Source organism: Nonomuraea monospora (assembly GCF_039531895.1).
GTDB lineage: Bacteria > Actinomycetota > Actinomycetes > Streptosporangiales > Streptosporangiaceae > Nonomuraea > Nonomuraea monospora.
The window spans coordinates 168330-224840 of the sequence record NZ_BAAAQX010000015.1 but is presented as its reverse complement, the minus strand read 5'-3'; the positions used below and the strand labels follow the sequence as shown (position 1 = coordinate 224840).

Annotated in this window: 53 protein-coding genes (2 of these 53 running past the window's edge); 29 read left to right on the top strand and 24 right to left on the bottom strand. The window is 72.0% G+C overall.

Annotated features, from left to right (window positions below; all coding sequences use genetic code 11):
* The 8 genes from ABD331_RS28450 to ABD331_RS28415 form a co-directional block, all read left to right on the top strand.
* Positions 1 to 542, top strand: partial view of a TIGR03619 family F420-dependent LLM class oxidoreductase gene (locus ABD331_RS28450; protein WP_344480904.1) — the 3' portion only. Its footprint begins 268 nt before the window's first position; only the last 542 of its 810 coding nucleotides appear in the window; its start codon lies off the left edge, out of view; it ends in the stop codon at positions 540 to 542.
* A gap of 48 nt (positions 543 to 590) precedes the next feature.
* Complete coding sequence (locus ABD331_RS28445) at positions 591 to 2045, top strand: serine/threonine protein kinase (protein ID WP_344480902.1); 1455 nt, start codon at positions 591 to 593, stop codon at positions 2043 to 2045.
* A 48-nt stretch (positions 2046 to 2093) separates the two neighbouring features.
* Complete coding sequence (locus ABD331_RS28440; protein WP_344480900.1) at positions 2094 to 3983, top strand: serine/threonine protein kinase; 1890 nt, start codon at positions 2094 to 2096, stop codon at positions 3981 to 3983.
* 105 nt (positions 3984 to 4088) lie between these two features.
* Complete coding sequence (locus ABD331_RS28435) at positions 4089 to 6320, top strand: serine/threonine-protein kinase (protein WP_344480898.1); 2232 nt, start codon at positions 4089 to 4091, stop codon at positions 6318 to 6320.
* A gap of 138 nt (positions 6321 to 6458) precedes the next feature.
* The gene (locus tag ABD331_RS28430) at positions 6459 to 6674 is read left to right on the top strand and encodes a DUF6203 family protein (RefSeq protein WP_344480896.1); all 216 of its coding nucleotides are present in this window, start codon (positions 6459 to 6461) and stop codon (positions 6672 to 6674) included.
* Positions 6675 to 6722: 48 nt separating this feature from the next.
* The gene (locus tag ABD331_RS28425) at positions 6723 to 7664 is read left to right on the top strand and encodes an RNA polymerase sigma-70 factor (protein WP_344480894.1); all 942 of its coding nucleotides are present in this window, start codon (positions 6723 to 6725) and stop codon (positions 7662 to 7664) included.
* Positions 7665 to 7746: 82 nt separating this feature from the next.
* The gene (locus ABD331_RS28420; protein WP_344480892.1) at positions 7747 to 8943 is read left to right on the top strand and encodes an NAD(P)/FAD-dependent oxidoreductase; all 1197 of its coding nucleotides are present in this window, start codon (positions 7747 to 7749) and stop codon (positions 8941 to 8943) included.
* 56 nt (positions 8944 to 8999) lie between these two features.
* Positions 9000 to 9995, top strand: a complete 996-nt coding sequence (locus tag ABD331_RS28415; protein WP_344480889.1) for a zinc-dependent alcohol dehydrogenase family protein — start codon at positions 9000 to 9002, stop codon at positions 9993 to 9995.
* 48 nt (positions 9996 to 10043) lie between these two features.
* Here ABD331_RS28415 and ABD331_RS28410 read toward each other — a convergent pair whose 3' ends face one another.
* Positions 10044 to 10562, bottom strand: coding sequence for a helix-turn-helix domain-containing protein (locus tag ABD331_RS28410; RefSeq protein ID WP_344480887.1), 519 nt, complete (start codon positions 10560 to 10562; stop codon positions 10044 to 10046).
* Complete coding sequence (locus ABD331_RS28405; protein WP_344480885.1) at positions 10535 to 11242, bottom strand: hypothetical protein; 708 nt, start codon at positions 11240 to 11242, stop codon at positions 10535 to 10537. The genes ABD331_RS28410 and ABD331_RS28405 overlap by 28 nt, the downstream gene beginning before the upstream one ends.
* A gap of 97 nt (positions 11243 to 11339) precedes the next feature.
* Here ABD331_RS28405 and ABD331_RS28400 point away from each other — a divergent pair, with 97 nt between their 5' ends.
* Genes ABD331_RS28400 through ABD331_RS28390 form a run of 3 tightly spaced genes read left to right on the top strand, consistent with a single transcriptional unit; the run spans position 11340 to position 13756 of the window.
* Positions 11340 to 12233: an alpha/beta hydrolase gene (locus tag ABD331_RS28400; RefSeq protein WP_344480882.1), complete on the top strand. Its 894-nt coding sequence runs from the start codon at positions 11340 to 11342 to the stop codon at positions 12231 to 12233.
* A 57-nt stretch (positions 12234 to 12290) separates the two neighbouring features.
* Entirely contained in the window at positions 12291 to 12728 is a 438-nt protein-coding gene (locus ABD331_RS28395) for a MerR family transcriptional regulator (protein WP_344480880.1), read from the top strand.
* A 56-nt stretch (positions 12729 to 12784) separates the two neighbouring features.
* Entirely contained in the window at positions 12785 to 13756 is a 972-nt protein-coding gene (locus ABD331_RS28390) for an NAD-dependent epimerase/dehydratase family protein (RefSeq protein ID WP_344480878.1), read from the top strand.
* A 35-nt stretch (positions 13757 to 13791) separates the two neighbouring features.
* On the opposite strand, the gene ABD331_RS28385 is transcribed toward ABD331_RS28390, so the two are convergent.
* From ABD331_RS28385 to ABD331_RS28365, 5 genes are all read right to left on the bottom strand, one after another.
* Entirely contained in the window at positions 13792 to 15903 is a 2112-nt protein-coding gene (locus tag ABD331_RS28385; RefSeq protein ID WP_344480875.1) for a hypothetical protein, read from the bottom strand.
* Between the two features lie 84 nt (positions 15904 to 15987).
* A complete protein-coding gene (locus tag ABD331_RS28380; RefSeq protein ID WP_344480873.1) occupies positions 15988 to 16794 on the bottom strand; it encodes a carbohydrate ABC transporter permease in 807 nt (268 codons plus the stop codon).
* Positions 16784 to 17695, bottom strand: coding sequence for a carbohydrate ABC transporter permease (locus ABD331_RS28375; RefSeq protein WP_222871516.1), 912 nt, complete (start codon positions 17693 to 17695; stop codon positions 16784 to 16786). Before ABD331_RS28375 ends, ABD331_RS28380 begins: the two co-directional genes overlap by 11 nt.
* Positions 17692 to 18930 carry an ABC transporter substrate-binding protein gene (locus tag ABD331_RS28370; protein ID WP_344480869.1) on the bottom strand — a complete coding sequence of 413 codons (1239 nt, stop codon included), beginning with the start codon at positions 18928 to 18930 and terminating at the stop codon, positions 17692 to 17694. Before ABD331_RS28370 ends, ABD331_RS28375 begins: the two co-directional genes overlap by 4 nt.
* Positions 18927 to 20156, bottom strand: coding sequence for a Gfo/Idh/MocA family protein (locus ABD331_RS28365; protein WP_344480867.1), 1230 nt, complete (start codon positions 20154 to 20156; stop codon positions 18927 to 18929). The genes ABD331_RS28370 and ABD331_RS28365 overlap by 4 nt, the downstream gene beginning before the upstream one ends.
* Positions 20157 to 20260: 104 nt before the next feature.
* Here ABD331_RS28365 and ABD331_RS28360 point away from each other — a divergent pair, with 104 nt between their 5' ends.
* A complete protein-coding gene (locus ABD331_RS28360; RefSeq protein WP_344480865.1) occupies positions 20261 to 21358 on the top strand; it encodes an ROK family transcriptional regulator in 1098 nt (365 codons plus the stop codon).
* Positions 21359 to 21401: 43 nt separating this feature from the next.
* Here ABD331_RS28360 and ABD331_RS28355 read toward each other — a convergent pair whose 3' ends face one another.
* Positions 21402 to 21806, bottom strand: a complete 405-nt coding sequence (locus tag ABD331_RS28355) for a hypothetical protein (RefSeq protein ID WP_344480863.1) — start codon at positions 21804 to 21806, stop codon at positions 21402 to 21404.
* A 14-nt stretch (positions 21807 to 21820) separates the two neighbouring features.
* On the bottom strand, positions 21821 to 22981 hold the full coding sequence (locus ABD331_RS28350) for a DUF6745 domain-containing protein (RefSeq protein WP_344480860.1): 1161 nt from the start codon (positions 22979 to 22981) through the stop codon (positions 21821 to 21823).
* A gap of 41 nt (positions 22982 to 23022) precedes the next feature.
* Here ABD331_RS28350 and ABD331_RS28345 point away from each other — a divergent pair, with 41 nt between their 5' ends.
* Together ABD331_RS28345 and ABD331_RS28340 are read left to right on the top strand one after the other, a co-directional pair.
* Positions 23023 to 23934: a leucine-rich repeat domain-containing protein gene (locus tag ABD331_RS28345; RefSeq protein WP_344480858.1), complete on the top strand. Its 912-nt coding sequence runs from the start codon at positions 23023 to 23025 to the stop codon at positions 23932 to 23934.
* Positions 23931 to 25829: a hypothetical protein gene (locus ABD331_RS28340; protein WP_344480856.1), complete on the top strand. Its 1899-nt coding sequence runs from the start codon at positions 23931 to 23933 to the stop codon at positions 25827 to 25829. Before ABD331_RS28345 ends, ABD331_RS28340 begins: the two co-directional genes overlap by 4 nt.
* A 10-nt stretch (positions 25830 to 25839) precedes the next feature.
* Here ABD331_RS28340 and ABD331_RS28335 read toward each other — a convergent pair whose 3' ends face one another.
* Complete coding sequence (locus ABD331_RS28335) at positions 25840 to 26367, bottom strand: TetR/AcrR family transcriptional regulator (protein WP_344480854.1); 528 nt, start codon at positions 26365 to 26367, stop codon at positions 25840 to 25842.
* A gap of 99 nt (positions 26368 to 26466) precedes the next feature.
* On the opposite strand from ABD331_RS28335, the gene ABD331_RS28330 reads away from it, so the two are divergent.
* The gene (locus tag ABD331_RS28330; RefSeq protein ID WP_344480851.1) at positions 26467 to 28692 is read left to right on the top strand and encodes an MMPL family transporter; all 2226 of its coding nucleotides are present in this window, start codon (positions 26467 to 26469) and stop codon (positions 28690 to 28692) included.
* On the opposite strand, the gene ABD331_RS28325 is transcribed toward ABD331_RS28330, so the two are convergent.
* From ABD331_RS28325 to ABD331_RS28290, 8 genes are all read right to left on the bottom strand, one after another.
* Positions 28689 to 32966: a caspase, EACC1-associated type gene (locus tag ABD331_RS28325; protein WP_344480849.1), complete on the bottom strand. Its 4278-nt coding sequence runs from the start codon at positions 32964 to 32966 to the stop codon at positions 28689 to 28691. The genes ABD331_RS28330 and ABD331_RS28325 overlap by 4 nt on opposite strands.
* Positions 32950 to 33339 (bottom strand): effector-associated constant component EACC1, encoded by a 390-nt coding sequence (locus ABD331_RS28320; RefSeq protein ID WP_344480847.1) that lies wholly within the window; start codon positions 33337 to 33339, stop codon positions 32950 to 32952. Before ABD331_RS28320 ends, ABD331_RS28325 begins: the two co-directional genes overlap by 17 nt.
* A gap of 91 nt (positions 33340 to 33430) precedes the next feature.
* Positions 33431 to 33745 (bottom strand): hypothetical protein, encoded by a 315-nt coding sequence (locus ABD331_RS28315; RefSeq protein WP_344480845.1) that lies wholly within the window; start codon positions 33743 to 33745, stop codon positions 33431 to 33433.
* A 14-nt stretch (positions 33746 to 33759) separates the two neighbouring features.
* Complete coding sequence (locus ABD331_RS28310; RefSeq protein ID WP_344480842.1) at positions 33760 to 34086, bottom strand: hypothetical protein; 327 nt, start codon at positions 34084 to 34086, stop codon at positions 33760 to 33762.
* Positions 34087 to 34134: 48 nt separating this feature from the next.
* Entirely contained in the window at positions 34135 to 34776 is a 642-nt protein-coding gene (locus ABD331_RS28305) for an ArsR/SmtB family transcription factor (RefSeq protein ID WP_344480840.1), read from the bottom strand.
* Positions 34776 to 35267 (bottom strand): cupin domain-containing protein, encoded by a 492-nt coding sequence (locus ABD331_RS28300; RefSeq protein ID WP_344480839.1) that lies wholly within the window; start codon positions 35265 to 35267, stop codon positions 34776 to 34778. The genes ABD331_RS28305 and ABD331_RS28300 overlap by 1 nt, the downstream gene beginning before the upstream one ends.
* Before the next feature lie 31 nt (positions 35268 to 35298).
* Positions 35299 to 36198: an LLM class flavin-dependent oxidoreductase gene (locus ABD331_RS28295; RefSeq protein WP_344480836.1), complete on the bottom strand. Its 900-nt coding sequence runs from the start codon at positions 36196 to 36198 to the stop codon at positions 35299 to 35301.
* Between the two features lie 20 nt (positions 36199 to 36218).
* Positions 36219 to 37190: a LysR substrate-binding domain-containing protein gene (locus tag ABD331_RS28290; protein ID WP_344480835.1), complete on the bottom strand. Its 972-nt coding sequence runs from the start codon at positions 37188 to 37190 to the stop codon at positions 36219 to 36221.
* Positions 37191 to 37317: 127 nt separating this feature from the next.
* Between ABD331_RS28290 and ABD331_RS28285 the strand changes: the two genes are divergently transcribed.
* The 6 genes from ABD331_RS28285 to ABD331_RS28260 are packed head-to-tail and all read left to right on the top strand — an operon-like array spanning position 37318 to position 42229.
* Positions 37318 to 38751, top strand: a complete 1434-nt coding sequence (locus ABD331_RS28285) for a 2-hydroxymuconic semialdehyde dehydrogenase (protein ID WP_344480833.1) — start codon at positions 37318 to 37320, stop codon at positions 38749 to 38751.
* A gap of 8 nt (positions 38752 to 38759) precedes the next feature.
* Complete coding sequence (locus ABD331_RS28280; RefSeq protein WP_344480831.1) at positions 38760 to 39551, top strand: 2-keto-4-pentenoate hydratase; 792 nt, start codon at positions 38760 to 38762, stop codon at positions 39549 to 39551.
* Positions 39548 to 40285, top strand: coding sequence for a 2-keto-4-pentenoate hydratase (locus tag ABD331_RS28275; RefSeq protein WP_344480828.1), 738 nt, complete (start codon positions 39548 to 39550; stop codon positions 40283 to 40285). Before ABD331_RS28280 ends, ABD331_RS28275 begins: the two co-directional genes overlap by 4 nt.
* Complete coding sequence (locus ABD331_RS28270) at positions 40282 to 40710, top strand: RidA family protein (protein WP_344480826.1); 429 nt, start codon at positions 40282 to 40284, stop codon at positions 40708 to 40710. Before ABD331_RS28275 ends, ABD331_RS28270 begins: the two co-directional genes overlap by 4 nt.
* Positions 40707 to 41249 carry a 3-hydroxyanthranilate 3,4-dioxygenase gene (locus ABD331_RS28265; RefSeq protein ID WP_344480824.1) on the top strand — a complete coding sequence of 181 codons (543 nt, stop codon included), beginning with the start codon at positions 40707 to 40709 and terminating at the stop codon, positions 41247 to 41249. The genes ABD331_RS28270 and ABD331_RS28265 overlap by 4 nt, the downstream gene beginning before the upstream one ends.
* 2 nt (positions 41250 to 41251) lie before the next feature.
* Positions 41252 to 42229, top strand: a complete 978-nt coding sequence (locus ABD331_RS28260; RefSeq protein WP_344480822.1) for an amidohydrolase family protein — start codon at positions 41252 to 41254, stop codon at positions 42227 to 42229.
* Between the two features lie 462 nt (positions 42230 to 42691).
* Here the strand turns inward: ABD331_RS28260 and ABD331_RS28255 are convergent, their stop codons facing one another.
* On the bottom strand, positions 42692 to 43204 hold the full coding sequence (locus tag ABD331_RS28255) for an ATP-binding protein (RefSeq protein WP_344480819.1): 513 nt from the start codon (positions 43202 to 43204) through the stop codon (positions 42692 to 42694).
* Between the two features lie 145 nt (positions 43205 to 43349).
* On the opposite strand from ABD331_RS28255, the gene ABD331_RS28250 reads away from it, so the two are divergent.
* The 3 genes from ABD331_RS28250 to ABD331_RS28240 all read left to right on the top strand — a co-directional run bounded on the left by ABD331_RS28250 (position 43350) and on the right by ABD331_RS28240 (position 44971).
* Positions 43350 to 44165, top strand: a complete 816-nt coding sequence (locus ABD331_RS28250; protein WP_344480817.1) for a helix-turn-helix domain-containing protein — start codon at positions 43350 to 43352, stop codon at positions 44163 to 44165.
* Positions 44153 to 44359 (top strand): DUF397 domain-containing protein, encoded by a 207-nt coding sequence (locus ABD331_RS28245; RefSeq protein WP_344480815.1) that lies wholly within the window; start codon positions 44153 to 44155, stop codon positions 44357 to 44359. Before ABD331_RS28250 ends, ABD331_RS28245 begins: the two co-directional genes overlap by 13 nt.
* A 96-nt stretch (positions 44360 to 44455) precedes the next feature.
* Positions 44456 to 44971 carry a hypothetical protein gene (locus ABD331_RS28240; RefSeq protein ID WP_344480813.1) on the top strand — a complete coding sequence of 172 codons (516 nt, stop codon included), beginning with the start codon at positions 44456 to 44458 and terminating at the stop codon, positions 44969 to 44971.
* Between the two features lie 17 nt (positions 44972 to 44988).
* On the opposite strand, the gene ABD331_RS28235 is transcribed toward ABD331_RS28240, so the two are convergent.
* Positions 44989 to 46329, bottom strand: a complete 1341-nt coding sequence (locus ABD331_RS28235) for a helix-turn-helix domain-containing protein (protein WP_344480810.1) — start codon at positions 46327 to 46329, stop codon at positions 44989 to 44991.
* A gap of 142 nt (positions 46330 to 46471) precedes the next feature.
* Between ABD331_RS28235 and ABD331_RS28230 the strand changes: the two genes are divergently transcribed.
* Positions 46472 to 47032 carry a hypothetical protein gene (locus ABD331_RS28230; RefSeq protein WP_344480808.1) on the top strand — a complete coding sequence of 187 codons (561 nt, stop codon included), beginning with the start codon at positions 46472 to 46474 and terminating at the stop codon, positions 47030 to 47032.
* A gap of 158 nt (positions 47033 to 47190) precedes the next feature.
* Here the strand turns inward: ABD331_RS28230 and ABD331_RS28225 are convergent, their stop codons facing one another.
* The gene (locus ABD331_RS28225) at positions 47191 to 47856 is read right to left on the bottom strand and encodes an alpha/beta fold hydrolase (RefSeq protein ID WP_344480806.1); all 666 of its coding nucleotides are present in this window, start codon (positions 47854 to 47856) and stop codon (positions 47191 to 47193) included.
* A gap of 121 nt (positions 47857 to 47977) precedes the next feature.
* Here ABD331_RS28225 and ABD331_RS28220 point away from each other — a divergent pair, with 121 nt between their 5' ends.
* Positions 47978 to 48793 carry an AraC family transcriptional regulator gene (locus ABD331_RS28220; RefSeq protein ID WP_344480803.1) on the top strand — a complete coding sequence of 272 codons (816 nt, stop codon included), beginning with the start codon at positions 47978 to 47980 and terminating at the stop codon, positions 48791 to 48793.
* A gap of 329 nt (positions 48794 to 49122) precedes the next feature.
* Here ABD331_RS28220 and ABD331_RS28215 read toward each other — a convergent pair whose 3' ends face one another.
* Positions 49123 to 50211: an alcohol dehydrogenase catalytic domain-containing protein gene (locus ABD331_RS28215; RefSeq protein WP_344480801.1), complete on the bottom strand. Its 1089-nt coding sequence runs from the start codon at positions 50209 to 50211 to the stop codon at positions 49123 to 49125.
* Between the two features lie 154 nt (positions 50212 to 50365).
* On the opposite strand from ABD331_RS28215, the gene ABD331_RS28210 reads away from it, so the two are divergent.
* Genes ABD331_RS28210 through ABD331_RS28200 form a run of 3 tightly spaced genes read left to right on the top strand, consistent with a single transcriptional unit; the run spans position 50366 to position 54938 of the window.
* Complete coding sequence (locus ABD331_RS28210; RefSeq protein WP_344480799.1) at positions 50366 to 51607, top strand: ABC transporter substrate-binding protein; 1242 nt, start codon at positions 50366 to 50368, stop codon at positions 51605 to 51607.
* On the top strand, positions 51604 to 54195 hold the full coding sequence (locus ABD331_RS28205) for an ABC transporter permease subunit (protein WP_344480796.1): 2592 nt from the start codon (positions 51604 to 51606) through the stop codon (positions 54193 to 54195). Before ABD331_RS28210 ends, ABD331_RS28205 begins: the two co-directional genes overlap by 4 nt.
* A gap of 2 nt (positions 54196 to 54197) precedes the next feature.
* Complete coding sequence (locus ABD331_RS28200) at positions 54198 to 54938, top strand: ABC transporter ATP-binding protein (protein WP_344480794.1); 741 nt, start codon at positions 54198 to 54200, stop codon at positions 54936 to 54938.
* Here the strand turns inward: ABD331_RS28200 and ABD331_RS28195 are convergent, their stop codons facing one another.
* Together ABD331_RS28195 and ABD331_RS28190 are read right to left on the bottom strand one after the other, a co-directional pair.
* On the bottom strand, positions 54939 to 55667 hold the full coding sequence (locus ABD331_RS28195) for a dienelactone hydrolase family protein (protein ID WP_344480792.1): 729 nt from the start codon (positions 55665 to 55667) through the stop codon (positions 54939 to 54941). It abuts the gene before it with no gap.
* 39 nt (positions 55668 to 55706) lie between these two features.
* Positions 55707 to 56511: the 3' portion of a LysR family transcriptional regulator gene (locus ABD331_RS28190; protein ID WP_344480789.1), read on the bottom strand. The gene runs 83 nt beyond the window's last position; the window shows 805 of its 888 coding nt (coding positions 84-888); its start codon lies off the right edge, out of view; the stop codon is at positions 55707 to 55709.

Sequence of the window (56511 nt, the reverse complement as noted above, 5' to 3'; positions counted from 1 at the left end):
ACCCCATCGTTACCGCCAAGGCCCTGGCCACCCTGGACCACCTCTCCGGCGGGCGAGTCGTCGTCGGCGTCGGGTTCGGCTGGAACGTCGAGGAGATCGAGAACCACGGCGTCCCGTACGGGCGGCGCCGCGAGGTGGCCCGCCGCAACGTGCTGGCCATGCAGGCCATGTGGCGCGACGAGGTGGCCCGCGTCGAAGGCCTGGAGCCGTCCTGGTCGTGGCCCAAGCCCGTCCGGGTCCCGCCCGTCTACCTCGGCGGGGCGGCGGGGCCGAAGCTGTTCGCCCAGGTGGCCGAGTACGGCGACGGCTGGATGCCGATCGGCGGGCGCGGCATCAAGGCGGCGCTGCCCGCGCTGCGCGAGGCGTGCGAGAAGGCCGGACGGCCGCAGGCCTGCGAGGTCGTCCCCTTCGGCACGCTGCCGAGCAGGGAGAAGCTCGACTACTACGCCTCCCTCGGGATCACGCAGGTGGTCGCCACCCTGCCCAGCGGGCCCGCCGACGTGATCCTGCCCCTGCTGGACGAGTACGCGGCGCTGCTGTGACCGCCGGCACTGATGTGACCGATGGGGGCGCTGGCATACTGGCGGCCTATGTCCCGCGCTGAAGACCCCTCCCGGCTGGGCGAGTACCGGATCCTGCGCCGGCTCGGGCAGGGCGGCCAGGGAGTCGTCTACCTCGGCGAGTCGCCCCAGGGCGCGCTCGTCGCCGTCAAGCTCATGCACGCCAGAGTGTCCGGCGACCCGGACGTGCGGCGGCGCTTCCTCGGCGAGGTCGAAGCCGTGCGGCGGGTCGCCGCCTTCTGCACGGCCCAGCTCCTGGACGCCGACCTCGACGGCGACCGGCCCTACCTGGTCAGCGAGTACGTCGAAGGGCCGTCCCTGGCCGAGCACGTCGCCGACAAGGGGCCCAGGTCCGGCGGATCACTGCACCGCCTGGCCATCGGCACCGCCACCGCCCTGGGCGCCATCCACCGCGCCGGGGTCGTGCACCGCGACTTCAAGCCGCCGAACGTGCTGCTCGGCATCGACGGGCCGCGGGTGATCGACTTCGGGGTGTCCCGCATGATGGACGCCGCCGCCACCACCAGCACCGGCGTCTCCCTCGGCACCCCCGCCTACCTCTCGCCCGAGCGGGTGCAGGGTGAGACCGCCGGGCCGCCCGCCGATCTGTGGGCCTGGGGGCTGACCGTGGCCTACACGGCCACGGGGCGGCACGCGTACTGGGCGGAGACGTACCAGGAGGTGCTGGCTCGGATCCTGTACGGGAAGCCGGACCTGGGCGGGCTGGGCGGGGTGCTGCGGGAGGTCGTCGAAGGGTGCCTGCGTCATGATCCGCAGGAGCGGCCGGACGCGGAGGAGGTGCTGCGGTGGTTGCTGGGGCATGAGCAGGGGGACGTGCTCACGACCGGCGCCCGCGCCGCCGTGCCCTTGCCCGAACCGCCTGCCACCACCGACCTGCGCCCTGTCGGCGGCACCGGCCCTCGTCCTGAAGTGGACGCCTGGACCGAGCCTGACGGTGGGGTGCCGACGGGGCGGCGGTGGTGGCCGGAGCGGCAGGTCGTGGTGGCGGCGGTCGCGGGGCTGGCCGTGGCGGGGGCCGTGCTCTGGTGGGCCGGGGAGCGGCGGTCGGACGTCGCGGAGCCGCCGCGGATCGTGCAGCCGATGCCCGAGCCGTCCGCCTCCACACCCGCCTCTGCGCCCGCCGAGCCGTCCGCCTCCGCACCCGCCGAGCCGGATCTCGACGGCACCTGGACCGGGTCGGCCGAGCACCCGACCGCCAAGCGGGTCTTCCCGGTGGAGCTGCGCCTGAGCGCCGGCGGCTCGTCCAGCATGCGCTGGGGCGCCGACCTGCACTGCTCGGGACGGCTCACCCCGGGCGGCAAGGCGCTGGAGTTCCGGCTCGACCGGGTCAAAGGCGACATGTGTTACCCGGGCACGCTCCGAATCGTCCCTTCGGCCGCCGATCCGGACCAGATCGCCATCGACGTGACCCGCGAAGGGCAGGACGAGGTCACGTATTCGGGGAAGGTCTTGCGTGGTTCATGAACGGGGAGCGCGGCCCGCATCCTCAGGTGGGCGGCATAATGGGAGGATATGTCCGAGCTACGAGCCGATGACCCACAGCAGTTGGGGGCGTACCGGCTGACACGCAGGCTCGGTCAGGGCGGCCAGGGCATCGTGTACCTCGGCGAGACGCCGCAGGGCGCGCCGGTCGCCGTCAAACTGCTGCACGCCAGCCTCTCCGGCGACCCGGACGCGCGTCGGCGGTTCCTGGGCGAGGTCGCGGCGGTCAGGAAGGTGGCGGCGTTCTGCACGGCGCAACTCCTGGACGCCGACCTCGACGGGGACCGGCCTTACCTGGTCAGCGAGTACGTGGACGGGCCCTCGCTGCGCGAGCTCGTCATCGAGGAGGGGCCGAGGTCCGGCGGGTCGCTCGACCGGCTGGCCATCGGCACCGCCACCGCCCTGGGGGCGATCCACCGGGCCGGAGTCGTGCACCGGGACTTCAAGCCGGGGAACGTGCTGCTCGGGATCGACGGGCCGCGGGTGATCGACTTCGGGGTGTCCCGGTTGATGGACACGGCGCACACCACCAGCCAGCTGCCCATGGGGACGCCTGCGTACATGGCGCCCGAGCGGATGAAGGGGGAGTCCGCCGGGCCGCCCGCCGACATGTGGGCTTGGGGGTTGACCGTCGCCTACACGGCTACGGGGCGGCAGGCCTTCACGGCTGACACGCATCAGGAGGTGCTGGCTCGCGTTCTTTACGGCAAACCTGATCTGGGGGCGTTGGGCGGGCGGCTGCGGGGGATCGTACAGGCTTGCCTGGCGCCTGAGCCGGGGGAGCGGCCGGATGCGGAAGAGGTGCTGCGGCTGCTGCTCGGGGTGGAGGTGGTTGCGGGGGATCTGCTGTCCACGGCGGCGATGGTTGCCGTCGGTGAGGAGCCTGGGCTTGGGAAGGCCTCGCGGGCTCCGGACGGCCAGGCCTCGGGCGGCCGGGCCTCGGGCGGCCCGGCTTCGGGCGGGACGCAGGGTTCGGGTGGCGCGCAGGATGCGAGCGACGGGCAGGCTTCGAGCGGCGGGACGGACGCGGGTGGCGGGCCGAATGCGGGTGGCGGGCCGGACGCGGGTGCTCGCAGGCCGTCGGGCACGGGGCCGCTTAGTGCGGTCGTCGGGCTGGGGGCGGCCGAGTCCGAGCCTGGCGAGATCACCGACCCCGACCCCACGACCAGCTTCCCCGCGATCACCGCACCGCTGATTGCGGCTCGCGCCCGGGAGAAGGCTCGCGCTCAAGAAGAGGCTCGCGCACACAAGGAGGCTGGCGCCCACGGGGAGACGCGCGCCCACGAGGAGACGCGCGGCCAGGAGGGCACTCGCGCTCAGGAGGCGCGCGGTCGGGAGGAGACACGCGCTCAGGAGGCGCGCGGTCAGGGGGAGGCGCGCACTCGGGAGGCGCGCGGCGAGGGAACGACTCGCGCTCAGGAAGCGCGTGCCCAGGAGGAGACTCGCGCTCGGAAGGAGGCACGCGTTCAGCAGGAGGGCACCCGTACCGGCACCATCGAGCCCCAGCCCCCACACCGCCGGCGGATCCGCCTCTGGCAGGTGGCTGTGCTGGCGGCCGGGCTGGCGATGGCCGTGGCCGGTTTCCTGTTCTGGATGCGCGGCTCGGAGCAGAGCCTGGAAGGCACGTGGACGGGCTCGGCCGAGCACGTCACCGCCGACCGCGTCTTCCCCGTCGAGCTGCACCTGACCGGCGACGACAGCGGCATGATGCGATGGGGCGCCGACCTCCACTGCTCGGGCCGCCTCGGCCGCGAGGGGAGCGGCCTGGTGTTCGCCCTCGACCGGGTCCAGGGCGAGGAGTGCTATCCGGGGACGCTCCGGATGTTCCCCACCTCGGACGCGAACCAGATGGCCATCAAGGTCACACGCGACGGTAAGGACGAAGTGACGTATTCGGGCAAGGTCGCGCGGACATCCTGACTGACTGTGTCACGTTCAGGCCGCGATTGGCCTGAGCACCGTTGACTGTGCGCGGCCCGTTGCCTTCAGTGGAAGCAGAAAGAGTGGCGGCGAGGGGAGACGCCCGTGCCGACGGCGCAGCCGCTCAGAACGGGGGACCCGCAGCGTCTCGGGGAGTATGCGCTTTCCGGGCGCCTGGGTGAAGGTGGACAAGGCGCTGTGTTCCTCGGTTCGAGGGGCGGGCAGACGTACGCGGTCAAGCTCCTGCACGGGCCCGTGGGTGATGAGCGGGCGGCGTTCCTGCGGGAGGTGGAGCTCGCCAAGCATGTGGCGAGGTTCTGTACGGCCCAGGTGATCGACGCCGGGTTCGACGAGGGACGGCCGTACATCGTGAGCGAGTACGTGGACGGCCCCTCACTGGCCCGCGAGGTCGCGCTCACCGGGCCCCGGCACGGCGGCGCGCTGGAGCGGCTGGCGGTGAGCACCGCCACGGCGCTCGCGGCCATTCACCGGGCGGGCATCGTCCACCGGGACTTCAAGCCGCAGAACGTGCTGCTCGGCTCCGACGGCCCGCGCGTGATCGACTTCGGCCTGGCCAAGGCGCTGGACGCGGCGGCGACGGTGAGCGGGCGCGGGGTGGGCACGCCCGCGTACATGGCGCCCGAGCAGATCACGGCCATGGCGGTGACGGGCGCGGCCGACGTCTTCTCGTGGGGCGCCACCATGTGCTTCGCCGCCAACGCGACGGCTCCGTTCGGGCAGGACTCCGTGGCGCCGGTGCTGCACCGTATTCTCACCGCCCAGCCCGAGCTGGGGCGGCTGGAGGGGCGGCTTCGTGCGTTGGTGGAGTCGTGTCTCGACAAGGACGCTCGTAATCGGCCGAGCAGCAGGGACTTGCTGTTCGAGCTGTTGGGGGAGTCGGCTGAGGGGGTGCCGCCCGAGGTGCTCCGGTCGCCTCCGCCGCACATCCTGCGGGCGGCGCCGCCTTTGGTGCCTGAGCAGCGTTCGCCTGAAACTGGGCGGTCCGGTGACGAGGCTGGGACGGGTGCCGGTGGGGCCGGTCCGTGGGCGCCGATGGCTGAGCCTGAGGCTACGGGGGCGATGGGTGACGCCTACCGGCTGCCTCCGGACGCGCCGGGGCTTGGCGGTGGTCCGGCGTCCCGTCCTCCGCAGGCCGACCACTTACGGGAAGCCTCCGTGCATCCTCCGGGGGGACACGAGAGCACCAGCGCGCCGCACGCCGACTGGGCGGGCAGCGGCGCCGGACAGGGCTTCGCGCCGGGCATCGGCTCAGGCGTAGGGCACGGCGTCGGCTCGGGCGCTGGGCATGGCGTCGGCTCGGGCTCGGGTCCCGGGCAGGGGGTGAGGATCGGGGCGGGGTCGGGTGGGGGTGACGGGCTTGTGCTTGGGGAGCGGCCCGACCACACCCGGGGCTGGCCCAGGGCGGCCATCGCGGTGTGCGCCGCTCTTCTGGCGACCGCGGCCGTCCTGCTCATCGTCATCGTCCCCACGATGACCGCCGACACCGCCGACCTCCCGGCTCCCCAAGCGGGCGGCGGTCCCCTGACCTCGGTGCTGTCCACCTTCACCGCTCCGACGCAGACCCAGAACCTCCCGCCCGCCAAGCCCAAACAGCAAGCCTCCCGAGGCCCGCAGGAGCCCGACCCCGACCCGCCGACGGTGATCGTCCCGGTCACGGTCGCCATCCCCGCCCTGATCGGTATGGACAGGAGCGCCGCCGCCAAGGCGCTCAAGCGGGTTGGCCTCACCCCGGGTTCCGTCACCGAGCGCGACTCCGCTCAGCCGATCGGCCAGGTCCTGGCCGCCCGACCGGCTCCCGGCATGGTCGTGAACCAGGGCACCAAGGTCTTCCTCCAGGTCTCGGCGGGGCTGAAGGTGCCGGCGGTCACGGGCATGCAGCGCGGCGCGGCCGAGGCGGCCCTCACCGGTGCGGGGCTCAAGGTGGGCGCCGTCACCCGGTCGTGCTCGCGGGAGCCGACCGGCGAGGTGCTGTCCACCCGGCCCAAGGCGGCCCGGCGCGTCGCGGGCGGCACCGCTGTGGACCTCACCGTGTCCCGCAACGGCGTCCCCGTCCCTTCGGTCACCGGCCGTCAGCGGGAGGACGCGCGCGGGGCGCTCGTGGCGGCGGGGCTGTCCGTGCAGGTGAGGGAGCAGATGGTGGAGGACGAGTCGCGCGTGGACACCGTTCTCGCGCAGAGTCGCGCGCCGGGTGGCTGTGTCGAGGTCGGCGCCGAGATCACGATCACGGTCGGGGTGGCGCCGCAGTCGGGCCCCGACCCCGGTGAGACGGCCCCGTCCCCGACAGCGACCGCGTCCGGGCCCATCGCGGGTGAGTGACCTGCGCGTCCGCAGGCGTGCTCGCCCTGATCGCGGTTGAGTGACCTGCGCGTCCGCAGGCGTGCTCCGCCTGATCGCGGGTGAGCGGGCTGGGCATTCGCAGGCGTGCCGCGGCCGGACACGGGCAGTGGCGGGCGTATGAAGAAGCTCTTCCAGCTTTTGCTGGCACGCCGCCTGGCCGGGACCCCGATCGGCATGGCCGCCATCCTCCTCGGCTGGTTCCTGGCCCGCCGCAAGCGCCGCCGCCGCGCTTACCAGGCCGAGCGTGAGACCGAGCGTGTCGGCCGCCGTTACGGTGCCACGTCGTTCGCCGCCACGAGAGGAGGCAGGTCGAGAGCTTCCTCGCCGAGGTAGGCGCGGGTGGGAGACGGTTGCGGACGGTAGCCGCCTATGATCGGGGCCATGCCCCTCACCGTGGACGACGTCGACCGGTTCGTGGCCTCCCGGCCCCGGCTGGAGGCCATCGCGTACCGCCTGCTGGGCTCGGCGGCCGAGGCTGAGGACGCCGTGCAGGAGACGTTCCTGCGCTGGCAGGCCGCCGACGTCGAGCGCATCGAGGTGCCTGAGGCGTGGCTGACGAAGGTGCTCACGAACCTGTGCCTCAACCAGCTCACCTCCGCGCGGGCGCGCCGCGAGACGTACGTGGGGGAGTGGCTGCCCGAGCCGCTGCTGGCCGGAGACCCGATGCTGGGCCCCGCCGACACCGCCGAGCAGCGGGAGTCGGTCTCGTACGCCGTCCTCACGCTCATGGAGCGGCTGTCGCCGAACGAGCGGGCGGTGTACGTGCTGCGGGAGGCCTTCGACTGCCCGCACCGGGAGATCGCCGAGATCCTCGACATCAGCGAGGCCGCCAGCCAGCAGATCTTCCACCGCGCCAAGAGGCACGTCGCGGACGGCAAGGCCCGCACGGAGATCGACGAGGCGGCGGCGCGGCGGATCGTGGAGGAGTTCCTGGCCGCCGCGACCAGCGGGCGGACCGAGCCGCTGGTGCGGCTGCTCACCGCGGACGCCACCTCCGTCGGCGACGGCGGCGGGAAGATCCCGGCCCGGACCAAGCCGTTCGAGGGCGCGATGGCGGTCGCCACGTTCCTGCGGGGCCTGTTCAGGTTCGGCACGGCGACCGAGACCCTGGTCGGCGGCCGGCCGGAGGTTCACGCCACGGTCGCGAACGGCGGCCCCGCCATCGTGGCCGTCCTGGACGGCCGGGTCGTCGGCGTCATGTGCCTGGAGGTCACCCCCGGCGGCATCGTCGCGGTCCGCAACCAGATCAACCCCGACAAGCTCGAACGGGCGACCGTGCGGTGGGCGGCCGGCGACCACGGAGAGCCCCTGTTCCAAGTGTGACGTGCTTCACACCTCGTTCCTGTCAGGAAATGCCGGGCTGCCCGGTTCAAGGGGCACAACCACGCAAGACAGGAGCGAGGAAATGCAGCACCGCATCGTCGTCCTCGGAGCCGGATACACCGGAGCCTTCGCCGCCGGCCGCCTCGCCAGGCGCCTCCACCGCGAGGACGTCTCCATCACCCTCGTCAACGCCGAGCCGGACTTCGTGGAACGCGTCCGCATGCACCAGCTCGCCACCGGTCAGGAGCTCAAGCCGCGGCCCCTCAGCGAGATGTTCGCGGGGACAGGCGTCGAGCTGAAGCCGGCGAGGGTGACCGCGGTGGACGTCGACCGCAAGACGGTCACCGTCACCGCCGTGCACGGCTCCGCGGACCCGGAGTCGCTCCCCTACGACACGCTCGTCTACGCCCTCGGCAGCGCCTGGAACCCCCAGGGCGTCCCCGGCACCGCCGAGCACGCCTACGAGATCGCCTCCCGTCCCGGCGCGCTGCGCCTGCGCGAGCGGCTGACCGGCCTCGGCGCCGGGCAGAGCGTGCTCGTCGTCGGCGGCGGCCTCACCGGCGTGGAGGCCGCGACCGAGATCGCCGAGGCCCGCCCTGACCTGCGCGTCGCCCTCGCCGCCACCGGCGCCCTCGGCGACTGGCTGTCCCCGAAGGGACGCGAGCACCTGCGCAAGGTCTTCGGCGAGCTCGGCATCACCGCGCACGAGCACACCACCGTCACCGCCGTCGAGCCCGGCCACGTCGCCACCGCCGACGGCGCCGCCATCCCGGCGGCGGTCACCGTGTGGACGGCCGGCTTCGCGGTGCACCCGCTGGCGGAGGCGACGGGCCTGGAGCTGTCGGGCAACGGGCAGATCGTGGTGGACGACACCCTGCGCTCGGTCTCGCACCCGGACGTGTACGCCATCGGCGACTCGGCCATGGCGATGGGCGCGGGGAACAGGCCGCTGCGCATGTCGTGCGCCTCGGGCATCCCGACCGCGATGCATGCCGCCGACGCGATCGTGGCGCGCCTCACCGGCGGCAAGCTTCCGCACTCGTCGGTGCGCTACTTCAACCAGTGCGTCTCGCTGGGCCGCAAGGAGGGCTTGATCCAGTACGTCACCGCCGACGACCGCGCCGTCAACGCGGCTCTGACCGGCCGGTTCGCCGCCGCGTACAAGGAGATCATCTGCAAGTCGGCCGCCTGGAGCGTCGCCAACCCGATGTACGGCCTGCCCACCCGGCCCCGCCGCGTCGTGCGGGGCGGCGTCGCGGCTGCCGAGGCGGTGGCCTGAGCCGCGATTCCCCGCGGGGAATTGCCGGGCAGAAGCCACATTCAGAGGATCGCCACATGCGTACCTATCGACTGGAACGGCCGGAGATCGTGCTCACGCAGGCCCCGGTGCCCGAGCCGGGGCCGGGTGAGATCCTGGTCCGCGTGCACGCCGCCGCGCTCAACAAGCGCGACCTGCTCATCCTGGACGGCGCCTACTCCCTGCCCGCCCGGCCGGGCGTGATCCCGCTGAGTGACGGGGCAGGGGAGGTGGTCGCGGCGGGGCCGGGGGTGACCAGGTTCAGGGCCGGGGATCGGGTGATGGGGTCGTACTGGCCGCGCTGGCACGACGGCCGCCTGCGGCCGGAGCTGGTGGACCAGCCCGGCTGCACGCTGGACGGGATGCTGACCGAGTACGCGCTGCTCGACGAGCAGGCGGCCGTGGCGGTGCCGGAGCACCTCGGCTGGGCGGAGGCCGCGACGCTGCCGTGCGCGGCGCTCACCGCGTGGACCTCGCTGACCGCCGGCGGGGCGCTGCTGCCCGGCCGGACGGTGGTGACGCTGGGCACGGGCGGGGTTTCGTTGTTCGCCGTGCAGTTCGCCCGGCTGGCCGGCTGCCGGGTGATCGTCACCACGTCCCGGACGGAGCACTCCGACCGGCTGAAGGCGCTCGGCGCCGACCACGTGATCGACTACACCGCCACGCCGCAGTGGGGCGGGCGGGTGCGGGAGCTGACCGGGGGCAGGGGCGCGGACCTGGTCGTGGACACGGCGGGCCCGGCCACGATCGACCAGTCCGTGCGGGCCGCCGGGCTCTACGGCGAGGTGGTGGTGCTCATCACCCGGGACGCGGCCCGCGACCACCTCGCGATCTCCCACGAGGCCTACGCCTCCAGCCTGGCCACCCTCCGCCGCGTCTTCGTGGGCAACCGCACAGACCTGGAGGACATGTGCGCCGCCGTCGCCGCCGCCGGGCTGCGGCCGGTGATCGACCGGACCTTCACCGACGTGCCGGACGCCTACCGCCACTACCGGGAGGGCTCGCCGTTCGGCAAGGTCGTCATCGAACTCTGACGGGACCGCACGAAGGTCGTGAGGGCGCGGACGAAGGCCTCCGCGTTGTCACGCGTTGAGCAGCCGCCACGCGGTCAGGGCGAGCCTGGTCCTGGTGAGCCCGGACGGCTCGGTCAGCTCGAAGCCCAGGGTCCTGCCGATCTGTTCGAGCCGGCGGGCGACGCTGCTGTGGTGCAGGTGGAGCAGGTCGGCGGCGCGGCGCAGGGAGCCGGTGGCGCAGTAGACGTCCAGCGTCTCCAGGTCCTCGGGGCTGCCCGCCATCCGGGCGATCGCCGCCACGTCGGCGTTGTCCTGGGCGGCGTCCTGCGGGATCTCGGCCAGCAGGGCCAGCGCGCCCAGGTCGGCGTAGCGGACCACGGGCTCGCGCGGGGTGGTGAAGCGCAGGGCGGTGCGGGCCTGCCGCCAGGACCGGTGCGGGTCCTCGGCGGCGCCGACGCCGGCGCGCACGCCCTCGGGGAACGCGGACTGGTCGACGGTGGTGGCCAGGATGACGCCCGTGTCGCCGAGCGGCGCCGCCTTCACGGGCCGGGCCGGGCAGATCAACACCCCGACCTGGTCGAGCGGCACGGGCGGGTGTGCGCCGCACTGGTCGGGCGGCGCGGGGGAGTAGGCGGCCTTTGGGTTGGCGGCGCGGGCAGGTGTGCGGTGTTTGGGTCGGGCGGCACGGACGTGCGTGTGGCGCTTTGGCTGGGTGGTGGGGACGTGCGTGTGGCGCTTTGGCTGGGTGGCGGGGACGTGCGTACGGCGATGACGTGGAGGGGGAGGTCGGGGGCGAAGCCGAGCAGGTGCAGCGCCCGCGCCCTGGCCGCCTCGTCGGTGCCGGCGCTGATCACCAGCTCCACCAGGGCGGGGTCGGCCATGGTCGTCCGGGCGGGCCCGTACCGCTCCACGACCGCCGCGACGGCGATGGCCAGCCGATCCAGCAGCAGCTCGTCGAGGGGGTTCGGCGGCTCGGCGCGCTCCAGCCACACCGTCCCGATCTCCTCCTCGTCGAGCGTGACCGGCATCGCGGTGGACGCGTCCGGCGCGGGCTCGGACGCCCGCGACCCGCCGGGCGTCATGCGGAGCACCTGCCCCGTGCCGTGCAGCCGGATCCCGGCGACGCACTCGGCCAGCACCGCCGACGCGCGGGCCAGCGCCTGGAGATCCACCCGGCGGCGCATCAGCGTGTCGTAGAACATGACGACCCGGATCGCCCCTTCGGCCAGCCGGTCCAATTGGGACAGCCGTAAGGCCAACGCCTCCATGACCATGAGCATATGCGCCGATCGGCGCACGATCCGGGGCGGACGCCCGACAGATGGCGGATGCCCGCAGGGGGGGACGATCGTCAGGATGGACGCCATGGATCCCGAGCTTGAAGCCTTCATCCCGCTGTTCCCCGCGACCGACCTGTCCGACCCGGTGGCCGCCCGTGAGGAGCTCACCGCGCTGGCCGTCGCGGTGCCGCCCGCGAACGTCGAGGGCATGGTGGTCGAGGACGTCCTGGTGCCGGCCGACCCGCCGGTCCCGGTCCGGATCTACCGCCCGCGGCAGGCGCGCGGCGCCGTCATCTGGCTGCACGGCGGCGGCTACGTCATGGGGAACCTGGACACCGAGCATCCCTGGGCCGGCCGGGTGGCGGACCTGTCGGGGGCGACGGTGATCTCCGTGGGGTACCGGCTGGCGCCCGAGCATCCCTTCCCTGCCGCGCTGGACGACGCCTACGCCGTACTGACGTGGGCGAGCGAGCACGCGTCCGAGCTGGGCTTGGACCCGGACCTGATCGCGGTCGGCGGTCACAGCGCGGGCGCGGCGCTCGCGGCCGGGATCGCGCTGCGGGCGCGGGACGAGCGGGGGCCGGCCATCCGCTTCCAGCTCCTGCACCAGCCCGGGCTCGACGACCGGCAGCAGACCTGGTCGCAGCGGAACTTCACCGGCACGCCCTGGATGACCCGCGACAAGTTCGCCATGGTGTGGCGGCACTACATGGGGTCGCGGCCCGTCACCCCGTACGCCGCGCCGGCGCGCGCCGAGGACCTGTCCGGGCTGCCGCCCGCCTACGTCGCCACCGCGGAGTTCGACCCGCTGCGTGACGAGGGCATCGAGTACGCGCTGCGACTGCTCCAGGCGGGCGTGTCCGTCGAGCTGCACCAGTGGCCGGGCACCTTCCACGGCTCGCAGGCGATCGTGTCGGCCGACGTGTCGCGGCGCCAGATCGCCGAACTGGCCGCCGTCCTGCGCCGCGCCCTCGCCTGAGCCCGCCGCCCGCGGGGGTTTGACTTCAAGCGCTTGAAGTGTGGTGTCCTGACCTGCGTGACAACCTTCACCATTCAGGACGTCTCACGGCGCAGCGGCCTCAGTGAGCCGACCCTGCGCTACTACGAGGACGTGGGGCTGATCGGCCCGATCGCCCGCGACGAGCGCAGCGGCCACCGCCGCTACGACACCGACGACGTCAGCGAGATCGAGATTCTGGCCTGCCTGCGCGCGGTGGGCGTGGGCATCGAGGACATGCGTACCTACCAGGCCAACCGAGCGCGCGGCCGGGAGGCGGCGGCCGAGCAGCGCGACCTGCTGCTGCGGCACGCCGAGCGGGTCGAGGCCGAGATCGCCGCGCAGCGGGCGCGGCTGGCGTACCTGCGCGAGAAGGCGTCGCTGTGGGACGCCCGCGACCGCGGCGACGCCGCCGCCGAGGAAGCGGCTTGGCGCCGGATCACGGAAGCGGTTTCGGCGCTGGAGATCGTGCGATGAGTGCTGGAGATCGTGTGACGAGTGCTGGAGGTCCCGTGATGAGCGCAGGAGGTGTTGTGACGAGCCCGGTTCTGGTCACCGGAGGTTCCGGTTACCTGGGGACGCATCTGATCGCCGCGCTGCTGCGGGACGGCAGGCGGGTGCGGGCCACGGTGCGTTCGACGGCCCGTGAGGGCGATCTGCGCGCGGCGGTGCGCAGGGGCGGCGCCGACGACGCCGGGCTGGAGGTGGTCGCCGCCGACCTGATGGCCGACGAGGGCTGGCGGGAGGCGGTGGCGGGCTGCGCGGAGGTCCATCACGTGGCCTCGCCGATCCCGATCGCCCAGCCCGACGACCCGGACGAGCTGATCGTCCCCGCCCGCGAGGGCACGCTGCGGGTGCTGCGCGCCGCGCGCGACGCTGGGGCCCGGCGGGTCGTGCTCACCTCGTCGTTCGCGGCGGTCGGCTACACGCCCAAGCCCGGCGGCGAGTACACCGAGGACGACTGGACCGACCCGGACACGCCGGGCCTGGCGCCCTACCCGCGTTCCAAGGCGATCGCCGAGCTGGCCGCGTGGGACTTCATGCGGCGCGAGGGCGGCGGCACCGAGCTGGTCGTGGTCAATCCGACGTTCATCCTCGGGCCCACGCTCACGGCCGCGCTGGGCAGCTCCATGTACCTGGTCAAGCTGGGCGTCGAGGGGGCGATGGACGCGCTGCCGCGCCAGCGGTTCGGCATCGTGGACGTCCGGGACGTGGCCGATCTGCACCTGCGCGTCATGGCCGCGCCCGAGGCCGCGGGCAGGCGTTTCCTGGCGGTCGGGGACGGCGGGGCGTGGAGTTTCGTGGAGGTGGCGGAGGTGCTGGCCAGGCGGCTCGGCTCGCTGGCGGCGCGCGTGCCGACGCGGGAGGCTCCGGGTGCGGAGCCGCCGCGGCCGGTCATCCACAACGAACGGGCTCGCGGGCTCGGCTGGCGGCCCCGCGACACCGAGACCACGATCGTGGAGTCGGCCGAGAGCCTGCGCGACCTGGGCCTGCTGAGGGCCTGAGGGCCTGAGGGCCTGAGGGCCTGCGAGGCTGAGGGCTACGAGCGGCGTCTTCTGCGGGCCGGGCGGGTGCCCGTACCCGTACCGGGGATGAGGCGTAACGCGCGGCCACGCAGGGGCTCCGCCACCAGCTCGCGCATCTCCTCCAGCCCGGCGACGTCGTGGTGCCCCGAGCCGAGCACCGCCGCCGCGAACTCGTACGCCCCGCCGCCCGCCATCGACCTGAGCTGCTCGATGAGGACCTGAGGCCCGCCGAGCTCCAGGAGGGTCAGGAAGTTCTCCGCGCCCAGCAGCAGGTGCTCGTGCTGGTCCAGCGTTCCCGGGTCTACCTCGCCGTCGTCCACCAGGAAGGTCAGGGCGGTGGGGCCGAGTACGGGGTCGTGGCGCAGGTCGCGGACGAGGGCCTCGCCCTGGGGGAGCGCGTCGGCGAGGACGGCGAGCATGGCGGCGGCGCGGGTGCGGAACGGGCAGTCGCGGATGGCCTGCAGCAGCGCCTCCAGGTCCTGGCCGGGGTGGGAGAGCCAGGCGTTCAGCTCGACGGCGGCCTCCCTGGGCGGGTAGTGCTGGGCGAGGACGCCGAGCAGCTCCGCAGCGGGGGCGGTGGCCAGCTCGCCGATCAGCGGGGCGTCGTGGCCTTGTGCGAGGAGGTGTTCGCGCAGGCAGCGCAGGGCCAGCGGGGTGAGGCGGGCCAGCAGGAGGTCGGGGTCGTCGAGGCGGCGGCGCAGCCGTTCGACCGCGTCCGGCGGCAGCACCTGACCGCCGCCAAGGCCGCTGGTGCTGAGCAGCGCCTGGCCGCCGTCGCGGCCGCTGGTGCTGAGCAGTGCTTGGCCGCCGGGGTTGAGCACTGCCTGGTCGTCGCCGTGGTGGCCGGGGCTGAGCAGTGCCTGGTCGTCGTCGAGGTCGCCGGCGCAGAGTTCGGCGGGGCCGCGGGTGAGGTCCACGGCGCCGAGGTCGGCCAGCACCTGGAAGGTGCGTTCCAGGTCGAGGGCGGTCTGGCGGCGCCAGAGGTCCTTGAGCCGCGCGGGCGCCCCGTTCATGCGGGTGTGCTGCTGGCAGGCCAGCCAGACGGTCTCCGCCAGGCGGGCGACAGGGATGCCGGCCATGCCGTACAGGGCGTCGAGCACGCCGGGCAGCACCGCGTCGAAGCAGCGGCCGAGCACGGCGGCGTGGCTGCTCATGGTGATCGACCCGCCGAGGTGGGGGAGCGCCTCGAAGGCGCGCGCCCACAGCGCGGCGGGGTCGCGCAGCAGCGGCGCGGCCTTGCTCACCTGGATCAGGCGGCCCCTGCTGACGCGTACCTGGCCCAGCACTTCGCTCCAGGCCAGCAGGAGGCTGAGCTGGGGCAGGTCGGTGGAGCTGCGCACCTGGAGCGCCTCCTCGCCGGTGCCCAGCAGGATGGACAGCTCGCGGGCGTCGGCGAGGGTGAGGCTGCCCGTCCTGGTGAGCGGGCGGCCCACCTCGCCCGCCCAGGTGGCGAGCGTGGTCAGGCGCCGCACCGTGGTGCTGCGGGCGGCGTCCGCGGCGAGGTCGGCGGGCGCGGGCAGGGTGACGGGTGGCCGGGGGAGGGCGCGTTCCTCCTCCAGGTCCAGGTCCGTACGGGTGTGGCGGGCCTCCAGGAGCTTGTCGAGCACCTCCTGGTCGTAGCGGATGCGGCCGGCGTCGAGATCCAGCTTGAAGTCGCGCAGCGCGCCGGGGCCGGCCAGGTCGTTGCCGTGGTCGAGCGCGGTCTGCGCCCAGAACTTGGCGACGCCTTGCAGGTAGGGGTCGTCGAGGGCCTCGCGGAAGCCGGGCACGGCCCGGGTGATGGCGTCGTCGGCCTGCTCCGGCGTGGCGCCACGCGGGTCGCGCAGCCCGGCGGCGGCGAGGTAGTGCAGGAAGGTGCGCAGGATCTCCGGCGCGATCTCCAGGATCTCCCTGGGCGTCACCACGTACTTGGGGACCCAGGCCAGCAGGTAGCGCCTGATCTGCGGCTCGTCCCAGTAGGCGAGACGGCCGTCGCGGCTGTGGTGTCGGGCGTCGAGGGCGGTGGCGAGCAGGAGCTCGTCGGCGGGGCGGCCGTGCTCGTCCGCCCAGGTGAGACAGCGCCTGATCAGGACGGTCCTGGTCGCCTCGTACTCCTGCGTCTCCTCGGGCTCGAAGTACGTGCGCAACCGCGTGCCTCCTCCCACGGGTGAGGTCTGGCATTTCAGTATTCCGCGTGCCGGGCCGCCGGAGGGGCTACTTGACCGGATGCGCTACTTCAGTGCCCCCGCCGTCAGCCCGGCCACGATCCTGCGCTGGAAGAACAGCACCAGCAGCACCAGGGGAAGGGTGACCAGCACCCCGGCGGCCATCTGCGTGCCGAAGGGCGTGTCGAACTTGGCGGCCCCGGTGAACTGCGCGATCCGCACGGTGGCGGTCTGCCGCGCCTGGTCGTTGATCATGGTGACCGCGATGATGAACTCGTTCCAGGTCGCGATGAACGCCAGGATGGCCGTGGTGAAGACGCCCGGCGCGGCCAGGGGCAGCATGACGCGGCGGAACGCGCCGATCGCGGAGCAGCCGTCGATCATGGCGGCCTGCTCCAGCTCGTACGGCAGTTGCCGGAAGAACGTCGTCAGGTTCCAGATGGTCAGCGGCAGCGCGAACGACATCGACGGCACGATCATCGCCTGGTACGTGTTGATCCACCCGATGGCCGTGAACAGCTCCAGCAGCGGCACGATGAGCAGCGCCCCGGGGAACATCGACACGGCGATGACCAGGGCCAGCACGACGTTCTTGCCCCGGAAGTGCAGCCGGGCGAGCGCGTAGGCGGCCAGCGTGCCGACGAGCAGCGTCACCGCCGTGGTGACGCCCGCCACGACGAGGCTGTTGAGCAGCGACTGCCCGAAGCCCAGGTCGGCGGCGAAGACCGCCTCGTACGACTCCAGCGACCACGGCGCGGGCAGTGGTGACTTGTCGTAGATGTCGGCGGTGCGGCGGAAGCTCGACACCACCATCCAGTAGAACGGCACCAGGCAGTACAGCGCGATGCCGATCATTCCCGCCCTACGCCACACGGGCGCTCCCCTCACGCCGCCGCGTCCGCACGTCGCTGAGCAGGTCGGCTCCGAGCAGCTTCACGAACACGAACGCGATCACCGCGATGTAGACGAACAACGCCGTCCCGTAGGCGGACGCGGGCCCGTAGTGGACCCGGGTGGCCTCGTCCCAGATCAGGCCGGACAGCGTCTCCACCGACTGCTTGCGCGGCCCCACCAGCACGTACGGCAGATCGAAGATCCGCAGCGCGTCCATGAGCCTGAACAGCACGGCCACCAGCAGGGCGGGCCTGACCAGCGGCAGCGTGATTCGCCAGAACGTCTGCCACGGCCTGGCCCCGTCCACCCGCGCCGCCTCGTACACGTCGCCGGGGATGATCTGCAGGCCGGCCAGCACGAGCAGCCCCACGAACGGCGCCGTCTTCCACACGTCGGCGAGGATGACCGCGAGCTTGGCCCAGGGGCCGTCGGCCGTCCAGAGGATCTCGGTGCCGAGCAGCGCGTTCGCGACTCCGTCCGCCTGGAAGATCCACTTCCACATCAGCCCTGACACGGCGGTCGGCACCGCCCAGGGGATGAGGATGCTGGCCCGCAGCAGCGCGCGGCCCCTGAACGCGCGCTGCATGACCAGCGCCATCGCCACCCCCAGCACCACCTCCAGCGACACCGTCACCACGGTGAAGAGGGTGGTGTTGAAGGCGGCGTTCAGGAAGCGCTGCTGCACCACGCCCGCGTAGTTCGCCAGCCCGGCGAACCACTCGCCCTCCACCACGAACCCGTCGGCGTCCAGGCGCTGCCCGCTCTCGTAGAACGACTCCCGCATGGCCGCGACCAGCGGGTAGAAGACCACCAGGGCGAGCACCAGCATGGTGGGCGACAGCAGGGCGGCCGCCGCCCACCGCGACGATCGGGGCGTCACTTGAGCAGCGGCCCGAGCGCGGCCTGGAGCTCCGACAGGCCCTGCTCGACCGGCTTGGCGCCGGTGACGATGGCGTAGGCGGACTCCTGGATGGCGGCGGTCACGTCGCCGTACTTGACGGCCTTGGGGCGCGGCTTGGCGGCGAGGATGCCCTCCTTCAGCGCGGGCAGGTACGGGTACTTCTCGATCATCGCCGGGTCCTCGTAGATCGCGGCCCGCGGCACCGGCATCGAGCTGGTCTGCGCGAACGCCTTGATCTGCTCGGCGCTGGTCATGAACGCGACGAAGTCCTGCGCCGTCTGCTTGTGCTTGGAGAAGGCGGAGACGGCCAGGTTGTTCCCGCCGAGCGTGCCCGCGCCAGGCCCGGTCAGGCCGGGGATCGGGGCGACGTCGAACTTGCCGTTCACCTTGCTGGAGCCGTCGGTCTTCTGCGCGGCCTCGTAGCCGTAGGCCCAGTTGCGGTAGAAGAGCAGCTTGCCCTCCTGGAAGGCGACCCGGCCCTCTTCCTCCTTGTACGTGATCGCCTCCTTCGGGATCATCCCGCTCTTGAACCCGTCCGCCAGGAACTGCGCCGCCTGCTTGGCCGCGTCGCTGGTGAGCTGCGGCTGCCCGGAGGCGTCGAGCAGTTCGCCGCCGGCCGAGGCGACGGCCTCGGAGAAGTTCACGGTGAGGCCCTCGTACTTGTCGAACTGGCCGCTGTAGCAGCTCATGCCCTTCTGCTTCGGCAGGACCTCGTCGCAGGTCTTCTTCATCTCGGCCCAGGTCTTGGGCGGCTCCTTGACCAGGTCGGTGCGGTAGTAGAGCAGGCCGGTGCCGGTGAACAGCGGCATCGCATACAGCTTGTCGCGATATTTCGCCGTATCGACGGTGGTGGGGAGGAAGCCGGTGGTGTCCAGCTTGAGCTCGTCCACCCACCGGTTCGCGGCGAACTCGCTGGTCCACACGGCGTCGATGAGGATGACGTCGCCGGCGTCCGACTTGGTCTGCGCGTTCTGGATGAGCTTGCGGCGCTGCTCGTCGGCGCTCTCCGGCAGCAGGACGACGCTGACCTTCTCGTCCGGGTGGGCGGCGTTCCAGGCGTCCACGATCTTCTGCACGGACTCGGCCTCGAACTTGCCGCCGAGGAACGTGATGGGGCCGCGGGCGGGGGCGGCGGACGTGGTGGCGGGCGGGGTGGACGACCCGCAGGCCGTCAGGCCCAGCAGCAGGGCGGCGGTGGCGTACAGGGGTCTCATCGGGGGGTTCCTTCCAGAGATACGGTCTCGCCGGTCAGCCGCGACCGCTCGGCGGCCCAGGCGATGAGGTGGCTGTGCAGGCTCTCGGCCGGCGAGGAGAGAATCGGGGCGCGCTCCCGGGTGGCTACCGCCGTCAGGAACGCCTCCACCAGCGCTTCGTCGCCGCCCCCGTGCCCGCCCCTGGCCGTGCCGTCCCCGCTCGGGCGGGTCTCGACGACGGTGGAGCGGCCGGTGACGAAGTCGTGGACGGTCAGGCGGTCGCCGTCGCCGTCGATGGAGCCGCGGGTGCCGAAGATCCGGGTCTGCCGGTGCAGCGCGGGCGTGAACCCGGTCATGGTGAACGACGCGGTCGTGCCGCCCTCGAACTCCAGGTTCACCACCTGGTGATCGACCACGTCGTTGTCGCAGGCGTACACGCACCTGCCGTAGGGGCCGGTCCTGAGCGCCTCCAGCACGCCCGCCTCGGAGACGTCGTCCGTGAGCACGGACAGCGGCCAGGAGTGGTCGCCGGCGAGCGGGAGGTAGAGGCGCTTGGCGGAGTACGGGCAGCCGGGCTCGACGGAGCAGTCCAGGCAGCGGTCCGCGGCGCCCGCCGGCCGGTTCTCCGGCCGGAAGTGGTGCAGGCCGCCGAACGAGGAGACGCGGGTGACCTGCTTGCCCGTGAGGTGCACCAGCCAGTCGAGGTCGTGGCAGGACTTGGCCAGCAGCATGAACGTGGACTCGTCGGCCCGCCGCCAGTTGCCCCGCACGTACGAGTGCGCCTGGTGCCACCACCCGACCGGCTCCAGGTGCTGGACGCTGACGACCTCGCCGATCCGTCCCTCGTCGAGCAGCGCCTTCAAGGCCCGCGTGTACGGGGTGTAGCGCAGCACGTGGCACACCGCGAACACCGCCCCCGACCGCTCGGCGGCGGCCACGATGGCGCGGCAGTCGTCCTCGGAGACCGCCATCGGCTTCTCCAGCAGGATGTCGTAGCCCAGTTCTGCGAAGCGCACCGCGGGCTCGACGTGGTCGCGGTCCTGCGTGGCGATGATCACCGCATCGGCCTGCCGGGGCAGCGCGGCCAGCTCCCGCCAGTCCGCGTACGGCGCCGCCCCGGGAAACCGGTCGCGGCGCCCGGCCAGCGGATCGGCCACCGCGACCACCCGGGCCCTGCCGGTCCCGACGGCGTGGCGGGCGTAGGAGGTCCCTCGCGAACCCGCCCCGACGACGGCGAGTGTCACCATGTACGAGCGCCTCCCACATATGTAACCAATTCACGTATGTCGGCCGATGCTAGGATCCACGCTGGTAGACGTCAATAGGGAAGTTATGGGAAAGGGTCTCATAAGTGACCGAGCTCCGGCCGGGTGACGCGTCGCTGCTGCGCAAGGTGAACACCCAGGTCACGCTCAGGGCGCTGCGCCGCGCGGGCGTCGCCACGCTGACCCAGCTCGGCCGCGTCACCGGCCTGTCCAGGCAGACGGTCGAGGCGGTGCTCGACGAGCTGGGCGAACGCGGCTACGTCCGGGAGGTGCCGCCCGACGAGGGCGTGATGGGGCGGCCCGCGCGGCGGTTCGGCTTCCGGGCGGACGCCGGCTACGTGGTGGGTGTGGAGGTCGGCGGCGACGCCATCGTGGCCGCCCTCGCCGACCTCAACGGCGAGGTGATCGCCTGGGAGCGGGCCGAGGTCTCCGGCGACGCCGCCGCCCACGAGCGGCTGGAGGCCGCCGAACGCACGGCGCTGGCCTGCGTGGACGGCGCGGGCGTGGCACGCAGACGAGTGTGGACGGTGGCGGCGGGCACCTCCGGCATCGTGGACAGGACCGGCCGCGTGGCACTGTCGATCACTCTGCCCGGCTGGACGGGCGTCGACCTGGCGGGGCTGGCCGGCCGCTGGTTCGGCGGCACCGCGCTGGCCGCCAACGACGCGAACCTCGCCGCGCTCGCCGAGCACTGGCGCGGCAGCGCCCAGCACGCCTCGGACGTCGTCCACGTGCTGATCGGCCACCGCGCCGGCGCGGGCATCCTCATCGGCGGCCGTTTGCATCCCGGCCGCTCCGGCGCGGCCGGTGAGATCGGCACGCTGCGGCAGGTCGGCTGGGAGGACGCCGCCCGCGAGCTGGTCAAGGACGCCTCGGCGGCGGAGGTGTTCGAGGCGGCGCTGGCGGGCGACCGCGAGGCCGTGCGCCGGGTGGACCGCTACGCCGAGAACCTCGCCATCGGGGCCGCCGCCCTGGTGCTGGCCATCGACCCCGACCTGCTGGTGCTCGGCGGGGGGTACGCGCGGGCCGGCGACGTGCTGCTCGAACCGCTGCGCCGGCACCTGGCCGAGCTGTGCGTGAGCGCGCCCGAGGTGGTGGCGTCCACGTTCGGCGACGAGGGGGTGGCGATCGGCGCGGTCCGCCTCGCGCTCGACCACGTCGAACGCGAGGTGCTCGGGCTCTGACCGCCTCTCCGCCAGGCTCTCCGTCCGGCTCTCCGCCCGGCTGTCAGTCTGCGACGAGCCTGGACTGGTCGGCCTGCTCCCGCTGGCGGCGCAGCTCGTACGTGCCCGGCGCGATGCCGGCGTAGGCGTGCTCCGGATGCGCGAGGTAGGCGGTCGCCCCCTCCGCGACGGTCAGCACGCCGAGCACCAGGCCGCCGGGCCGCTCCGACGGGGTGAAGCACGCCCTGCCGGTGGCGACCAGGAGATGCGTGTTGGCCTCGGCCTGACCCCGTACGACGGGGACGCCGCCCTTGGGGATCGGGACGGCGGCCGGTTCCCTCCTGGCAGGGACGACGGCCACGTCGCCCTGGAACTGCAGGCCGGACAGGATCGGGATCTCCGCCTGCCGGTCGAGGTGATCGTCGACGGCGATGCCGAAGGCGGCGATGGCCTGCTCGATGGTGGGCATGGTGGACGGGCTCCTCAGGATCGGCGCTGGGCGGTGGCGTACTGGGCGGCGCTCAGGCCGTAGGTCCAGGCGGCGGCCTCGATCGGGTCGCCGCAGTGGGTGGGGACGGTGAGGCCGAAACGGCGGCGGGTGCCGTCGCGTTCGACGGTGCCGTTCGTGCACAGCAGCACGCGGACCGGGGTGGTGTAGACGCCGTCGGGGACGTCGTGCAGGGTGAGCGTCTGGCCGGGGTTGCCGGGGTCGGGCACGGCGGGGCCGAGCTGTTCGAGGCGGGCCTCGACGGTGAAGCGGTCCCAGCCGCGGCGTTCGATGGCGCAGCGGCGGATCTCGGCGTTGGGCTCGCGGAGGATCTCCTGCGCGGTGAGCGTGTCGTCGATGACGGCGCGGGGGACGTGGGTGCCGTGCCAGAAGCACAGCTCGAACCCGTCGGGCCAGGCCACCGCCGGGCCGTCGGCGCGATGCGGCCGTTGCGTGGCCCAGGAGCCCTCGCCGGTCTGTTCGAGGCGCAGCTCCGAGGGGCCCTCGGAGAACAGGACGAAGTCCCGGAACGGCCACCACCACCAGCCTTCGGGCGCCGCGTCCCCGACGTGCTCCAGCCAGGCGCCGGACCGGTGGCTCTGCAGGTGGGCCCGCCACAGCCGGCGCACCTCGCCGCGGATCGTGTCCTGACGCGGGCCGCCCACCGCCGCGTCCACGCCCGCCAGCACGGCCGCGGTCGCCGCCTCCGCCACCCCTGGCGGGGGCTTGGCGATCACCGGCCGGTCCGCTTCATCGGCCGGGCCTGGCGACTCGGTGGCCAACGCGCGGCTCAGCACCGCGGCCATCTCGGTGTGCAGAGCGGTGGCCGCCGCCCCATGCACCGTGCCGCTCGCTGTGCCACGCACCGTGCCGCTCACTGTGCCACGCACCGTGTCGCGGACCGTGTCGCTGGCTGTGTCGCTCGCTGTGTCGCTCACCGGGCCGCTCACGGGGCCGCCGGTCGCGGACTGGACGGCGGTGCGTACGGCGGTCGCGATCGCCTCGCCCGCCGTCTCCTCGATCGCACGGTGGACCGACTCCAGGACGCGGCGGTTGCGGTGACCGGTGACCAGGCAGGCGGCGATGGGCGCGGCGAAGGCGCCGGCGAGCGGCGAGGGCGCCCACACGACCCGCTCCGGCGGTACGTTGTCGAGCACTCGATCTTGACAAGCCTACTGCAGTTCGTACATTAGTTCGAATGGAAGCGATGGTCATCGAAGACGCCTTACGCACCCGGCCCGACGACGTCGCCGCCTGGCACGCGTACAGCGAGCACCTGCTGGAGCGAGGCGACGCCAGGGGCACGCTGATCCGGCTGGAGCAGAGCCTGGCCCGCACCAGGCCCGCCGACCGGCCGGGCGTGCGGCAGGAGATCGCCGACCTGGTCGCGCGGCATGAGAACGGCTGGGACGACGGGCTGCCGGACGGGGCGCGGGTGCTCTCGCGCCGGCACGGCTTCGCCGCGGAGGTGGCCGTCGAATGGTCGGACGGCGTCCGCGAGATCGTGGAGCAGGTGCTGCGCGCCCCGTTCGTCACCACGCTGAGAATCACCACGAACGCGGAGGACGAGCGGGACGACGACGAGGAGGAGCGGGACGAGGAGTACAACTATGCCGTGGACCGGGGCGATCCCCGCCCAGGACGCCAGGACCTGGGCGTCTTCGCCGGGCTGGACCTCGGGCGGCTGACCGAGCTGGACCTCGCCTACGTCAGCGTCGGCTACGACGGCGCGCAGACCCTCGCCGCCACGTTCGCCTCGGACCGCCTGCGCGCGCTCGACCTGCGGTACTGCCGCGTCGCCGACACCGGCCTGGCCGCGCTCGCGGCGTGCCCGCGACTCGGCGGGCTGCGCCGCCTGCACCTGCAGCGCAACCGGCTGACCGCCGAAGGCGTGCGTCACCTGCACAGGTTCACCGAGCTGACCGAGCTCGACCTGCGCTACAACGACCTCGGAGCGGACGGCGCGCGGGCCCTGGTCGCCGCCCCGTTCGCCGGGGCCCTGGAACGGCTGTGGCTCTACGACTCCGACGTGGGCCGCGACGGCGTCGCGACGATGGCGCAGGCCGCGAGTCTTCCCGCGAGCCTGCGGAGCCTGTGGAGGTGCGTGTGAGCATCGAGCTTCGAGACCGCTTCTTCGAGCTGTCGGCCGGGGACGCCCCCGCCGAGGAGGCCGCCCGCTACCGGGCCGAGGTGGACACGATCGACGCCGAGCCGGCGGCGACCGTGGACGGGCTCGACGTCTCCTGGCATCCGTCGGCCCGGTTCAAGGCGGTGCGCTTCATCGACGCCGAGCTGATCGACGAGCGGGTGCGGGAGCTGTTCGCGCGGCCCAGCGAGGAGGCCCCGTACCTGGCGGCGGTGTTCGTGGACCCGCACGAGCTGTCGTTCCGCACGTTCGAGAACATCGTTCCCCTGGACCGCCTGTTCGAGGCCGTGCCGCTGGAGCTGGAGCCGGCGGGGTGGGCGGAGCACGCCGAGGGCGTGTTCACCTTCTCGCTGCGGATGGGCGACAAGGCCCACGACCGGCTGACCAGGCTGGACGGCCTCGGCCTGTACGTGCCGCCGCTGAACGCCGCCTCCCGCGGCGGTGAGCGGTTCATCTTCCACTCGGCGCTGCTGGCCGAGGCGTTGACCGACGCGGTGGCCGAGGCGCTGCCGCCGGCGGTCGCGCAGGGCTTCTCGCACGTGAACCCGGTCTTCAGGTGCAACGGCTTCGAGCCCGGCGACGCCAACTTCCACCTGCATCGGGACACGCCGTACCACGACGCGGCGCGGCGGCACATCTCCCGCTACACCCTGCTGATCTACCTGACCGGCGGCACCGGATCGCCCGCGCTGGACCTGGCCGGCGGCGCCGCGCTCAGCGAGATCGACGCCTTCACGTGCGTGCTGTTCGACCAGCGCTACGAGCACGAGGGCGCCCCCTACCGCGACGGCCGCAAGGTGTTCCTGCGCACCGAGCTGATCTTCGCCGCCGACGAGGTCACGCGGGAGCCGGAGATCGGCGCGCTGTTCAGCAAGGCGTGCTACCTGACCGGTGAGAGCGTGTTCGCGCCGGAGCTGTCCCGGCACGCCGACGCGTACTACAACCGGGTGGCCGCCGCCCACTGGGACGGCCTGGGCGAGGGGCCCCTCCGCGAGACCTTCCTGCACAAGGAGTTCCGCGGGGTGCACTTCGTGACCAACGGCTACGACTTCTGGTTCCCCGTGACCGAGGCCCTGCCCGCCGCCGAGTGCGTCGCGATCACCCTGCTCGACTACTTCAACTGCAAGGTCGGCGGCACCGCGTTCCGCGCGTCGTGCCGGACGGAGGTGATCGAGGCCGGCGACGCCGCCTGGATCCCGGAGTTCCTGCGGGACAAGCACGGAAGCTCGGTCATGACGAGGGTGGACAAGGGCGCGTTCTTCCCCGAGCCGGAGCGGGCCATCGACTCGCTCTGCTGCCCGTTCCACCGCATGGACGACTTCGACCCCACCCGCCAGGGCGAGATCATCGACGTCTACGAGGACGCGCGGACCTTCGCCGCGGCGCACATCATGCCCGCGCCGATCCTCATGCTCGGCGAGGACGTGGCACTCGACCCGGACCGGTTCGTGATCCAGGGCGACCTCATCCACGTGCTCGGCGAGCGGGCCCTCACCCCGGTCAACTTCGCCGCCTGCTGGAACGACGAGTCGATCGAGACCGACTACGTGACGGTCGCGGCCGAGGTCGGCGTGACGCGGTTCCTCGTGCCGCCGATCCTCCACAAGGAGGCCGGCGGGTGCCGCCACCTCAGCTTCGACTTCTTCCGCAACTCCTGGATGGTCGACCACCGGCAGGCCACCGTCCCCGTGCCCAGGATCACCGAGCTGGCTTGGGCCGATCCCGGGACGAGCGAGGCCTGGCACCACTCGGTGGACAAGTCCCTCATCGACGAGGATCACCCGTTGCGCCACGCCGACGACGAAGACGACGAGGACGACTGGGAAGACGAGGACGAAGACGAGGAGGACGAGGAGTAGCCAGGGTGGCTCAGAAGGACCTGGCGGCTTCCAGCAGGGCGGCGCGCACCTGCTCCTCCGGCAGGTCCATCGTCTTGACGGCCCCCCACTGCAGCGCGCCCAGCAGGGCCCAGCTCTTCAGCCTGATCTCGGGGCTCGGGTCGTCACCGACGAGCTTGGCGTAGATCGTGTCCCTGAACGTCGCGATCTGGTCGCGCTCCGAGCCGGGCGTGGTGGTGGCGTCGTCCGCGGCCAGGTCCTCCATGAACAGCCGGATCACCGACCGGTAGCGCACCGCGAACTCCACCAGCGCCTCGACGAACTCGCCCCGGCTCGCGTACGGCGCGTCGAGCAGCGCCAGCATGTCGCCCGCCACCGGTGACAGCAGCTCCAGCGCCAGCCGGTCCTTCGGATGGAAGTGGTAGGCGACCGCGGTCTTGGTCAGCCCGACGGCCGCGGCGATGTCGGACAGTGACGTGGCCGCGTAACCCCGCTCGGCGAACAACTCGCGGGCGGCCGCCAGGATCCGGGTGCGGGTGTCGTCGGATGATGTGGTCATCGTCTCATTTCCCTGCGGGAGCGAGCCTTCCGGACACCTCCCGTTTTATCGTAGGTCCTGTACGACCGTACAGGACGGGCGTCGAGTGGGAGCTGAGCGATGACGCGGTTACTGGGACGGCTGGGCGGCTGGTGCGCGCGGCACGGTTGGATCGTACTGATCACCTGGGTGATCGCCGCCGCGGCCCTGATGGGCGGCAGTCTCGCCTTCCCCAGCCCCACCAACAGCGACGCCAGCATCCCGGGCACCGACGCGCAACGCGCCCACGACCTGATGAAGGACGGCTTCGGCAGCGGTTACGCCACCGGCGGCACCGTCCAGCTCCTGCTCTACTCCGCCGACGGCCCGCTCATCGAGGACGAGCGCAAGCAGGCGGTGGAGCGTGCCATGGACCGGCTGCGCACGATGCCGCACGTCACCAAGGTCGAGACCCCGTTCCGCGCCGGCGGCATCTCCTCCAACCTGCAGATCGGCCTCATCACGATCCGCATGGAGGGCAACGACAGCGACAAGATCGCGCAGACCACCCAGGAGTTGTCGAAGGCCGCCGACCCGGCGCGGGACGCCGGGCTCGAAGTGGTGCCCGCCGACAGCTCGACCCCGGCCGACAAGGAGATCAAGACCGGGCCCAGCGAGATCATCGGTGTCATCTGCGCGCTGCTGGTGCTGGTGTTCGCGTTCGGCACGCTCGTCGCCGCCACCGTCCCCATCTTCGCCGCGCTGATCAGCGTGGCCACGGGGCTCGGCGTCATCGGGCTGCTCGGCTGGGTCGTGGACATGCCCAAGCAGGCCGGCATCATGGCCACGATGATCGGGCTCGGCGTCGGCATCGACTACGCCCTGTTCCTGCTGTCCCGCCACCGCCGCCTGCTCGCCGACGGGGTGCCGGTCGTGGAGTCCGTCCGGCGCACCGTGGCCAGCTCCGGCGGGGCCGTCGTGTTCGCGGGCGGCACCGTCATCATCGCGCTGAGCGCGCTGCTGCTCGCCGGGTTCCCGCTGCTGGCCACGCTCGGCTGGGTCACCGGCATCTCGGTCGTGGCCGCCGTGCTCACCTCCGTCACGCTCGTCCCGGCCCTGCTCGGGCTGCTCGGCCACCGCATCAACTCCCTCAAGGTCCCCCTCCTGCGCGGCGCCGGCGGATCCCACGCCGCCGGCACCGGCTGGGCCGGACTCGGCGCCTGGGTGGCCCGCCGCCCGTGGCGGACCCTGATCGGCAGCGTCATCGTCCTCGGCGCGCTCGCCGCCCCCGCCCTGGCGCTGCAGCTCGGCCCCCTCGACGAGGGCTACGGCGCGCAGGGCTCCGAGCCGCGCCGCGCCTACGAGCTGATGGCCACCGGCTTCGGCCCCGGCTTCAACGGCCCGCTCATCGTCGTCGCCGAGCTGCCGTCCAAGGTGTCCGACGCCGACGACCCGCTCGTCAAGGACCTCACCCGCGAGGTCGAGGACGTCGAGGGCGTCAAGTACGTCGCCGACCCCAAGGTCAACACCTCCGGCCGCTCGGTCCTCATCCAGGCCATCCCCGAGTACGCGCCCAGCGACGAACGCTCCGCCCAGGTCGTCAGGGACGTCCGGGCCATCTCCCTGCCCGGCGTGGACGTGCACGTCGGTGGCAAGGTCGCCGGCCTGACCGACGCCGGCGACCGCATGAACGAGCGCACCCCGCTGGTCATCGGCGTCGTGGTGCTGCTCAGCGCGCTGCTCCTGCTGCTGGCCTTCCGCGCGCCGATCGTCGCCGTCAAGGCGGCGGTGATGAACCTGGTGTCGCTGGGGGCCGCGTTCGGGGCGCTGGCCATGGTGTTCTCGATCGGGCTCGGCAGCGGGCTGGTGGGCATGGACCCGCCGGTCAACTCCTCCTTCGTGCAGACGATCTTCTTCTCGGTGCCGATCGAGAGCTACGTGCCGCTGATGTTGTTCGCGGTGCTGTTCGGGCTGTCCATGGACTACGAGGTGTTCCTGCTGACGGCGGTACGCCAGTCGTACCTGCGGCACGGGAACAACTCCAGGGCCGTCGCCGAGGGGCTGGGCTCCACCGGGCGGGTCATCACGTCCGCCGCGTTGATCATGGTGGCGGTGTTCGTGGCGTTCATCGCCTACCCCGACGCCATGGTGAAGACGTTCGGGGTGGGGCTCGCCGTGGCCATCGCGGTGGACGCCACCATCATCCGGGGGTTCCTGGTGCCGGCCACGATGGTGCTGCTCGGGCGGCTCAACTGGTGGTGCCCCCGGTGGCTCGACCGCATCCTGCCGAACCTGTCGGTGGAGGGGCACGAGGAGGACGAGCCCGTCGCGCGGGAGCGGCGGGAGCCGGTCACGGCCGGGGTCTAGGGGCAGATCCGGCGGTACGGCTCGTCGCCGCCGACGTGCGCCGCCCACTGCTCGCGGGTCAGGGGGCGGACCACCTGCGAGCAGGCGGCGGCGACGGGGAAGGCGGGCGAGGTGATGTCCCAGACCTGCAGCATCGCCCCGTAGCCGCTGGTCACGATCACCTCACGGCCGCTCAGCCGGTACGGCGCCGACACCACGCCCTGCCCCGTCGGGATCGCGTGCAGCCGCCTGCCGGTGGCGGCCTCCCAGACGATCGCGGTGCTGTCGTGGCCGCCGGTCACGATCACCTCGTCGCCGCCGAGCCGGCCGATCGCCACCGAGTACAGGTCGCCGTCGCCCGTCATGACCGACAGCGAACGCCCCGTGGCCGCCTCCCAGACCCGTACCTTGCCCTCGTAGTGCCCTGACACGATCACCTCCACGCCGCCGAGCCGCCCCATGGCCACGGCGGAGGTCTGCTGCTCGGCGGTCATGCCGCGTACCTGCCTGCCCGTGGCGGCGTCCCAGATGTGCACGGAGCCGCCGCCACTCACGACCACCGGCGTGCCGCGCAGCGTGCCGAAGGCCAGGCTGACCGACTCGAACCCGGCGTCGACCTGCCACAGCCGGGCGCCCGTCGCGGCCCGCCAGGCGATGATCTCCCCGTTGGCGGCGGCGCCCAGGATCAGCAGGCCGCCGTTGACTGTGCCGGGCACCACCGAGACCACGGGGAGCTTGGTGTCGACGCTCCGCAGCAGGCCGCCCGTGACCAGGTCCCAGAGGCGCAGGAAGTGCGGCCCTTGGTCGCCGCCGGAGCCGGCCTCGGCGAGCACGTCCTTGCCGTCGAGCCGGGCCATGGTCATGCTTCTCGTGCCCCTGGCGAACATGGAGGTGAGCAGCCTGCCGCTGTCCAAGGCCCGGACCCTGATCCTGGCGTCGTCCGCCGTCACGGCCACGGGCACGCCGCCTGCCTGCCCTGTCGTCGTGGCCGCCAGCGGCCTGTCGGACCTGATGGTGCGGGAGGGCCTGCTGTTGTAGGGCGCCCAGACCTGCACCCTGCCCTTGCTGTCGCCTGCCATGATCACGGAGGTGTCGCCGTGCCGGCCGACGACCAGGTCGTACAGGCCGGCGCCGGCGTTGAGCAGGCGCAACGTCCGTCCCGTCGCGGCGTCCAGGACGTGGACGGTCGTGTAGTTCTCCACGGTCACAATGGCGAGCGCGCCGTCGAGCGACCCGAGAACCAGCGATCCCGACGCCGTGCCGAGCCGGATGTCGCGCAGGCGGGCGCCGGTGGCGGCGTCCCAGAGGCTCACCACGGAGCTGCTGGAGCCGCTCTCGGTGCGCGAGGCGATGACGGCCGCGCCGTCGAGCCGTCCCACGGCCACGACCGTGGGGCCCCGCGCCGAGGCGGGGCCCAGCTTCCTGATGAACTTGCCGGTGGCGGCGTTCCAGATGCGGACCTCGCCGCCGTCGTGGCCCGTCACGATCGCGGGCGTGCCGTCGAGCTGGTCGAAGGCCACGTTGCCGAGCAGGGCGGACACGGGGATCACCCGCAGCCGCCGCCCTGACGTGGCGTCCAGGACCGCGATCCCGGACCTGAAGCCCGCCGCGACCGCCGGGACCCCGTTCACCTCGCCCACGGCGACGTCGATCAGCCCGGGGCCGACCTCGGCCTGCCAGCGCAGCCTCCCCGTGCGGGCCTCCCACATGCGCAGATCGGTCTGGTCGGCCGCCACGACCATCGGAACGCCCCCGACCTCCGCCCAGGCCACGTCCGTCACGGTCGTGGCCGGTCGCATGGTGCGCAGCGTGCCGCCGGTCGTCGTGTCGTACAGGCGCACCTCGCTGCCCGCGTCGGGACCGCCCGACAGGCCGGCCACGATCACCGGGACCCCGTCCAGCGTTCCGGCCGCGAGCCCTCCGGTGGCCTGGCCGAACCCCGGCAGGGCGTCCATCCGGGGATCGGCCACCGCCCTGGCCAGGCCGTCGGTCGTGTCCGGCGTCCTCGACAGCGTGTAGGCCGCCAGCGCGAGCTGCCTGGACAGGTTGGGGTCGCTCTCCGCCACGTCCCGGCTCTGCGCGGCGACGTGCTGCGACAGCGCCTCCAGCCGCCTGGCCTCCGACTCCCGGGCGACCCGCGTGGTGACGACCGCGACGCTCACCGAGGCCACCAGGGCCAGCACCGTGGCCACGACCACGGCTGCCACGCCGCGCCGCCTGGTGCGGACCGCCCGGCGGCGGGCCTCGCGGCTGGCCGCCAGGAACCGCGCGGAACGCGCGGGCAGCGGCGGGAAACCGGCCGGATCCGACTCCCACCGGGCCCGCGCCTCCTCGGCCGCGCTCAGCCGCGTCCCGCTGTACAGGTAGGACGGGTCATCCCCGTGCTCCGCCCACTCCCTGGCCTGGTGGTCGAGCTGCTGCCTGGCCAGCAGGACGGCGCGGTCGGCGTCGATCCACTCCCGCAGCCGGGGCCACGCCCTGATCAGCGCCTCGTGGCTGAGCTCCACCGCGTCCTCGCCGACCGTGAGCAGCCGGGCCTTGACGAACGCCTCCAGCACCTGGCCCGCCTCGTCGTCGCCGAGTTCGGTCAGCAGCACCCTCATCCGGGTGTCCTCGGCCTCCTCGCCCAGCCGCACCAGGCGGGGCAGCAACCGGCGAGCGGCCTGCTGGCCCGGCAGGTCGAGGCCGGTCAGCGTGCTCTCCGCGGTGTTGGCCAGGGCCCGGCCCACGCCGCCCGTCGCCAGGTAGCCGCCCACCGTCAGCACGCCGTCCTCGCGCCGCTGCCAGGTCTCCAGCAGCACGTGCGACAGCAGCGGCAGCACGCCGCGCGGCCCGGCCGCCAGGGAGGCGCCCACGTCGTCCAGCAGCAGGTCGGCCAGGCCCGGCTGGAGCGTGAGACCGGCCAGCTCCGCCGGCCGCTCGATGACCTCCCGGAGCTGACCGGTGGTCATGGGCGTGACGACCACGGGACGTTCCAGCGCCGTGGCCAGCTCCCCGTACGCGACGCAGCGCCCGTAGAAGTCGGCCCGCAGCCCGAGCACGACCACCGCCTCGGAGCAGGCGCCGTGCAGCGCCGCCAGGAACGCCCGCCGCTCCGCCTCCTGCTCACACAGCGTGAACAGCTCCTCGAACTGATCGACCACGATCACCCGCTCACCAGGACGCGACTCGGAGAGCAGCTCGCGCAGCCTGCCCGGGTCGTCCAGGAGCGCCTCCCGCAGGTCGGCGGGGTGGAAGCGGTCCAGGGACGCCAGCCGGGAGGCCAGCGCGCCGACCGGGTCCGCGCCCGGCGCGAACACCATGACGCCGGTGCCCGCCGCCCGCTCCAGCAGCGGCACCAGACCGGCGCGCAGCAGCGACGTCTTGCCCGCCCCCGACGGGCCCACCACGATCAGCGGCTCCTCCACCGACACCTGCGCGGCCACCCGGTCGGCCAGGTTCCTGGTCAGCTCGGCGCGGCCGAAGAAGAACGCGGCGTCCTGCGGCCCGAACGACCCCAGCCCCCGATACGGGCTGAACTCGCCGTCCTCCCCTGACCCCGCGACGTTCGCCACCAGCGGGCGCACCCTGGCGGGCCAGCCCGACTGCCTGCGCGGGGCCGGTAAGCGCTGCTCGGTCAGCAGCCGCGCCACCGCCTGGTACGCCTCCTCCACCCCCAGGTACGGCCCCGCCGCCACATCCCCCTCGGCCAGCACCTTGAGCAGCGCCCCCGAGAACGCCGTGTGCTCCGCGCCCTCCGGCGCCCACGCGCGCTCGTCCCGCCCGGCGGCCGTCAGCAGGTAGCCGCCCTGCTGGGTGGCGGCGAACGCCTCGTCGATCGCCGGCCGCACCCCGTCGGCCCGCCCGGCGAAGCAGCAGTCCAGCACGACCAGCACGAGCGGCGCGCGGCAGCCGGACAGCACCTCGGCCACCGTCGAGTACGGCAGCGCCTGGTGGCCGGGGATGCCCTTGGTCAGGTCCACGGTGGCGCGGGTGGCCAGGTGCAGCTCGCCGCGCGGGCTGACCAGGCCGTGGCCCACGTAGTACAGGACCAGCACGTCCTCGGCGCCCTCCGCCGCCGACACCAGCGCCGCGCCGAGCTCCTTCGGATCCCCCGGATCCACGAGAACGGTCAGCCCTGACTCGGCCAGCCCCGCACGTTCGACCAGGAGCCGCCCCAGGTCCGCGACCGTCCGCCCCACCGCAGGGACAGGCGTCAGGCGCGAGCCCGCCATGTACGAACCGGACCCGGCCGGCAGCACCCGCGTGCCCGGCCGCGACAGCAGCAGCTCCGGCGGCTCACCCGGCGGTCTCATCAGGCTCGCCGGGGGCCGCTTCCAGCATGCGCACCAGCTCGGCGGCCAGATCCCTGGCACTCGCCGCGTCCACGGCCTTCACGCCCTTCGCCGTCAGCTCCACCGACTGGTCGCCGCGGCTGGCCTTGACGCTCACCTCGCCGCGCCGCGTCCCCAGCCAGGCGACCAGCACCGTGGCCGCCGTCGCGAGGCCGCCGCCGGCGCCGAGCAGCAGGTTCAGCACGTCGGGGGCGGCGCCCAGGGCGCCCGGCTCGGGCGGGGCCTCGACGATCCGCACCCTGCCACGCAGCTCGGGCTCCTCGCCCAGCCAGGCGTGGAGATCTCGCAGGTCGTCGCCGGGATTGTCACCTTCGATACGCAGTTGGACGGTCACACGCGCCCCCCGTTCCTGCAGTCCGGTAACCGGAATGTACCGCGCGACGCCCTCCCGGGCACGGTCCTCGGGAGGGCGTCCGATGGGGTGGTCAGCCGGCCCTGACGCAGTCCTGGAGGGCGACCTCGCCGGGGACGTCGGCCGTGCCGCCGCCCGTGCACTTGATCCTCAGCGCGACGTCGCGGGCGACCCCGAACGCCTCGCCGGTGAAGTCGCCGTTGGTCACGGCGCCCAGCGAGGCCGCGCAGCCGCCGAACAGCACCGTGCGGCCGGGGTCGCCGCGGACGGAGTCGCAGGTGTAGGTGGGGGTGAGGATCGGAGGCAGCGCGTTCTCACCGGCCGCGTGGGCGGTGCCGGTGAGGGCGAGGGTGATGCCGGCGGCGAGGGCGGCGGTGTGGCGGATCATCGGCGGTGTCTCCGTCAGTCGGGGTCGGCGAGGTTGCAGGCGGGGACCCAGCCGACGATGCCGGTGGTCGCGTTCGTGCCGTGGTGCCACAGGGTGCTCTCGAAGTTGTCGCAGCGGTAGAGCCCGTGCTCCTCCGACCGGTCGGACTCGAAGCCCTGGCCCGCGTAGCCGAGCCCGTTGCGGCCCGACCCGGACCTGGGCTCACTCCAGATGATCACGCCTTGGGCGCCGAAGTCGTACAGACGCCTGGCCTGCGCCTGTGTGGCTCCGGCGGGGAGCAGGCCGCTCAGCGCCAGGAGCGTGAGCAGGCCGGCCGTGGTGGCTCGTCGAATGTGCCGCACCATGCCTCCTTCCATGAGTTCCATTGCTCACGGTAAGGCCGCGATCACTCAACGTGCCAATCGTTTTCCGGTGCGTCGCCAGCCGAGATAACCGCCGTCCAGCGGCCGGGCGTCGTACCCGTGCTCGCGCAGCAGCCGCACCGCCTCGGGAGACACCACGCAGTACGGCCCGCCGCAGTACGCCACGATCTCGGCCTCGGCCGGCAGCTCGCCCAACCGGCTCAGCAGCTCCTTGACGGGCACCGAGATCGCCCCCGGCACGTGGCCGGCCGCGTAGTCGGCCGCCGGGCGCACGTCCACCACGACCGTGCCGGGGTCCTCCAGCCGCGCGGCCAGCTCCTCGGCCGTCACCCCTTCGAGGCTCCCCAGCCTTGCGCGCACGGCCTCACGCAGATCGGCCAGCCGCCCGTCCGCGAACGCCTGGAACTCCCCGAGGAACCGCGACACCCCCTCGTCGGCCAGCCGGTAGTAGACGTGCGTGCCCTCCCGCCTGCTCGTCACGAGCTGCGCGGCGCGGAGCTGCTGAAGCTGGGCGGAGGTGTTCTTGAGCGGAATCCCGGCCGCCCGCGCCAGCTCCTCCACGGTGCGCTCGCGCTGGTCGAGCACGTCCAGCAGTCGCAGCCGCACGGGGCTGGCCAGCGCCTTGCCGACGCGGGCGAGCTGCGCGTAGATCGGCTCCTCCGGGAACATCAGACCATGTACTGGTCGTGGCGCAGGTACACGTCGGTCCACTCCTCAGGGCTGAGCTGCCTGCCGCTCTCGACGATCGCGGCGAGCTCCTCGAAGTACGACTCCCGCGGCGCGCCCGGCGTGAACAGGATCAGCATCGTGGCCGGCTCGCCCGACTCGTTGCGGAAGGCGTGCACCCCGCCCTCGGGCACGAACAGGAAGTCGCCCGGCTTGCCCTCCGCCCACTTCTCGCCGTTGAAGAGCCTGATGGCGCCGGACAGGACGTAGAACGACTCCGTCATGGTGCGGTGGAAATGGGCACCGGGCCCGCCCGGCTTCGGGCCCATCTCCCAGCGGTAGAGCCCGTAGGCGCCGCCGGTGGAACCGCCGGTCGCCAGGTAGTGGACCTCGGTGTTGGTGCCGATCTTCAGGTCGGGGGCACGGTCGGCCAGGGCGAAGGTGCCGCTGTGCTCGCCTTCCTCGGCGAAGTAGCGGGGCTCGGGGTAGGACATGCTCTCAGTTCCTCCAGCTTTCTAAGGAACTTTAGAATAGCGAAGGGAGCACCTCCGCCGCCAGCCGTTCGAGCTGTTCCGCTTCGTCGGACATCGCGTCCAGCAGCACCAGGTCCGCGCCCGCCCGCAGCACCTCGTCCAGCCCCTGCGCGCACGCGTCGGGCGGCCCGCTGACCAGCATGTCCGCATTCCCGTACATACGGGACAGCGGCCCTTCGAGCCTCGCCTCCGCACCCACCGAGACGTACACGCGCTTCGCGACCCGGAAGCTCGCCGGATCGCGCCCGGCCTGCTCCAGCTCCGCTCTGACCGTGCGCACCTGCTCGGCGAACGCGGCCGTGGTGGCCCCGCCCGCGCCGATGAACCCGTCGCCGTGCCGGACCGCCCGCCTGATCGCGGCGGGCTGGTGCCCGCCCAGCCAGACCGGCGGATGCGGCTTCTGGTACGCCTTCGGCTCCATGGCCGCCTCCACCTCGAAGAACCGCCCGTGGAAGGCCACCTTCGGCTCGCTCCAGCACGCCTTCATCAGCTCGATGCCCTCGGTGAAGCGCGTCACGAACCCCTCGGGAGAGACGCCGAAGGGCGCGAGCAGGTCCCGGGAGCCCAGCCCGAACCCCACCTCCAGGCGTCCCCGGCTGAGCTGGTCGAGGGTGCTGAGGCTCTTGGCCAGGTGCAGCGGGCTGTGCACGACGCTGACGTAGACGGCGCAGCCGAGGCGCAGCCGCTCGGTGCAGGCCGCCGCGTACGTCATGACCTCGGTCGGGCCGAGGGTGGGGACGGGGTTGAGCGTGCCCTCGCGCGTCCAGGCGCTGTGGAAGCCGAGGTCCTCGGCGCGGCGCAGGTAGGCGCGGAACGCGGCCGGGTCGAACGCGCCGTCGGAGATCTGCTGGGGGAGGGAGACGGCGAAGCGGGCCGTCGTGGTGTTCGTCATGCTTCACCGCATACCCATCGTCACGAGTCCTCGGCGGCGTCCGGGGGCCCGAGTTCGCCGGCGGGGGCGTCGTCCAGGTGCTGAGCCTGTTGCCGCAGGCAGGACAGCATGGCCTGGCCCGCGGGGGTCAGCGCGCGGGAGACGGGCAACGTCACGCCCACCGAACGGCGTACCGACGGCAAGGGGACCGGCAGCTCGGCGAGCTGGTCGTCGTTCCTGACGAACAGCGCGGGCAACGCGGCGATCATGTCGGTGGCGACGAGCAGTGAGCGGATCGTGAGCATGGACGTGCATTCCGTCCGGTCGCCCGGCAGCGGCAGGCCGTCCTGCTGGAACACCTGCTCCAGCTCCTGACGCAGCGAGGTCTGCTCCAGCGGGAGTATCCACGGGAAGCCGAGCAGATCGGCCAGCGTGCGCGCCTGCCCGGCCGGATGGCCGGCGCGGGCCACCAGCCGTACGGGCTCGTTGTAGAGCGGTATCTGGCGCAGCCCGGAGCGGTCGTCGATGGGGTTGAGCCGGCCGACGACGAGATCGAGGTCGCCGCCGCTGAGCTGGGGCGCGAGCGAGTCGAACGTGCCCTCTTTGACGATCACGGTGATCCCCGGCCGGTCGGCCTTGAGCGCGGCGATGGAGCGGGGCAGCAACACGTTCGTGGCCGTCAGCAGGGTGCCGACGGTGACGGTGCCCGCGTCGCCGTCGGCGAGCCCCGCGATGTGCTCACCGGCTCTGCGCAGCTCGGCCTGCACGGCGCGGGCGTGGCCGATGAACGCCTCGCCGAACAGGGTGGGGGTGACGCCGCGCGGCCCCCGGACGAACAGCTCCACCCCGAGGATCTCCTCCAGCTCGCGCAGCCCGCGCGTGACGGCGGGCTGCGCGAGACGCAACTGCTCGGCGGCGCGCAGGACGCTGCCGTGGTCGGCGATGGAGGTGACGAGCACGAGGTGCCGGAGCTTGAGCCGGCCGCTCAGCAGATCCAGCGAGCGAGTTATCACCGGATCAATATATCTACTCCGACATCTCTGCCTCTTTGGCTATATCTACAGGTATAACCAGATCAATATACCTGGGGGCATATCAGGTATTGGACTGTTATCCCTGGCTCTCAGCACAATGGCGTCCATGAAGCCCGCGCACTACATCAACGGCGCCTTCACGGTCGCAGGGACGTCGTTCCCCCTGCGTTCACCCATCGACGGCCGCGAACTCCGCACGGTGCCCGAAGCCTCGCGTGAGACCGTGGACGAGGCCGTACGCGCCGCCAGATCCGCCTTCGAGGGCGCCTGGGGGCGGGTCGACGCCGAGGAGCGCTGCGTCTACCTGCGGCGCGTCGCCGACGGCATCGAGGCCAGGTTCGAGGAGTTCGTCGCGGCCGAGGTCGCCGACACCGGCAAGCCGCGTGAGCTGGCCGCCACGGTGGACATCCCCCGCGCGATCGGCAACTTCCGCGCCTACGCCGACCTCACCTACGGCCGTTCAGGGCAGGCCTACCCCATGACCGTCCCGCCGTGGAGCGGCAGCGGCCAGGCGCTCAGCTACACCGTGCGCCGCCCGCTGGGCGTCGTGGCCGTCATCTCCCCGTGGAACCTGCCGCTGCTGCTGCTCACCTGGAAGGTCGCGCCGGCGCTCGCGGCGGGCAACGCCGTCGTGGCGAAGCCGTCGGAGGAGACCCCGTCCACGGCGACCCTGCTGGCCGAGGTGATCGACGCGGCGGGCCTGCCGCCGGGCGCGTTCAACCTCGTCCACGGTCACGGCGCGAACGCGGCAGGCGAGCACCTGACCGCGCACCCCGGCGTGGACGCGATCGCCTTCACCGGCGCCTCGGCCACCGGCAGCGCCATCATGCGCAACGCCGCCGCGCACGTCACGCCGCTCTCGTTCGAACTGGGCGGCAAGAACGCCGCTCTCGTCTTCGCCGACGCGGACCTGGAGCAGGCCGTCGAGGGCACGCTGCGCTCCAGCTTCACCCACTCCGGCCAGATCTGCCTGTGCACCGAGCGGGTCTACGTGCAGCGGCCCGTCTTCGGCGCCTTCGTCGAAGCGCTGGCCGAGCGGGCCCGCCGCCTCGACGGCTACGGGCCGATGATCTCGGCCGCCCACCGCGACAAGGTGCTGTCCTACTACCGCCTGGCGGCCGAGGAGGGCGCGACGGTACTGGCGGGCGGCGGCGTCCCCGTGTTCGGCGACGCCCGCGACGGCGGCTACTACGTCGAGCCCACCGTCATCACCGGCCTGCCGCAGACGGCCCGCACGGTCCGCGAGGAGATCTTCGGCCCCATCTGCCACGTCGCGCCGTTCGACGAGGAGGACGAGGCGATCCGGCTGGCCAACGACAGCCCCTACGGGCTGGCCGCCACGGTCTGGACCGACGACCTGTCGCGCGCCCACCGCGTGGCGCCCAGGATCGAGGCCGGGATCGTCTGGGTGAACTGCTGGAACCTGCGCGACCTGCGCACCCCGTTCGGCGGGGTCAAGGCCTCCGGCATCGGCCGCGAAGGCGGCGAACACTCCCTCGACTTCTTCTCAGAACCCGTCAACGTGTGCGTCAAGATATGAGGACCCGAGTGACTCCAGAGGTTCAGGGAGCAGCCACCCGGCTGCTGGAGGCCTACGACTCCGGCCACCCCTGCGAGCCGGTCCGCGACCTGATCGACGGCGTCGAGGCCGCCTACGCCGTGCAGAGCCTGCTGACCGAGCGCTGGCTGAGCGAGGGCAGACGGCTGACCGGCCGCAAGATCGGGCTGACCAGCAAAGCCGTGCAGCGGCAACTCGGCGTCGGCTCGCCGGACTTCGGCGCGCTCTTCGCCGACATGGCGGTGCCGGACGGCGAGGAGATCCCCGCCGGCCTGGTGCTGCAGCCGCGCGCCGAGGCGGAGGTCGCGCTCGTGCTCGACCGCGACCTGCCGCACGAACGGCACACGGTCGCCGACGTGATCGGCGCCACCGCGTTCGCGCTGCCCGCCGTCGAGGTGGTCGGCAGCCGCATCCGCGACTGGGACATCACCCTGGCCGACACCGTCGCCGACAACGCCTCCGCCGGCGTGTACGTGCTCGGCACCCGTCCGGTCTCCCTGCGCGACGTCGACCTGCGGCTGGCCGGAATGGTCGTCGAGCGGCGCGGCGAGCAGGTGTCGACCGGCGTCGGGACGGCCTGCCTCGGCCACCCTCTGCACGCCGCGGTGTGGCTGGCCGACACGCTCGCCGCGCTGGGACGGCCGCTGCGCGCCGGCGACACCGTGCTGACCGGCGCGCTCGGCCCGGTCGTCCCGGTACGTCCCGGCGACGTGCTGGAAGCCCGGATCGACGGGCTCGGCGATGTCCGCGTGGCCTTCGCCACCGATGAGGAGGACCAGTGAAGGCGCTAGCGGAACGCCTGGACGAGGCCACGCTGAACGGGCGGGCCATCCCCCGGCTGACCACCACGACCGACCTCGGCGTGCCGGCCGCGTACGAGGTGCAGCGAGCCGTGATCGAGCGGCGGCTGGCCCGCGGCGAGCGCGTCATCGGCGTCAAGATGGGCTTCACCAGCCGCGCCAAGATGGTGCAGATGGGCGTCGACGACGTCATCTGGGGCGTGCTCACCGACGCCATGCTCATCGAGTCGGACCTCGACCTGAGCGGCCTGATCCACCCGCGGATCGAGCCCGAGATCGCCTTCCTGATCGAGCGGCCGGTGCGGACGCCGGCCGACGCGATCGCCGCCGTGGGCGCCGTCGCCGTCGGCTACGAGGTGCTGGACTCGCGCTACCAGGACTTCAGCTTCACCCTGCCGGACGTCATCGCGGACAACGCCTCGGCGAGCGGCTTCGGGCTCGGCCCGTGGCATCGTCCCAGGGACGTCGGCAACCTCGGCCTGGTCATGGAGATCGACGGCCGGCCGGTGGCGAGCGGCTCGTCCGCGTCCATCCTCGGCGATCCGGTGCGGTCGCTGACCGCGGCGGCCAGGCTGGCGCACGCCGGCGGCTTCGAGCTCCAGCCCGGCTGGGTCGTGCTGGCGGGAGCGGCCACGGCCGCCGTCCCGCTGCCCGCCCGCGCGCACGTCCGCGTCCGCGCCGCCGGTCTCGGCCACGTGGAGGTGACGACCCGATGAGCGACGCGCTGCTGGTGCCCGGCAAGGCCCGCCCCCGTGGCAGGTTTCCGCACGTCAAGCGGGCGGGCGAGTTCGTGTTCGTGTCCGGTACGAGCTCCCGCCGCCCCGACGGCTCCTTCGTGGGAGCCGTCGTGGACGAGATGGGCACGCCGGACCTGGACATCCGCGCACAGACCAGAGCGGTGATCGAGAACATCGCCGACCTGCTCGCCGCGGCAGGAGGCGGGCTCGGCGACGCGGTCAGCCTGACCACGTACCTGGTCAACATGAACGACTTCGGCGGCTACAACGAGGTCTACGGCGAGTACTTCGACGAGAGCGGCCCCGCCCGCACGACCGTCGCCGTCCACCAGTTGCCGCACCCCCACCTGCTCATTGAGATCTCCTGCATCGCCCACCTACCGCAAAGGAGCCAGGACCGATGAGGCCGCCCTTCAACCTCCACCAGTGGATCGACGAGCACCGGGACCTGCTGAAGCCGCCCGTCGGCAACGTGCAGATCTGGGCGGACGCCGACCTCATGGTCACCATCGTCGGCGGGCCCAACCAGCGCACCGACTTCCACGACGACCCCATCGAGGAGTTCTTCTACCAGCTCAAGGGCGACATGGTGCTGCGGGTCATGGAGCAGGAGGGCAAGCCGCCCGTGGACGTCCAGATCAGGGAGGGCGACGTCTTCCTGCTGCCGCCGCACGTGCGGCACTCGCCGCAGCGGCCCGTCCCCGGCTCGATCGGCCTGGTCGTGGAGTACGCCCGCCCTGAAGGCCACCTGGACGCCTTCGAGTGGTACTGCGTCAACTGCCACCGCCTGGTCCACCGCGCCGAGGTGCAGGTGAAGTCGATCGTGGACGACCTGCCGCCGATCTTCAACGCCTTCTACGACAGCGAGCGCACCTGCCCGCACTGCGGAGCCGAGCACCCCGGCAAGGACTGGCCGGAGCACCTGCGGCCGGCGGTTCAGTGACGGTGATCGACGTGCACGCGCACGTCTTCCCCAAAATCTCGCGGGCCGAGGCCCGGATGCTGGCCGGCGCGGGCGAGCCCTGGCTGCGCGACGGCATGATGATGAGCGGCGAGGACGACTACCGGCCGGTCACGCCGGAGCTGTGGGACGCCGGGGCGCGCCTGGCGGCCATGGACAGAACCGGCGTGGACGTCCAGGTCGTCTCCTCCACACCACTGCTGTTCGGCTACGCGGCCGACGGCGCGCGCGCGGCCGAGTGGTGCGCGATGGTGAACGAACGGGTCCTCGCCCATTGCGCCCAGGCGCCCGAGCGGCTCATCCCGCTGTGCCAGGTGCCGCTGCAGGACGTGGACCTGGCCGTCAAGACGGTCACGGAGGCCAAGGCCGCCGGCCACCGGGGCGTGCACCTCGGCAACCACGTCGGCGCGCGCAACCTCGACGACCGCGACATCCTGCTGTTCCTGGAGCACTGCGCGCACGAGGACATGCCGGTGCTCGTGCACCCCTGGGACATGCTCGGCGCCGACCGCATGCCCGGTCACATGCTGCCGTGGCTGGTGGGCATGGCGGCCGAGACACAGCTCAGCATCCTGACCCTGATGCTCTCCGGCGCCTTCGAGACGCTGCCGCGATCGTTGCGGCTGTGCTTCTGCCACGGCGGCGGCAGCTTCGCCTACCTGCTCGGACGGGCCGACAACGCCTGGCACCGGCGCGACATCGTCCGCGCCGACTCGCCCCGGCCGCCGTCGGCGTACACCGACCGGTTCCACGTCGACTCGGCCGTGTTCGACCCGCGCGCCCTGCGGCTGCTCGTCGAGGTGATGGGCGCCGAACGCGTCATGCTGGGGACCGACTTTCCGTTCCCGCTGGGGGAGCAGGAGCCCGGATCGGTGGTCGCGGCCTGCCCGGAACTGGACGAGGACGCGCGGGCCGCCATCATGGGCGGCAACGCCGCCGCCTTCCTCGGACTGCGGTCGTGAGCCTGGCGGGCACATGCTTGGGCGTCGTGCGCGTGGCGCTTCTCGGGTTGCGGCCGTGAGCCTGGCGGGGATTTGCTTGGGCGTCCTCCGCGCCGCCCTTGTCGGGTCGCGGTCATGAGCCTGGCGCACACACGTCGGGGCGTCCCGCGCGGTACCCGCTCCGGCGGGGTGAGCGTGTTCAAGGGGTTCCGCTACGCGGCCCCCGCGCACAGGTTCACCCCGCCCTGCCCTGGCGGAGCGAACGGGACGCCTGGACATCCGGCCCGCACGCCCCCCAGCGGCCGGGCCGGATGGCCTGGGTGTCAAGCCTGGAGCTCGATCCGGACTCCAGTGATGAGGACTGCCTCTTCCTGAGCGTCTGAACGCGGTCCTGCGACGACCGGCGACCGGTGCTGACGTTCCTGCACGGCGGCGCCTTCGTCGCCGGCTCCGGGGCACAGCCGATGTACTGGCGTTCTGAGATCAGGACCATGGCAGGTCTGCCCAGACCACGCGGTGGCCACAGTCGGTGAGATGGGTGCCGCAGCGAATCGCCAAGCTCGCCACCAAGCTCAGGCCCCGGCCGGATTGCCTCATCGAGCCTGGGTCCAGCGGCTCCAGGCGAGGCTCGCGATACGTCGTTCCTGGATCGATCACTTTCAGCCGGATGAAATCGTCGGCAGTGCCGAGCCGGACTTCGACCCAGTTGCGCTGATCCCCGGCAGGGACATGCCTGATGACATTCGTCACCAGTTCGCAGGCGACCAGCACCGCGTTGAAGCGCAGATCAGGGTCGACATCGGCTAGCCATAGCTGCAGCGTTCGCCTGGCCTGGCACGGTGTCTCATTGCTTCGCTGCAGCGTTGTGCCTTGCCAGCGGGCGACGTCCGGCATTGATGTGGAAAAGGCCTGTACTGACATGAAATCACCGATTCCTCCATGATTGTTTTCTGCTACACGTACGCTGTCGTGATCGAACGTGTTGGCTCTCAGCATGGACGCTCGCCCTGCGCGCGCATGCGTCAACCTCGTGAAATCTGACCGACAATGAAATACGCGACCTGTGTATTGATCGTCGTTTCGACGTCGTAGTACCGTGGCGAAGGAGTATCTCCCCCTGGCTCGCAATTGCGGAGATGTCATGCAGGCAACCCCCGGCGATTCGATATCACCTCGTGCCCGCTTTGCGCATAATCTGACAGAATATCGCAAATCGGCAAGAATGACGCAGGCCGCGCTGGCGCTGCGCATGCGCTGTCATGAGTCGCTCATCAGTCACATCGAGACCGGCCGGCGCGCTCCCACCCTCGATATCGCAGAGGAAGCCGATAAAACCTTCGGCCTTGACGGACACTTCGTTGCCCTGTTCACGAAAATCACCCAGTCGCCCACGCTCGGCTGGTTCGCCCGCTGGGTGGAAGAGATCGAACCTCGCGCGGTCATCCTGCAATCGTGGGATCCGCTGCTGATTCCAGGGATTCTGCAAACCTCCGACTACGCCCGCGCGGTTTTTCAAACCAGCTCCGACCTCGACCGTGTGGAAGAACGGGTTGAAGCCCGTATCCGGCGGCTCTCAGTCTTTGACAGCGCATGCCCGCCGACCTTCCTCGCTCTCATCGACGAAGGCGTACTGCATCGCCCGGTGGGCACCGCTGACGTCCTGGCGGCTCAACTGCGTTACCTGCTCGAGCTGACCCGGCATCCACGGATCACTGTCCAGCTGGTTCCTATCGCGGCTGGTTGTGTTCCTGGCATGATGAGCGCATTCGCCTTGGCGCGGCTGCGAGACGGCTCGGAAGTTGTCTCCGTCGACTCGGTTCTCTCCGGCCAGGTGACTGCGGACCACGACGCCGTCGCACAGCTCAAGCAGAGATATGACAGCATCAGGGCGGATGCACAGCCGAAAATTGTTACGCAGCAGGCGATAGAGGATGCGATCGAAAAATGGACCAGGTAAACCTCGACGAAGCCGAGTGGCGCAAGGCCACTGACAGTGGCGACAACGGACAGTGCGTGGAAGTCGCCACCAACCTGCCCGGCATCGTTGCTGTTCGGGACAGCAAGAATCCGGAGGGGCCCGCGCTGATTTTCACCCCTGGTGAATGGCGGGCGTTCTTGCAGGGCGCCAGCCGAGGCGAGTTCGACATGTGACGACGCCGACCGGCCGTGGTTGCCGTAGGGCGGCTACGGCGACTTCCGCCTGCCTGTCACCAAGGCATCGCGCAGCGGCGACATCGAATTGCCGCGATGAGTCTGGAAGGGGTGCTGGCCATGCGGATCAGCCGTGATGCGAGAAGGGCCTGGAGGGGAGCGCAAAGCGCCATCGCGTTATGTGCGCTCATGGGCTCTATCGGGTGCGATGTTCAGATGTTTCACACCCGGTTGGAGGTCGACCCGGCTGTGGTCAAGGAAGTGAGCGCCGTTGGCGCGGTCATTGCCCGAACCACTAATGAGCTGTTATACGAGAACACCACTCAGGTCTATCATTTGATGATTGTCGACGTCGGAGGGACCGACCTCCCTTTCGCGTTGGACTTCGTGCGTGAGCGGCTGCGAGAACGTGGCTGGACAGAAACCGATGGGGGCTTGGTTCACGTCAATATGACGTCCGCCAAGTGGGATAAAACTCGCCTCCATGCCGGCCGGCCGAGCCTAAATGCGTCGTTTCCTGAGGAACAGCATCTGAGAATAGTCAAGGCGCTCACGGCTAATGCGAACGGATCGCATGCTTATGTGCTGATAGAGCTCAGCAAGGATGAATAGACGAGGTGCTGCCGCCGTCAACCCCGATGCGTGGATGTGCCTGCCGCAAGGGTGCGGAGTTCGCGAGCTGAGTCCAGCCCGCGGCTCTGTTCCGGCAGTCCTCCGAGCAGTTGCCCGACGATGCGGCTTCTGACTGTGCTGATCGGCCACGCCCGCATGGTGGCGACGGCCTGCTGAAGACCGGGGCCGACGTCGAGAGCCCGGGTCTGTGTGAGCGCGTGCACGAGCGACAGGTTCGCCATGTTGCCGTGGAAGGAGGGCGGGCAGAGTGCGCGGGCCTGATCGGTCGCGTCGATCGCCTCCTTCGTCGCGCCGATGAGCGCGTACGGATACGCCAGCGCCCACGCCTGCGCCCATCCCCGGAATGACCAGAGGGGTGAGATCTGCTCGCTGTCCACGGAGTTGGGGAGCGCGTCGAACGTCCGCCGCACGTCGTTCAGCGCGGTGTGAGTGTTCTCCTTGTCGCCCTGTGACGCGGCCAGGAACGCCCGCACCATGTGCGCCTCCGCCAAGCTCCGGCTCGGCACCCCTGCGGCGATCCCCACGGCCTCGTCCGCCAGCCGCGCCACGACCGGTGCCGGTCGGCCGGACCAGAACCCGTACTCGGCCTCCCACCCGCGTACCCACACACGAAGCTCGCGATCACCGGTGGCGTCGGCCGCGCGGCGGGCGAGTCGCCAGGTCCGCAGCGAGGAACCCTGGTCGCCGACGTCGCTCAGCTCCATGCCCATGAGGGCGGCGAGTTGCGCGCTGACTCTCAGGAGGCCGGTGCGGGCGGTGGCCGACGACGTGCGGTTCAGGACGGTGGACACCTCGGCGAAGTCGGCCGCCACCGTCCGGAAGACGGTTCCTGGCGGGTTGGTGTAGTAGGCGAAGTCATGCTCCCAGACCACCTCGGACCAGTCGTCCAGCCCGAGGTCACCGCGTTCCGCGATGGTGCGTTCAACGCCGGAGAACAATGCGTCCCAGCTTTCCGGCGGGATCGCAGCCCCGGCACCGATGGCGGCGAGGATCTGCATCACGGCACGCCGTTCCATATCGTCATCCTCGTCATGAGATGAGAGGTCCGGGATAGGAGCCTTACCCGTGCGGTAGTCGTCCAACTCGGTCATCGCAGAGTGAAGTGCGATAAGCCGCCCGTCGGCCCCGTACAGGGCGTCCAGGCGTGCTGCCACGTCCGGTTGCACGCGCGTGAGACCGCGTTCCCACTTGGACAGGTCGCCGTGGTCGCACAAGGCCTTGGCCGCCGCGTCCCGCTGGCTGAGCGCGCAGACGTCGTCGCGCCAGTGCCGGAGCTTGGCCCCCAGCAGGTGCCAAGGGGACGCGGCGGGATCGACGGCGTCGGGGCGGCGAGGCACTCGAATTTCATCTCCTCGTTGGTGGGGTTGTTGGAAAACCGCATTCCAGCAATTACGCCCTTGGGAATCGCCTCGAAGTCTTTCACCATGGCACTGCGTTTTCCTTGAAACGCGAACACTGGCTTATCCGGAAGGAACGAGCATGATTCCCGGCAGTGACGATCCGGACCCGTACATGAGACAGGACCTCCGCACAGGCGAGCGAGCCGCCGAGATGAGGGCGTGGGGCCCAGGCGATGTGCGGGATCGGCAGCTCGCCGCGCTGCTCAACACCTTCCCTCAGTGGTCGATCTCCTACGAGCGGGTGGCGGGCGGCTCGTGGTGGCTGGCGGCGCCGTCCTGGAAGCTCACGCTGGAGGAGGTGGCTGCCGGGGCGCTGGTACGGCTGAGGCGCGGGGATCCCATCAGCCTCATGGCGGACCTGACCGAGCAGGTGGTGATCCTCCATGGCCTTGCCAGGTCCGTGCGTTACGTGCGACCTGAGTGGACTCCGTATGCCCCGAAGAGGGATCGCCGCATGTGGGTGGTGGAGGCGTCATGCTGCGACGCGTACCAATTGGTTCACGAGGGGCGTGAGTACTTCGTGACCCGGTGGAGCCGGGACGGCTGGTTGGAGACCGGGCGAGGCGCCTACTGGCAGGCTCTCGGCATCTGGCAGCGCCTTGATCGGCGACATCGGCGGGACAAGCGGTGGGAGGGGTGACGTACTGCGGTTGCGGAGCCTGCCGGTGGAGTCATGGTGACCGCTCGGGACGGCAACCCCAGTGGCACGCTTGTCGTCTGCGCGTCTGCGCGTCTGCGCGTCTGCGCGTCTGCGCGTCTGCGCGTCTGCGCGTCTGCGCGCTGCGCGTTCGGGACGTGTTAGCCGAGCAGCAGCGCGGCGACTGCCTCAGGATCCTCGCGCATGGCGTTGTGCCCGGTGGGGAGGTCGTGGACCTGCCAGTCGGGATCGGCCCCGAGCCGGGCGCGGAGGTCGGCGAAAGGCGTCCGGTCCTCCCATCCCGAGCAGTAGACGAACTCCCGCCGGGGGATCCGCGCGAGGGCGCCCGTGAGCCGGACCGTCTGCAGGAACGAGGCGAGGGGATGGGGGCGGCGCCGAGGATCGCCACCGTCCGGCGGGAGGACGGCGTAGCCGGTGCTCGCTGCTCCGGCGGCGAACACCTCCCTGTAACGCTCGGTCGTCGAAGACCAGCACGACTCGCCGTCGCGTGGCACGTAGGCGTCGAGATGCACCAGCCGCGAGATGCGGCCTCCGGCACGATCGGCGGCGGCGGCGATCACCATCCCGCCGTAGCTGTGGCCGACCAGCGTCGCATCGGTGAGGTGGGCACGATCCAGGAGCCGCAGTACATCGTCGGCGTGCGTGTCGAGGTTGGCGGTCGCGACCGTCGCCTCGTCGTCGTCCGGACGCAGGCCGGTCAGGGTCAGGGCGTGAACGGCATGTCCGGCACGCTCCAGCAGTGGGGTCACCTTCTCGAACGACCAAGCGCCGTGCCAGCCGCCGGGCACGAGGACGAACGTCGCCATGTGGTCCTCCTTCAGTCGCGCGAGCGGTCTGGTTGGCTACTCCGCCTGAGTGAAGACCGCTTCGCGTGCAGGCAAGTCTCGTCAGGGTGGCGGTGGCTTGCTACCGATAAGATGCCAAGTGATGCCCTTTCGCCGCCAACCTCGCCAGATGTCGCACATATGGCCATCCGGCGGGCGTCACCTCTGGCCGTCCGGTGAGACGAGCCCAGCTCAGACGCACGCACGAGGACATCTGGTGTACGCGGCCAGCGGCGTCCTGACAGTGCACACCGAGCGCGGCACGTCCATCGTGCCCGCCAACCGGGCTGCCTGGACGCCCGCCGGGTTCACGCATCAACACCGCGCCCATGGCGACACCGACATGCGGATCGTCTTTCTCGCGTCGTCTCTCGCCCGGCTCATCCCCGACCGTCCCGCCGTGTTCCTGGCCTCCGACCTCGCTCGCGAAGTCCTGCTCGCCCTGACCGGCCCCCGCAACTACGACGCCGCGTCTGCCTACAGCCGTTCCGCGCGCTGGCGGTTGCTTCGGGTGCTTGTCGATGAACTGCGCGAGGCAGACGAGCAGCCGCTTCATCTGCCGGAGCCACGGGACGACCGGCTGCGGGCAATCGCCAGGATGTTGGACGAAAATCCTGCGGAGAACGCAACGCTGGACGAACTCGGGAAGAGGACTGGGGCCAGCACTCGGACTCTCAGCCGTCTGTTTCGCGATGAGCTTGGCATGAGTTTTTATGAGTGGCGCACGCAGTTGCGTATTTATCATGCGCTGGTGCTTCTCGCCGATGGTCACGACACCACGCAGACCGCTCATGCCTGTGGGTGGGCCAATCCGAGCAGTTTCATCGCGGCGTTCACCAACGTCATCGGGACGACTCCGGGCCGATACCGAACCGATCGCCGGACTGGTGCCTGGGCGTCTCGCATCCCGGGGGAGTGACCCAGCCAACGGCCGATACCGGTGAAGGCCACACTCCTCACAGGTAATGATCAGTGTGCCGGGTGGGCGGCTTTGCGGTGGTCTGGGATTAGCTGGTGCGTCCCCCGGGGGGGGGCGGGGAGATGGTGACCGCTCGGGGGAGCGCGAGGGGGCTGGAAGCCCTCTCGCCCGGGGCTCGTGGCGAAGCCGCGAGACCCGAAGACAACAGCCCGAGCCGAAGGCGAGGACCCATTTTTTCGGGGCGGGCTCCCAACGGCCAACCCGGTAAATGGGATTGGGGCGGGCCGGGGTTTGGAAGAACGCCCGAGCGACTAGCGAGGACCGTGCTTTTAGAAGGTGATGACGGTACGGGCGACGCTGCCTTGGCGGACGTGTTCGACGCCGTCGTTGAGCTGGTCGAGGGGGAGGCGTTCTGAGATCAACGCGTTGAGGTCCAATCGGCCCTGTACGTACTGGGCGGCCAGCATCGGCAGGTCGCGGCCGGGTGAAGAGTCGCCGCCCTGGGTGCCCATCAGGCGGCGGGAGGCGAACAGGAGGCCGGTGTCGAGTTGCATGGGGTGGCCGGCCGGGGGGCTGCCGACCATGACCGTGGTGCCGCCGGGCTGGGTGGAGGCGAAGGCTTGGGCGAGGACGCCGGGAGCGCCTGTGGCGTCGAAGGCGTAGTCGACGCCGCCCCGGACCACGTCCGCGACCTGGCGGGGGAGGTCGGTGGCGAGGAGGGTGTGGGTGGCGCCGAGGCGTTCGGCTTGTTTGAGTTTCTGGTCGGCGACGTCGGCGGCGATGATCGTGGTGGCGCCCGCGAGGAGTGCGCCCTGGATGACGTTGAGGCCGACGCCTCCGCAGCCGACCACGAGGACGGTGGCGCCTGGGGGGACTTGGGCGACGTTGAGGACGGCGCCGACGCCGGTGATGACGCCGCAGGCGAGGAGGCACATGGCGTCAAAGGGGAGGGATTTCGGGATTTTTACGCACATTGGTTCGGGGATGACGGCGTACTCGGCGAAGGAGCCGATGCCGATGAAGCGGCGGACCTCCGTGCCGTCCAGGGTGATGCGGGGGAGGCCGCCCATGATGGTGGGCAGGCGGCTGGGGCCTGTGCAGAGGTGGAAGCGGCCGGAGGTGCAGGGGCGGCAGCGTCCGCAGGGGCCGTTCATGGCGATGATGACGTGGTCGCCCGGTTGGAGTGCGGTGACGCCGGCGCCGGTCGACTCCACCACGCCGCTGCTCTCGTGGCCCAGGATGTAGGGGAGTTTGCTGACGACGGGGCTCTTGCCGTCGATGGCCTTGAGGTCGGAGCCGCACACGCCCGACGCCTTGATCTGGACGCGGACCTCGCCGGGGCCGGGGTCGTCGATCTCGACCTCGCGCAGCTCCATGGGGGCGTGGAACGCGGTGAGCACGGCGGCGCGCATCAGCATGCGACTCACGCTAGCCGGGGCACCGTTCACAAACAAGCGGTTGCTAGGTAAATCCGATCACCCCCGTTGACGTCGCCGGTGAGGAAACTTACGCTCGCGCTAACCAAGCGAGCGCTAGGCCGAATGTTGAAGGCTGGACGTGCGGGAGGCCGTCATGAAGCGGAGGAAGTCGGCGGCGATGCTGGTCGCGGTGCTGACCGCCGCCGGATGCGCGGCACAACAACAAGCCAGCCAGCAGAACGAGACAGGCCAGGGCGTCACCGACACCACGATCAGGATCGGCGGCGTGCTGACCAAGACCAGCGCCAGCGGCTACTCCACCAAGGACGCCGAGATCGGGGCGAAGGCCAGGTTCGAGCGGGCCAACGCCGAGGGCGGCGTGCACGGCAGGAAGATCGAGTTCCTCGGCGCCGAGGACGACGGCCAGGACGCCGCCAAGGGCGACGCGGCGGCCAAGAAGCTCGTACAGAAGGACCAGGTGTTCGCCCTCGTCCCCGTGCACGCCCCCAACTTCGGCGGCGCCGCGTTCCTGGAGCAGCAGGGCGTGCCGTGGTTCGGCTGGGCGACCGGGCCACAGTGGTGCGGCACGAAGACGGGCTTCGGCTACAACGGCTGCCTGGCGCCCAAGCAGGGGGCCGGGTCGCAGACGTGGTGGGGCAGGCAGATGGCCGACCTGCTGGGCGGCTCGGCGGGCAAGAGCGTCTACGTCCAGACCTCCGACTCCAGCGGCAGCAAGTACGGCGGCACGACCATCTCGCAGTCGTTCACCGCCGCCGGCTTCACGCTGGCGGGCGTGAACTCCGGCCTGCCGGCCGCCGCCCCGCCGCCCGACTGGCTGCCGTACGTCAACAAGATCATGACGTCGGACGACGGCGGCCCCCCTGACGTGGTCGTCTCCGTGATCGCCGGGACGAAGTTCAACGTCGGCCTGTACGCGGCCCTCAAGCGGGCGGGCTACCAGGGCGTGCTGACGGACGCCACCAGCTACGACGTCGCCATCCTGAAGGACCAGGCCAGCGCCCAGGCCCTGGACGGCGTGATCGCGGCCCCCATGTTCGAGCCCTTCGAGTCCACCGCCCCCGAGATCGCCAAACTCAAGCAGGACGTCGAGAAGGTCGCCCCCGGCACGCAGCTCACCCAGCACCTGGCGATCGGCTACTGGGCGGCCGACATCTTCCTCGACATGCTGAACAGGACCGGCAAGGACCTGACCAGGCAGAAGTTCCTGGCCACGGGCAACGGCTCGTACCTGTACGAGAACGCGGGCTTCGGCCGGATCGAGTACCCGAAGGACCATGACGAGCCGAACGGCTGCGGTGCCCTGGTCAAGCTGGAGGGCGGCGCCTTCCAGGTGGCCAAGAGCATGAAGTGCTTCGACAACGTGCCGCTCAAATGATCCTGAACTACGTGCTCAGCGGCCTGGTCACCGGCGCCGTCTTCGCGATCATGGGCTCGGGCCTGACGCTCTCGTACGCCGCCACGGGCGTGTTCAACTTCGCCCACGGCGCCATCGGGTTCCTGACGGCCCTGCTGTTCTACCAGCTCAACCAGGCCGGACTGCCCGCGTGGCTGTCGGCGCTGCTGGCGGTGGCGCTCTTCGCGCCCGCGCTGGGCTACGTGCTGCACAAGGCCATGTTCAGGGGGCTCGCGCAGGCGGGGGAGACGGCGCAGATCGTGGCCACGATCGGCCTGACGATCGCGCTGCCCGCCCTCGGCCTGCTGGTCGTGGACCTGGCGGGGCTACCTGCGGCGGACGCGACCGCGTTGCCGCGCGGCGTCGGGCCGCATCCGGCGCGGGCGTTCGACGTGCTCGGCGTGCGGCTGGACAGCGACCAGCTCATCACGTTCTGCTTCTCGGCGGTCGCGGCGGCCGGGTTGTGGGCGTTCATCCGGCACACCCCGTACGGCCTGCGGATGCGCGCCTCCGTGGACCGGCGGCGGCTGGCCACGCTGCGCGGCATCGACGTGGACGCCACCTCGGCGCTGGCCTGGATGCTCGGCTCGGGGCTCGCCGGGCTGGCGGGGGTGCTGGCGGTGTCGGTGCTGGGGCTGGACGCGACCGCGTACACGGTGCTGCTGTTCGCCTCGGCGACGGCGGCGGTGTTCGGGCGGCTGCGCTCGATCCCGTGGACGTTCGCGGCCGGGCTGGCGCTCGGCGTCGTGCAGAACCTGGTCGCCGGCTACACCGACTTCCTCGAAGAGGTGACGGGGCTGCGCACGGCGGTGCCGGTGATCCTGCTGTTCGCCGGGCTGGTGCTGCTGAACAGGTCGCGTGATCGGGTGGCGGGCAGCGCCGCGGAGGACGTGCCGCCGCCGGACCATCTGGCCGGGCTGCCGCCGTGGCGGCGCAGGCTGCCGTGGGCGATCGGGGTGGCGGCGCTGGTGGTGTTCGCGTTCACCGGGCCGGAGTACTACGTGGGCGTCGCGGCGCAGGGCCTCGTGCTGGCGCTGATCTTCTGCTCGTTCGTGGTGGTGACGGGGATCGGCGGCATGGTGAACCTGGCGCAGGCCGCCTTCGCCGCCATGGCGGCGCTGACCTGCGGGTGGGCGTTCGCGTCCGGGCTGCCGTTCTTCGTGGCGATCATGCTGGGCGTGCTGGCCGCCGCCGCGGTGGGGATGCTGGTGGCGCTGCCCGCGCTGCGGCTGGGCGGGCGAGTGCTGACGCTGGCCACGCTCGCGCTGGCGCTGCTCGCCGACCAGGTGCTGTTCCAGGTGGACGCGTTCAGCAACGGAACGATCGGCTGGTCGATCCCCGCGCTGGGGTTCGGGTTCGCCGACACCTCCGACCCGCGGGTGCGGGTGGTGGTGCTGCTCCTGCTGATCGGCGCGGTGGCGCTGCTCGTGCGGAACCTGGAGCGGTCGGCTTCCGGACGGGCGATCCTGGCCGTGCGGTCGGCCCCGGCGGCGGCCACCACGTCCGGGCTGTCGGCGCCGCGGACGAAGATCACGCTGTTCGTGCTGGCGTCGGCCGTCGCCGGGCTCGGCGGCGTGCTGTTCGCGATCTCCAAGGGGTCGATCACGGCGACCGACCTGCCGGCGTTCGCCGGGTTCGTCTGGCTGGCCGTGGTGGTGCTGCAGGGCGTGCGGCGCATCGGCGGGGCGGTGCTGGGCGGGCTGATCGCCGTCGCCGTGCCCGAGGTGCTCTCCACCTGGGACGTGTCCGCGCACGTCGGCGCCATCCTGTTCGGCCTCGGCGGCATGATCCTGGCCAAGCATCCCGACGGGGTGCTCACCCAGGTCGCCGAGCTGCGCCACAGGCGGGCGGAGCCGCCCGCCGAGCAGGCGCCCGCCGGGCCGCGCGAGCCCGCGCTGTTCGCCCTGGAGGGCGTCTTCGCCGGGTACGACGACGTGACCGTGCTGCGCGGCGTGGACCTGCGGGTGCGTCCAGGCGAGGTCGTCGCGCTGCTCGGCGCGAACGGCGCGGGCAAGTCCACCACGTGCGCGGTGGCGGCCGGGGACCTGCCGGTGACCGGCGGCCGGATCCTGCTGGACGGCGAGGACGTCACCGCCTGGCCCGCCCACCGCAGGGCCCGCGCCGGCATCCTGCTCGCCCCGGAGGGCAGAGGCGTCTTCCCCGGCCTCACCGTCGAGGAGAACCTGCGCACCTGGCTGCCCGACCCCGAGCCCGTCTACGAGCGGCTGCCCCACCTGGCCGAGCGCCGTACCGTGCTCGCCGGCGCCCTGTCCGGCGGCGAGCAGCAGCTCCTCACGCTCGCCCCCGCGCTGGTGCGCCCGCCGCGCGTGCTGATCGCCGACGAGCCGTCGCTCGGGCTGGCGCCGATGGTGGTGCGGCAGGTCTTCGACGTCTTCGCCGAGCTGCGCGGACGCGGGGTCGCGCTGCTGCTCGTCGAGGAGAAGGCCACCGAGGCGCTGGCGATCGCCGACCGGGTGGCGTTCATGCGGCTGGGCCGCGTCACCTGGGCGGGGCCGCGCGCCGAGGTGGACGGCGAGCGGCTGACCGCCGCCTACCTGGGGGTGCGGTGAGCATGCTGGCGGTGGAGGGCGTGTCGGTGGCGTTCGGCGGGGTCAGGGCGCTGGACGGGGTGACGTTCGAGGTCGCGCGGGGCCTGGTGTGCGGCGTGATCGGGCCGAACGGGGCCGGCAAGACCACGCTCTTCGACGTGGTGTCGGGGCTGCGCAGGCCCGACGAGGGGACCGTCCGCCTCGACGGCCAGGACGTGACAGCGGTACCGGCGATCAAGCGGGCCAGGGCGGGGCTGCGCCGCACGTTCCAGCGCACCCAGGTCTTCGGCAGGCTCACCGTCGCCGCGAACGTGCTGGCCGCGCTCGACTGGCACGGCGGCGGGGGCGGGCTCGCCGCCGACCTGGCCGGCTGGCCGTCCAGGCGGCGGCTGGAACGGGAGCGGCAGGAGCGCGTGGCCGAGGTGCTGGAGCTGTGCGGGCTCACCGAGCTGCGCGACGCGTACGCCGCCGCGCTCCCCGTCGGCCGGCGCCGCCTCGTCGAGCTGGCCAGAGCCCTGGCCGACCGCCCCCGCCTGCTGCTGCTCGACGAGCCCACCTCGGGGCTCGACGCCGGGCAGACCGCCCGGCTGGGGGAGGTCGTCAGGGCCCTGGACACGACCGTGCTGCTGGTGGAGCACGACATGGGGTTCGTGATGGACGCCTGCGACCGGATCGTCGTGCTGGACCTCGGCAAGGTCGTCGCCACCGGCACGCCCGACGAGGTCCGCCAGGATCCCGTGGTGAGGGCCGCCTACCTGGGCTGACTACTGGGGCTGAGCGTGCCGCTCGGTGAACGACAGGATCCGCCGCCAGGAGTCCTGGCACGCCTCCGCCCACTCGCCGTAGGAGCGGTCGAAGAACGAGTGCGGCGCGCCCTCGTAGATGTGCGTCTCGTGCTCGGTGCCCACCCGGTCGAGCGCGGCCTCGTACGCGGCGAACTCCTCCGGCGAGGAGGCCTTGTCCGCCCCGGCCCGCAGCAGGAGCAGCGGCGCGCCCGGGCCCGACTCCGGCGCCTCGATGAAGCGCAGAGCGCCGTAGAAGCCGATGCCGCCCGACAGGCCGTTGCCGCCGGCGGCCAGCCACCAGGACAGGGCGCCGCCCATGCAGAAGCCGGTCGTGAAGACGGGGCCGCCGAGCGCCTCGGCGGCGGCCCGCGCGTCGGCCCGCGCGCCTTCGAGGGTGACCTGCTGGACGTGCGGCATGAAGTCGAAGTCGTCGTCGCGGGCGCTCAGCCCGGCGGTGCGGCCGAAGTAGTCGATCGCGATGGTGCGGAACCCCGCCTCGGCGAAGCGCTGGGTCAGGTCCCGGTAGAAGGGGTGCAGACCGCGCACGTCGGGCAGGATCACCATGTTGCGCCCGTTCGGCTCCGCGGGCTCGGCCCGGTAGGCGAGGAGCCGGTTGCCGTCGGCCGCGGTCAGCTCGATCTGCTCGTGTGAGGCCACCTCGCCCTGGACGGGCGGTGCGGGCGGCCTGCTGTCGGTGGAATGGCACATGGGAACCAGCATGCCCGTGGACGATCCCGGCTATCCACGTCAGAACGACTGGGCGGCGCGCAGCTCGCGTACCAGATGCTCGCGTACGCGGGCCACGGCGGGCCTGGCCTGCGCGCCGGAGCGGACCGCGAGGTAGCCGGTGTTGATCGGCGCCTCCTCCGGCTCGGCCAGCGTCACCAGCGTGCCCGCCGCCAGGTCGCGGCGGCACAGGTACGACGGCAGCACCGACACGCCCATCCCCGCCCGGACCGCGCTCAGCACGCCCCGCAGGTCGGGCATGACGACCTGGGCCGTCATCGACGGGCGGCGGCCGTAGACCGTGCGCCAGTAGCGGCGCACGATCGGCAGGTCCTCGGCGTAGGCGACCAGCGGCTGCGGCGGCGGCCCGGCAGCGGGGAGACGCTTCGCCGAGGGCCCCGCGCCGGGGGCGCCGACCAGCAGGAACTCCTCGTCGTACACCGGGTCGGCCCGCACCCCGCGCAGCCGGGGCCGGATCGTGGACAGCACCAGGTCCAGCCGCCCGGCCGCCAGGTCGTTCAGGAGGTCGTCGGACAGCCCCAGGCTGACGCGCAGCCGCAGCCCGTCACGGACGAGCGGGGCCAGCATCGGCATGACCACCTCGCTGAGGAACTCGGCGGGCCCGCCCAGGTGCACGGCCTCGTCGGAGGGCAGCTCCGAGGCGACCACCTCGTCCAGCGAGTCGAGGCCCGGCGCGACCCTGCGGGCCAGCTCGTCGGCGGCGGGCGTGGGCGCGACGCCGCGCGGCAGCCGGTCGAACAGCGGCCGGTCCAGCGCCGCCTCCAGCGTCTTGACCTGCGCGGTCACGGCGGGCTGCGACAGGCCG

Bases quoted from the DNA above. Each gene is read 5' to 3' on its own strand.
- ABD331_RS28195 (WP_344480792.1), bottom strand. From the start codon at position 55,667: ATGTGCCATTCCACCGACAGCAGGCCGCCCGCACCGCCCGTCCAGGGC.
- ABD331_RS28225 (WP_344480806.1), bottom strand. From the start codon at position 47,856: ATGGCGACGTTCGTCCTCGTGCCCGGCGGCTGGCACGGCGCTTGGTCG.
- ABD331_RS28335 (WP_344480854.1), bottom strand. From the start codon at position 26,367: ATGACCACATCATCCGACGACACCCGCACCCGGATCCTGGCGGCCGCC.
- ABD331_RS28240 (WP_344480813.1), top strand. From the start codon at position 44,456: ATGAGTCTGGAAGGGGTGCTGGCCATGCGGATCAGCCGTGATGCGAGA.
- ABD331_RS28405 (WP_344480885.1), bottom strand. From the start codon at position 11,242: ATGGAGGCGTTGGCCTTACGGCTGTCCCAATTGGACCGGCTGGCCGAA.
- ABD331_RS28330 (WP_344480851.1), top strand. From the start codon at position 26,467: ATGACGCGGTTACTGGGACGGCTGGGCGGCTGGTGCGCGCGGCACGGT.
- ABD331_RS28345 (WP_344480858.1), top strand. From the start codon at position 23,023: ATGGAAGCGATGGTCATCGAAGACGCCTTACGCACCCGGCCCGACGAC.
- ABD331_RS28315 (WP_344480845.1), bottom strand. From the start codon at position 33,745: ATGATCCGCCACACCGCCGCCCTCGCCGCCGGCATCACCCTCGCCCTC.
- ABD331_RS28425 (WP_344480894.1), top strand. From the start codon at position 6,723: ATGCCCCTCACCGTGGACGACGTCGACCGGTTCGTGGCCTCCCGGCCC.
- ABD331_RS28430 (WP_344480896.1), top strand. From the start codon at position 6,459: ATGAAGAAGCTCTTCCAGCTTTTGCTGGCACGCCGCCTGGCCGGGACC.
- ABD331_RS28230 (WP_344480808.1), top strand. From the start codon at position 46,472: ATGATTCCCGGCAGTGACGATCCGGACCCGTACATGAGACAGGACCTC.
- ABD331_RS28295 (WP_344480836.1), bottom strand. From the start codon at position 36,198: ATGACGAACACCACGACGGCCCGCTTCGCCGTCTCCCTCCCCCAGCAG.
- ABD331_RS28370 (WP_344480869.1), bottom strand. From the start codon at position 18,930: ATGAGACCCCTGTACGCCACCGCCGCCCTGCTGCTGGGCCTGACGGCC.
- ABD331_RS28300 (WP_344480839.1), bottom strand. From the start codon at position 35,267: ATGTCCTACCCCGAGCCCCGCTACTTCGCCGAGGAAGGCGAGCACAGC.
- ABD331_RS28365 (WP_344480867.1), bottom strand. From the start codon at position 20,156: ATGGTGACACTCGCCGTCGTCGGGGCGGGTTCGCGAGGGACCTCCTAC.
- ABD331_RS28445 (WP_344480902.1), top strand. From the start codon at position 591: ATGTCCCGCGCTGAAGACCCCTCCCGGCTGGGCGAGTACCGGATCCTG.
- ABD331_RS28210 (WP_344480799.1), top strand. From the start codon at position 50,366: ATGAAGCGGAGGAAGTCGGCGGCGATGCTGGTCGCGGTGCTGACCGCC.
- ABD331_RS28440 (WP_344480900.1), top strand. From the start codon at position 2,094: ATGTCCGAGCTACGAGCCGATGACCCACAGCAGTTGGGGGCGTACCGG.
- ABD331_RS28270 (WP_344480826.1), top strand. From the start codon at position 40,282: ATGAGCGACGCGCTGCTGGTGCCCGGCAAGGCCCGCCCCCGTGGCAGG.
- ABD331_RS28355 (WP_344480863.1), bottom strand. From the start codon at position 21,806: ATGCCCACCATCGAGCAGGCCATCGCCGCCTTCGGCATCGCCGTCGAC.
- ABD331_RS28205 (WP_344480796.1), top strand. From the start codon at position 51,604: ATGATCCTGAACTACGTGCTCAGCGGCCTGGTCACCGGCGCCGTCTTC.
- ABD331_RS28400 (WP_344480882.1), top strand. From the start codon at position 11,340: ATGGATCCCGAGCTTGAAGCCTTCATCCCGCTGTTCCCCGCGACCGAC.
- ABD331_RS28420 (WP_344480892.1), top strand. From the start codon at position 7,747: ATGCAGCACCGCATCGTCGTCCTCGGAGCCGGATACACCGGAGCCTTC.
- ABD331_RS28250 (WP_344480817.1), top strand. From the start codon at position 43,350: ATGCAGGCAACCCCCGGCGATTCGATATCACCTCGTGCCCGCTTTGCG.
- ABD331_RS28325 (WP_344480849.1), bottom strand. From the start codon at position 32,966: ATGAGACCGCCGGGTGAGCCGCCGGAGCTGCTGCTGTCGCGGCCGGGC.
- ABD331_RS28255 (WP_344480819.1), bottom strand. From the start codon at position 43,204: ATGCTGAGAGCCAACACGTTCGATCACGACAGCGTACGTGTAGCAGAA.
- ABD331_RS28285 (WP_344480833.1), top strand. From the start codon at position 37,318: ATGAAGCCCGCGCACTACATCAACGGCGCCTTCACGGTCGCAGGGACG.
- ABD331_RS28305 (WP_344480840.1), bottom strand. From the start codon at position 34,776: ATGTTCCCGGAGGAGCCGATCTACGCGCAGCTCGCCCGCGTCGGCAAG.
- ABD331_RS28415 (WP_344480889.1), top strand. From the start codon at position 9,000: ATGCGTACCTATCGACTGGAACGGCCGGAGATCGTGCTCACGCAGGCC.
- ABD331_RS28265 (WP_344480824.1), top strand. From the start codon at position 40,707: ATGAGGCCGCCCTTCAACCTCCACCAGTGGATCGACGAGCACCGGGAC.
- ABD331_RS28245 (WP_344480815.1), top strand. From the start codon at position 44,153: ATGGACCAGGTAAACCTCGACGAAGCCGAGTGGCGCAAGGCCACTGAC.
- ABD331_RS28220 (WP_344480803.1), top strand. From the start codon at position 47,978: ATGCCCTTTCGCCGCCAACCTCGCCAGATGTCGCACATATGGCCATCC.
- ABD331_RS28215 (WP_344480801.1), bottom strand. From the start codon at position 50,211: ATGCTGATGCGCGCCGCCGTGCTCACCGCGTTCCACGCCCCCATGGAG.
- ABD331_RS28200 (WP_344480794.1), top strand. From the start codon at position 54,198: ATGCTGGCGGTGGAGGGCGTGTCGGTGGCGTTCGGCGGGGTCAGGGCG.